The sequence below is a fragment of the Paenilisteria riparia FSL S10-1204 genome, assembly GCF_000525995.1.
Classification (GTDB): Bacteria; Bacillota; Bacilli; order Lactobacillales; family Listeriaceae; genus Listeria_A; species Listeria_A riparia.
Genome location: NZ_AODL01000007.1, coordinates 402,700 through 460,370 on the forward strand (window position 1 = coordinate 402,700; position 57,671 = coordinate 460,370).

The 57,671-nt window shown below is 41.3% G+C and carries 40 protein-coding genes and 6 pseudogenes (2 of these 46 only partly in view); 6 read left to right on the forward strand and 40 right to left on the reverse strand.

From position 1 onward, the window contains the following. Positions 1-555, reverse strand: the 5' portion of a protein-coding gene (locus PRIP_RS06675) for a HEAT repeat domain-containing protein (RefSeq protein WP_052008774.1). 102 nt of this gene lie to the left of the window's left edge; only the first 555 of its 657 coding nucleotides appear in the window; the start codon lies at positions 553-555; the stop codon falls past the left edge of the window. A 240-nt stretch (positions 556-795) separates the two neighbouring features. Here PRIP_RS06675 and PRIP_RS06680 point away from each other — a divergent pair, with 240 nt between their 5' ends. Beyond that, a complete protein-coding gene (locus PRIP_RS06680; protein ID WP_036100276.1) occupies positions 796-2,280 on the forward strand; it encodes an aldehyde dehydrogenase family protein in 1,485 nt (494 codons plus the stop codon). A gap of 241 nt (positions 2,281-2,521) precedes the next feature. On the opposite strand, the gene PRIP_RS06685 is transcribed toward PRIP_RS06680, so the two are convergent. The 8 genes and pseudogenes from PRIP_RS06685 to PRIP_RS06715 all read right to left on the reverse strand — a co-directional run bounded on the left by PRIP_RS06685 (position 2,522) and on the right by PRIP_RS06715 (position 13,722). Then, the gene (locus tag PRIP_RS06685) at positions 2,522-2,953 is read right to left on the reverse strand and encodes a transposase (protein ID WP_241434100.1); all 432 of its coding nucleotides are present in this window, start codon (positions 2,951-2,953) and stop codon (positions 2,522-2,524) included. Then, positions 2,943-3,821: a hypothetical protein gene (locus PRIP_RS06690; RefSeq protein ID WP_036100277.1), complete on the reverse strand. Its 879-nt coding sequence runs from the start codon at positions 3,819-3,821 to the stop codon at positions 2,943-2,945. Before PRIP_RS06690 ends, PRIP_RS06685 begins: the two co-directional genes overlap by 11 nt. Further along, positions 3,815-4,015, reverse strand: a complete 201-nt coding sequence (locus PRIP_RS16695; RefSeq protein WP_241434112.1) for an HNH/endonuclease VII fold putative polymorphic toxin — start codon at positions 4,013-4,015, stop codon at positions 3,815-3,817. The genes PRIP_RS06690 and PRIP_RS16695 overlap by 7 nt, the downstream gene beginning before the upstream one ends. Before the next feature lie 38 nt (positions 4,016-4,053). Then, a pseudogene (locus tag PRIP_RS06695) lies at positions 4,054-4,893 on the reverse strand (RHS repeat domain-containing protein); the annotation flags it as partial. Positions 4,894-5,254: 361 nt separating this feature from the next. Next, positions 5,255-5,638 carry a hypothetical protein gene (locus PRIP_RS06700; RefSeq protein ID WP_149023778.1) on the reverse strand — a complete coding sequence of 128 codons (384 nt, stop codon included), beginning with the start codon at positions 5,636-5,638 and terminating at the stop codon, positions 5,255-5,257. A 152-nt stretch (positions 5,639-5,790) separates the two neighbouring features. Then, positions 5,791-6,186, reverse strand: coding sequence for a hypothetical protein (locus PRIP_RS06705; protein ID WP_149023779.1), 396 nt, complete (start codon positions 6,184-6,186; stop codon positions 5,791-5,793). Between the two features lie 261 nt (positions 6,187-6,447). Next, the gene (locus PRIP_RS06710) at positions 6,448-7,086 is read right to left on the reverse strand and encodes a hypothetical protein (protein ID WP_036100284.1); all 639 of its coding nucleotides are present in this window, start codon (positions 7,084-7,086) and stop codon (positions 6,448-6,450) included. Positions 7,087-7,149: 63 nt separating this feature from the next. Beyond that, positions 7,150-13,722: a DNRLRE domain-containing protein gene (locus tag PRIP_RS06715; protein WP_052008776.1), complete on the reverse strand. Its 6,573-nt coding sequence runs from the start codon at positions 13,720-13,722 to the stop codon at positions 7,150-7,152. A gap of 640 nt (positions 13,723-14,362) precedes the next feature. On the opposite strand from PRIP_RS06715, the gene PRIP_RS06720 reads away from it, so the two are divergent. From PRIP_RS06720 to PRIP_RS06735, 3 genes and pseudogenes are all read left to right on the forward strand, one after another. Beyond that, the gene (locus PRIP_RS06720) at positions 14,363-15,808 is read left to right on the forward strand and encodes a glycoside hydrolase family 1 protein (protein ID WP_036084771.1); all 1,446 of its coding nucleotides are present in this window, start codon (positions 14,363-14,365) and stop codon (positions 15,806-15,808) included. Positions 15,809-16,220: 412 nt separating this feature from the next. Further along, positions 16,221-17,582, forward strand: coding sequence for a PTS sugar transporter subunit IIC (locus PRIP_RS06730; RefSeq protein ID WP_036100288.1), 1,362 nt, complete (start codon positions 16,221-16,223; stop codon positions 17,580-17,582). Between the two features lie 58 nt (positions 17,583-17,640). Continuing rightward, a pseudogene (locus tag PRIP_RS06735) lies at positions 17,641-18,473 on the forward strand (ROK family protein). 45 nt (positions 18,474-18,518) lie between these two features. Here the strand turns inward: PRIP_RS06735 and PRIP_RS06740 are convergent. The 6 genes and pseudogenes from PRIP_RS06740 to PRIP_RS06765 all read right to left on the reverse strand — a co-directional run bounded on the left by PRIP_RS06740 (position 18,519) and on the right by PRIP_RS06765 (position 23,926). Then, positions 18,519-19,248 (reverse strand): annotated as a pseudogene (locus PRIP_RS06740) (MurR/RpiR family transcriptional regulator). A gap of 160 nt (positions 19,249-19,408) precedes the next feature. Continuing rightward, positions 19,409-20,017, reverse strand: coding sequence for an NUDIX hydrolase (locus PRIP_RS06745; RefSeq protein ID WP_036100290.1), 609 nt, complete (start codon positions 20,015-20,017; stop codon positions 19,409-19,411). 81 nt (positions 20,018-20,098) lie between these two features. After that, the gene (locus PRIP_RS06750; RefSeq protein ID WP_036100292.1) at positions 20,099-20,758 is read right to left on the reverse strand and encodes a DUF1129 domain-containing protein; all 660 of its coding nucleotides are present in this window, start codon (positions 20,756-20,758) and stop codon (positions 20,099-20,101) included. A gap of 70 nt (positions 20,759-20,828) precedes the next feature. Then, positions 20,829-21,923, reverse strand: a complete 1,095-nt coding sequence (locus tag PRIP_RS06755; RefSeq protein ID WP_036100293.1) for an ABC-2 transporter permease — start codon at positions 21,921-21,923, stop codon at positions 20,829-20,831. Positions 21,924-21,933: 10 nt separating this feature from the next. Beyond that, positions 21,934-23,028, reverse strand: coding sequence for a hypothetical protein (locus PRIP_RS06760; protein ID WP_036100295.1), 1,095 nt, complete (start codon positions 23,026-23,028; stop codon positions 21,934-21,936). Positions 23,029-23,038: 10 nt separating this feature from the next. Next, positions 23,039-23,926: an ATP-binding cassette domain-containing protein gene (locus PRIP_RS06765; protein WP_036100297.1), complete on the reverse strand. Its 888-nt coding sequence runs from the start codon at positions 23,924-23,926 to the stop codon at positions 23,039-23,041. A gap of 367 nt (positions 23,927-24,293) precedes the next feature. On the opposite strand from PRIP_RS06765, the pseudogene gshAB reads away from it, so the two are divergent. Then, positions 24,294-26,619: pseudogene (gene gshAB / locus PRIP_RS18080) on the forward strand (bifunctional glutamate--cysteine ligase GshA/glutathione synthetase GshB). A 57-nt stretch (positions 26,620-26,676) separates the two neighbouring features. On the opposite strand, the gene ychF reads toward gshAB, so the two are convergent. The 3 genes from ychF to PRIP_RS06785 form a co-directional block, all read right to left on the reverse strand. Continuing rightward, on the reverse strand, positions 26,677-27,780 hold the full coding sequence (gene ychF, locus PRIP_RS06775; RefSeq protein ID WP_036100299.1) for a redox-regulated ATPase YchF: 1,104 nt from the start codon (positions 27,778-27,780) through the stop codon (positions 26,677-26,679). A 135-nt stretch (positions 27,781-27,915) separates the two neighbouring features. Further along, entirely contained in the window at positions 27,916-28,614 is a 699-nt protein-coding gene (locus PRIP_RS06780) for a hypothetical protein (RefSeq protein ID WP_036100300.1), read from the reverse strand. 91 nt (positions 28,615-28,705) lie between these two features. Further along, complete coding sequence (locus tag PRIP_RS06785) at positions 28,706-30,166, reverse strand: catalase (protein ID WP_036100302.1); 1,461 nt, start codon at positions 30,164-30,166, stop codon at positions 28,706-28,708. A gap of 360 nt (positions 30,167-30,526) precedes the next feature. On the opposite strand from PRIP_RS06785, the gene PRIP_RS06790 reads away from it, so the two are divergent. Further along, positions 30,527-30,811: a hypothetical protein gene (locus tag PRIP_RS06790; protein ID WP_036100304.1), complete on the forward strand. Its 285-nt coding sequence runs from the start codon at positions 30,527-30,529 to the stop codon at positions 30,809-30,811. 75 nt (positions 30,812-30,886) lie between these two features. Here the strand turns inward: PRIP_RS06790 and PRIP_RS06795 are convergent, their stop codons facing one another. The 22 genes and pseudogenes from PRIP_RS06795 to dnaA all read right to left on the reverse strand — a co-directional run. Beyond that, positions 30,887-31,081 carry a DUF951 domain-containing protein gene (locus tag PRIP_RS06795; protein WP_036084797.1) on the reverse strand — a complete coding sequence of 65 codons (195 nt, stop codon included), beginning with the start codon at positions 31,079-31,081 and terminating at the stop codon, positions 30,887-30,889. Positions 31,082-31,086: 5 nt separating this feature from the next. Next, the gene (locus PRIP_RS06800) at positions 31,087-31,944 is read right to left on the reverse strand and encodes a ParB/RepB/Spo0J family partition protein (RefSeq protein ID WP_036100306.1); all 858 of its coding nucleotides are present in this window, start codon (positions 31,942-31,944) and stop codon (positions 31,087-31,089) included. Beyond that, a complete protein-coding gene (locus PRIP_RS06805; protein ID WP_036100308.1) occupies positions 31,937-32,698 on the reverse strand; it encodes a ParA family protein in 762 nt (253 codons plus the stop codon). The genes PRIP_RS06800 and PRIP_RS06805 overlap by 8 nt, the downstream gene beginning before the upstream one ends. A 150-nt stretch (positions 32,699-32,848) precedes the next feature. Then, a complete protein-coding gene (locus PRIP_RS06810) occupies positions 32,849-34,288 on the reverse strand; it encodes a DHA2 family efflux MFS transporter permease subunit (protein WP_052008777.1) in 1,440 nt (479 codons plus the stop codon). 122 nt (positions 34,289-34,410) lie between these two features. After that, a pseudogene (locus PRIP_RS06815) lies at positions 34,411-35,147 on the reverse strand (helix-turn-helix domain-containing protein). Between the two features lie 735 nt (positions 35,148-35,882). Beyond that, complete coding sequence (locus PRIP_RS06820; RefSeq protein WP_036100311.1) at positions 35,883-37,310, reverse strand: FGGY-family carbohydrate kinase; 1,428 nt, start codon at positions 37,308-37,310, stop codon at positions 35,883-35,885. Between the two features lie 36 nt (positions 37,311-37,346). Beyond that, positions 37,347-38,123 (reverse strand): SDR family oxidoreductase, encoded by a 777-nt coding sequence (locus tag PRIP_RS06825; protein ID WP_036100313.1) that lies wholly within the window; start codon positions 38,121-38,123, stop codon positions 37,347-37,349. A gap of 13 nt (positions 38,124-38,136) precedes the next feature. Next, on the reverse strand, positions 38,137-39,420 hold the full coding sequence (locus PRIP_RS06830) for an MFS transporter (protein WP_036100314.1): 1,284 nt from the start codon (positions 39,418-39,420) through the stop codon (positions 38,137-38,139). An 82-nt stretch (positions 39,421-39,502) separates the two neighbouring features. Continuing rightward, the gene (locus tag PRIP_RS06835) at positions 39,503-40,072 is read right to left on the reverse strand and encodes a glycerol-3-phosphate responsive antiterminator (protein ID WP_036100316.1); all 570 of its coding nucleotides are present in this window, start codon (positions 40,070-40,072) and stop codon (positions 39,503-39,505) included. 73 nt (positions 40,073-40,145) lie between these two features. Beyond that, positions 40,146-41,606 (reverse strand): FAD-binding oxidoreductase, encoded by a 1,461-nt coding sequence (locus PRIP_RS06840; protein WP_036100318.1) that lies wholly within the window; start codon positions 41,604-41,606, stop codon positions 40,146-40,148. A gap of 257 nt (positions 41,607-41,863) precedes the next feature. After that, positions 41,864-42,727 (reverse strand): nucleoid occlusion protein, encoded by an 864-nt coding sequence (gene noc, locus PRIP_RS06845; RefSeq protein ID WP_036100320.1) that lies wholly within the window; start codon positions 42,725-42,727, stop codon positions 41,864-41,866. Positions 42,728-43,035: 308 nt separating this feature from the next. Then, a complete protein-coding gene (rsmG, locus tag PRIP_RS06850) occupies positions 43,036-43,752 on the reverse strand; it encodes a 16S rRNA (guanine(527)-N(7))-methyltransferase RsmG (protein ID WP_036100322.1) in 717 nt (238 codons plus the stop codon). Between the two features lie 9 nt (positions 43,753-43,761). Then, positions 43,762-45,648, reverse strand: a complete 1,887-nt coding sequence (mnmG, locus tag PRIP_RS06855; protein WP_036100324.1) for a tRNA uridine-5-carboxymethylaminomethyl(34) synthesis enzyme MnmG — start codon at positions 45,646-45,648, stop codon at positions 43,762-43,764. 11 nt (positions 45,649-45,659) lie between these two features. Next, positions 45,660-47,039 carry a tRNA uridine-5-carboxymethylaminomethyl(34) synthesis GTPase MnmE gene (mnmE, locus tag PRIP_RS06860; protein ID WP_036100326.1) on the reverse strand — a complete coding sequence of 460 codons (1,380 nt, stop codon included), beginning with the start codon at positions 47,037-47,039 and terminating at the stop codon, positions 45,660-45,662. Positions 47,040-47,368: 329 nt separating this feature from the next. Continuing rightward, on the reverse strand, positions 47,369-49,894 hold the full coding sequence (gyrA, locus tag PRIP_RS06865) for a DNA gyrase subunit A (protein ID WP_036100328.1): 2,526 nt from the start codon (positions 49,892-49,894) through the stop codon (positions 47,369-47,371). A gap of 99 nt (positions 49,895-49,993) precedes the next feature. Continuing rightward, on the reverse strand, positions 49,994-51,934 hold the full coding sequence (gene gyrB / locus PRIP_RS06870; RefSeq protein WP_052008778.1) for a DNA topoisomerase (ATP-hydrolyzing) subunit B: 1,941 nt from the start codon (positions 51,932-51,934) through the stop codon (positions 49,994-49,996). A 58-nt stretch (positions 51,935-51,992) separates the two neighbouring features. Then, positions 51,993-53,105: a DNA replication/repair protein RecF gene (gene recF, locus PRIP_RS06875; RefSeq protein ID WP_036100330.1), complete on the reverse strand. Its 1,113-nt coding sequence runs from the start codon at positions 53,103-53,105 to the stop codon at positions 51,993-51,995. 22 nt (positions 53,106-53,127) lie between these two features. Then, a complete protein-coding gene (yaaA, locus tag PRIP_RS06880; RefSeq protein ID WP_036100572.1) occupies positions 53,128-53,346 on the reverse strand; it encodes a S4 domain-containing protein YaaA in 219 nt (72 codons plus the stop codon). A 124-nt stretch (positions 53,347-53,470) separates the two neighbouring features. Further along, positions 53,471-53,965 carry a GNAT family N-acetyltransferase gene (locus PRIP_RS06885; protein WP_036100331.1) on the reverse strand — a complete coding sequence of 165 codons (495 nt, stop codon included), beginning with the start codon at positions 53,963-53,965 and terminating at the stop codon, positions 53,471-53,473. Between the two features lie 41 nt (positions 53,966-54,006). Then, positions 54,007-55,359 carry an MATE family efflux transporter gene (locus PRIP_RS06890; protein WP_036100332.1) on the reverse strand — a complete coding sequence of 451 codons (1,353 nt, stop codon included), beginning with the start codon at positions 55,357-55,359 and terminating at the stop codon, positions 54,007-54,009. Between the two features lie 83 nt (positions 55,360-55,442). After that, on the reverse strand, positions 55,443-56,588 hold the full coding sequence (dnaN, locus tag PRIP_RS06895) for a DNA polymerase III subunit beta (RefSeq protein WP_036100333.1): 1,146 nt from the start codon (positions 56,586-56,588) through the stop codon (positions 55,443-55,445). A gap of 346 nt (positions 56,589-56,934) precedes the next feature. Continuing rightward, positions 56,935-57,671 (reverse strand): annotated as a pseudogene (dnaA, locus tag PRIP_RS06900) (chromosomal replication initiator protein DnaA); it runs 623 nt beyond the window's last position.

The following is a 57,671-nucleotide window of genomic DNA, read 5'->3' on the forward strand; positions in this document are numbered from 1 at the left end:
CATGATGTCCATCAGATGGTGAATGGTTCGTATAACCACGACGTGTGATTCGCTGTCTAGGAGCTCCAAAAGTGCCGTTAAGTATTCAGTCGCGCCTAGCGAATAAAGCGCGTAATAAAGCCCCGTGCGCGCTACCTCGTCTTGTTCAGCTTTTGCTTGCATGACGAGCTGGTCTTTCAAGCCAGCCCCGAGCAAAACGATTGTTTCTGCGGCATAGCATCGAACAAGTTCGTCTGAATCAGTGAGACTGTTAATAAGAGCTGGCAACTGTTCAAAAACTTGTTGCTTGCCGATGATTTCGATTGCACTAATTCTGACGATTTCATCTTCGTTTTGCAAGCCTTTGACAGCCGCTTGGATGACATCATTTCCATCATGATCGTACAGTTTTGAATATACGAAAGATTGGACGTCTCTGTCGGTGGAGTCTACGAACTCTAGCAGTATTTGTTTTTCTTTCTCTGAATTGTTTAGCTCGATTAGTAGAGCATCGATGGTTTCTAAATCCGCGTTTTGGAAGGCTATTAACAGATTTTGATGGATGTTATTTGGCATTTTGTCCTCCTTTATCACACAAGAGAGTGTTCTCAATAATTTGATATGCTTTTGTCACACTTATTTATTCCACCTAATATAAAAATTTTTAGCTAATGGAAAGCGTTATCTTTATGTTATTTAATAACATAAATTTCTTTTTTTAGTCACAGCTATTTCGCCTGAAAATTGCTATCATTAAAATTGTTAGGACTAGCTTCTCAGTTTTTCTAACACTAATTTATAAAAGGAGGCTATTTTATGGAGAACACAGTAAATATAACACTATCCCAAAAAGTACTAGACTTTTTGGACGCACCTCAAAAACTTTTTATCGATGGTAAATGGGTGCCCTCTGTTTCAGGCAAAACATTTGAAACGCTAAATCCCGCAACAGGGGAAATGATTACTCAGATTGAAGAAGGCGGAAAAACTGATATTGATAACGCAGTAAAAGCTGCTCGTCGCGCTTTTGAAGTTGGTGACTGGTCAAAAATAAGCGGCGCTGAACGCGGGAAGATAATTAATAAACTAGTAGAACTAATGGAAGAGAATGCAGAAGAATTGGCCCAACTTGAGGCTTTGGATAATGGAAAACCTATTTTAGAAACACGAAATGCCGATGTTCCTTTGGCGATTGAACATTTTCGTTACTATGCAGGTTGGGCAGGTAAAATTTCAGGCCAAAATATTCCTGTAACAGGTGAATTTCTAAATTATACACGGCATGAGCCTATTGGCGTCATCGGACAAATTATTCCGTGGAATTTCCCTCTACTCATGGCCGCTTGGAAACTTGGAGCAGCCTTGGCAACTGGGTGTACGGTTGTACTTAAACCAGCGGAGCAAACGCCACTGTCGGCACTTTATTTAGCCAAATTAGCTCAAGAAGCAGGATTTCCAGATGGTGTTTTAAATATTGTCACAGGCGCCGCTGCAACTGGCGAAGAACTTGTCGCACATCCAGATATCGATAAAATAGCCTTCACAGGTTCTACTAAAGTCGGAAAACACATTATGAGCCAAGCTTCCGATGCACTCAAGCGCGTGACACTTGAACTAGGTGGGAAATCACCGAATATTATTTTCCCTGATGCTGACCTATCTCGCGCTATTCCTGGTGCACTAAGCGGAATTATGTTTAATCAAGGTCAAGTTTGTTGTGCAGGCTCACGTCTTTTTGTGCATAGAAGTATTTTTGATAAAGTCGTTTCTGAACTCGTAACACAAGCAAAACAGATAAAACAAGGCCCTGGTTTAGATCCTGAAACTACTATGGGACCTTTAGTATCTAAGAAACAACAAGAACGCGTATTAAATTATATCGCATTAGGTCAAAGTGAAGGGGCAACTGTCCTAACTGGGGGATCTGCTCCTTTTGAAAAAGGCTATTTTGTAGAACCAACTATTTTAACTGATGTAACCGACGATATGACCATTGCCAAAGAAGAAATTTTCGGCCCAGTCGTGGCAGTATTACCCTTCGATACAGTAGACGAAGTTATCACGCGCTCTAATGCAACAGATTACGGACTAGCAGCTGGAATTTGGACAGAGAATGTACGGACTGCTCATAGCGTTGCCGAGAAATTGAAAGCCGGAACTGTTTGGATAAATTGCTATAATGCTTTCGATGCTGCTTCACCATTTGGCGGATACAAAGAATCTGGAATTGGCCGTGAAATGGGATCTTACGCATTGAATAATTACACGGAAGTAAAAAGTATTTGGGTGAATTTAGACTAATATAGCGCCACCAGAGAAATCTTGTTACTTAGAGCAGTTGAAGAAAAAACTATGCAATAAAAAGCAGGTATCTTGTATTTGATGTGCACCTCAAAAGTTAGACCAAAAATCTGACGGTTGGGGTGTTTTGCTATAACTCTGTCCAAAAAAGTATTTTAGTCGCTACATATGCAACTGTTGCTAAGATAAAAAGAGAAACCGTAACTAATGAAACCAGGGGTTTGTCAAGAAAAGTGTGTAATTAAGAAATAGAAATGTAATGCGACACACGATTCTTAAGAGAATCCAAAAGAAGAAGTTGGTTCATGACGAGTGACCAGTTTTGGATATGTCCCTCTGCCCACTTCGCGTGCAGTTCCTTGACGCGTAAATACAGGACTTTGAGTAAGGCGTTTTCTTGCGGGAAGGCGCCTTTCTTCGTGACTTTGCGAAAGCTCGCATGAACACTTTCCACGGCATTTGTGGTATACATGATTTTACGGATGGCGCTGCCATAATCAAATAATTGTTCCACATGTTTAAAATTCCGCACCCAAACATCGATGGCACCTGGGTACTTACCCCACTGTTGGCAAAAAGAGTCTAATTGGCTTTGGCAAGCTTTTAGTGATGGAGCACCGTAGAGTTTCTTTAGAGAAGCCGTGAAGGCTTTATAAACCTTATTAACTCTCACACGCCTCCACAAAACTCCCTATCTCGTCAAATAGCAAAAATATTCCTTGATCTGTTTGTTCATAGACACAATGATTCCCACTAGACAAATCTACCCAGAGCCCACCTTCTTCAATGCAACCTATCATCCAAAAGAAATCTGGTACGGTAGTTCCATCTCCCACTATTCCAAACCTATTATCATGAATACTGAAGATAAAAACCTTCTTTCCATCGATTGTCCAATTTTCATTCTCGATTTCTTTCAGTTCAACTTTCAATCTTTCCGTATCTATTTCAACATTCCCTTCTATATTTAATGAAAAAGGAATAGCAAGAAAAACATAAAGGCATATTTCAAATCCAGAATCCATCATCTGAAAATAAATTGGATAATCACGTTGTGTAAAAGTATCATCACTATCCACTTTTATAAACTCATCTTGAAATATAGCTGGTATATCTAAATTTTCCAATTTTGTCATTTCACCAAAGACTATAGCATCTGGGATTCCATTAATTATGCTCATTATATTTTTGGATATATCATCCTTAATTTCAACAACTCCATAAAAGAAAGTTACCCCATCTATTTCCTCTGCATATTCTTGAGATAAGCTACACTCCATACTATTAATAACATCTTTATTTTTACTCCAAATCTTTTTATAACGATCTACACGTGTGGGGAATTCTATCTCTTCAACTATTAAAGCGAAGTAACTCATATCAGATTTCCCAGGTAAAATATCACTTAGTATTTCTATACAATACCTTTGATAGTTTTGTTGACCGATTTCCATTTCAATACCATTTATCGCTACACAATTCAGCTCTGAATTTAGTCCATTTTTCTTAAGTTCAGTCCATACTTTACTCATAATTACCATGCCAACCTTCCAAAATAGTCATAATGACGACCATTCTTACCATTAAAATGAGGCCCTCTATTTTGCGAAGGATCATCTTTATACCTATGTCCGCCAGAATGGTCTCTAATAACTCTCTTTCGCTTACCTTTTCCAAATGTATAGTCTCGTCCCGGTATTCCTTTACCCTGCCTGTTTTTTGTCAGGTTTAACACTAGTTGGATGTTGCGACATAGGTATTCCAAATTTTCTTTTAGCGGCTCTGAAAGCGCCTCTTCTTCCCGCGCCTTTTGGTGTATAATTTTTTGGTTTGGCAAACCGGTATAATTTTTTTAGCTCCTCTAAGAGCTTTTTTTGCTAGTTTAAATTTACCCCCACCAAGAGCTCCTTTTGCTGCTGCTATTCCAGCTTTTTTCCAACTCTTTGTCTTCTTATAAGCTTTATAGCCATCATATGCTGCAAATCCCGCATTAATCGCCAGCCATACCCAATGCCCATCTGGATCGATATGCATCACTGCGTTGTTGTTGGCATAGTTGTAGCTATTCATCGTCAATGGGTCATCTTCATCACCTGGATCTGGATCGACACTTATAAAAATACCTTGTTCTGGTTCATAGTAGCGAGCCATCAAGTAATACATACCAATTTCTTTGTCGTACGTATAGCCAGCATAGCCAAATGGGCTTTGTTTGGCTTCATTGGTCGTCTCGGTAGCTTTTAGCACGTTACCCCATGCGTCGTAGCTGTATTCTGCTATCGTGTCGCCTGCTTCATTCGTCAGGGCAACCACATCGCCATGCGCGTTGTAGTGATAGAATACTGTTTTTGTACCAACTTTCATTGCCATACGAACGTTACTATCCGAATAAACATATTGGCGTTGAACTGTTCCTGCGCCATCTGTTTCATACAGAACGTAAATACTATCGCCATCGTAGTAATACTTGGTTGTTTGTCCATTCACTGTTTTTTCAATGCGGCGATTATCGTCATCGTATTTGTAGGTTGCGAATGGGGTTGTCTCATCTTTTTTCGTGATAGCTATGAGTTGGTCTGCTGTATCCCATGTATACGTATACTTACCATCGCTTAGAGGGAACTCCAGACTAAATGAAAATCATGATATTTTGTAACAACACAATCGCAAATTAACCTAGCTTCTGTAAGCTTTTAACTCTGAATATACTTGTTTCAGTTTGATTCTCTCCGGTTCTATGAAGTGTCTTGTACTGGTTCAAGGAATATTCGCATCTCTTCATCTGTAGTATTTTTTTAAATTTTTTTTGTAACTCTTTAGCATTCATTTTTTTATGTTTTCAGGTGTCATATTTCCCCCTTTCTATGCACTAAGTTTTTATCTTGGCGAGTATGTATAGCATGTCCCCCTCCCGCGAGGAGAACATACTTAAGGTATCTCATGTTCTAATTACTTCTCATAAAGACAATGTAAACTAGACGACTTCATAAAATATCTGTGCTCCTTTTTTCAATAATGTCGTAGCTGTTGCATCATCATTAAATTTCATTTTTTCCATGGCGTTAAAGTATGAACCCCAAAATTCATTAAAAAAAGCAATGTCATTCTTATTAATGTATGCTCCTGGGAATATGCGAGATGTTATCTCGGCTGGAAGAAGTTTACCAGAATCATATGTTATTGTTTCACTCTCTCCGTCATTTATAACCTCACTATAAGTTCTATAGTACAGTAATTCATATACCTCTTGGTCTCTTTCCCCTATTAAAAATGGTGTAATTAATAAGTCTAATACTTCCTTTTCAGAACTTAACATCTTTTTTATATTTTCAGGATGTATATAGATACTTCTATTCATTTTATAGTTATTATCCATACTCGCTATTTTTTTACTATATCCATTCCTGGTGGCACTCTCCTTTTTTCGTGCGATTGTCTACAATTAAACATACCTATAATTATTAAATCACTTGCAAAATGTTATCCGTTCTTCTCTTATAGTAGTGATTTTCAATGTGATTGATTGTCTATTTCTGAAAAATACTCATCATATAGTGAACATCCTTGGAAAAAATTTTTGAAATATTTCTCTAAATCATTATGTCTATCATATTTCCACTTAGAGTATTTATCGTGTGGCTCTGCTCCTTTCTCAAGCATTTGCAAAAAAATATTTTTTGGTTCTTTTTCTAAGGCTCGTTTTATAAATAATCGCCCTCCTTGCTCTATTTCATCATAGTCTTCTAACTTACCAAATAACTCTGGATTTATGGAAGATACATATCCATATAACCATTGAAAATCAATATTATCGGATAGATATTCTTTTCCGAAACTCGACACAGTTTTTAAACGGCTTAATACTAGATCATCCGACAGAAACGGAGATATATCTTCTACATACACATTTGCCTGATTGTATTCAATTCTTTGATTAAGCTTGTAGCAGCATCTCTGTATGTATATTGACATCCTGACTTTATAATATGATGTTTCATCTTGATACTACTGCCCCAGATTAAACTCTTTTAAATATATTCCAAATTTTATGTAGTGAAGTAATACAAATCCTCAAAATGATTTATATTACTTCGTTTGATAGCTCTACCGATACTTTAAACCCACAGAACATTACTCTTACTTATCATCGTAGATATTGAGTAATTATTAAAAGCTACCCTCTTCAGGTATTCTAATATATAATCCCTCTGTACTTACTACTTTATCCATAAGCTCATTCCGCTGTTCCATCAAACAAGCTACATGCATCACTGAAACAGACAACATTAATTTCATATCACATATAAAAATAGTCACCTCTGCTTGACCTCGTAATCCTTTTTTTAATAAGTCTCGCAAATTCACTTGTTTTTCTGTTTTTTGCCGTTTTAGTTGCGCCATAGATTTTATTCGAAAAGTGAGGCTTGCATTGCGAACACCGCCCAAGTATACTTCACCCCTGTCTGAAACCGGTAATTTAAAGGGAACTTGTCCATATTCTTTATATAATTCAGGGCTGATTATATATGTCTCATCACTATATCCGACAATTTTCAGTATTGCTTGAAGAAATTTATGCTCGTAAGCCAAGTATTCTTTATTTCTTCGCCGATCAAATTTTGTATGGTAAATATCAAAATAGCTGTCAAAAATATACGTATTCTCCATTCTTTCAGGCAGAAAATCAATAATAAACCACTTATTTTGATTCAGTTCTACTAACGAGTCTACAAAACCTTCGCCATCTTCAAGAATGTCTTTAATATTTTCTATACCCGTAAAGTTAAATTTTTTTTGCAAAATCATAACTATTGGACACTTACTTTGCTCCTCCCCATGATCAATCCATCTGCACATAAATCCTTTATGCTATTTTTGTTTGGATGGTTTCCTGAGTATCTTTCCACCCTTATCCAAAGTCGCTTTAGCTTTTCCTTTTTTATCTTTCAACTTCCAATGACTCCCTCCATGGCTATTACCTTTACCGCGATCTCGTTCAACAGTCCATCCATTTTTAGCTTTATAAGCCTGTTTTGAACCTTTTACCCTTTGATTAAAAACTCCTAAGTCTACACTTTTACCGCCGTCTCTTTGTAAAGCTTTTGGGATACCGTACTCATCTGCAATAGACAGATGCGTTTTTTTACGCTGACTTTTATTTTTCCATATATTGCGAGCTGCTTTTAAAGATTTAGCGCCATAATAACTACCACCAATAACTAAAACTCCTGCAGTTGCTATATAGTACACCGCAGGTGCCAAAAAGATGAAATTGCCATCAGGATCGATATGCTTTATCGGGTTGTTATGAGTGTAGTTATAACTATTCATGGATTCTGGTTCATCATCATTACCTGAATAGGAATCTCTAGAAAGGAATACCCCTTGCATTGGATTATAATATCTAGCAATCAAGTAATAAGATGATAGTTCTTCATCATACATATATCCTGCATAACCAAACTTATTCAGTTTTGCCTCTGCTGATTTTTCATTGGACAGAAGAATATTGCCCCAGGCATCATACTCATACTCAGCGACTACTTCTCCATCTTCATCCGTTAATAAAATTACATCCCCATGAGCATTGTACTGATAAAACAAAGTTTTGTTAGCAGCCTTCATTGCTAATCTATAGCCACTAGCATTATAGATATATTGAACTGTTACAATATCATTTTCATCCGTTTCATACAACAGATTTATACTATCTTGTTCGTAATAATATTTGGTCTTCTTCCCACCTACATTCTTCTCTATTCGACGATCCCTATCATCATACTTGTAAGTAACAAAAGGAGTGCTTTCCCCTCTTTTTGTCACTGATATCAGTTGATCTGCCGCATTCCAAGTATACTGAAAGCGTTCATCTTCAATTCGATTACCATTAGCATCGTAAAGAATGGACTTATCATTCCACTTGATTAGTTGATTATTTTCATTGTAACTGGCTTTCTGCGATAATAAACCACTGGAATCTTTCACCTGTTCTCTATTACCAAAACCATCATAAATATATTCTTTAACCGTGCCATTTGATGTGCTTTCCTGTGTCAATTGGTTAATTTCATCATACTCATAAATTGTTTTCCCTTTTTGTTTATTATCAATTCCAATTCTATTGCCTGTATTGTCATACGTATAAGACTCTTCAAAAAGTGAATTTCCCAATCTTGTTCCTATCTGCACTTCTGTAACTTTTTGCGTAGTATCGTAATTAAAATTAGTTCCAACACCATTTCCACTAATTATATTTGATACATTTGAAAATTCATCGAAATCAAAGTAATAACTCTTATTACTGACATTAACCCTAGTATTTTGATCCAGTGAGTTATAAATATAGGATGCCTTGTACTGATAGCTACCATGAGTTACATTTATCTCTTTGATAGCTTGTCCAAGGCTCTTATCCTCTGAATCCGCCTTCTCTTTATATATTCTTTCTACTAGACTCCCGCGCTCTTCTTGCTTCACTAAGCGATTAGCATTATCGTATGTTTTAGCTCTAGTAATGTCGTTTATGCCATCATCCATTTTGGTCTCATTACCACTAGCATCAAACTGATACTGATATGCAACCTCGCCGTTCCATCTGACAATATTGTTCCTATCTGCTGTGTCATACCCTAAGTCAATCTCATTGCCATTTGGCATCGTAATATGACTAATATTTGAATTCAAATCAAAATCATAAGTGGTTTTAGTTCCTAGCGGTGTCGTAAATGATGTTAATTGGTTGTCGACATTGTAAGTGTAATTATAGGTTTTCTTTTTCTCACCATAATTTAATGACTGCTCTATACTATTGCCATTATCATCATACTTATAAGCAACCGCCGTACCGTTTGCTAGTGTTGTTTTTGTCAGTTGATTATCCGCGTTGTACTCTAATTTCTTCGTGTTGCCTTTTTCATCGGTTTCTGTCAGCTTGTTGCCGTAGACGTCATATGTGAAGGCCGTTTTGCGGTTTTCTTCATCGTAGGAAGCGACCACGTAATTGCCGTTTGAATCGTAGGTGTTTTTTGTCATTACTTCGCCATCTAGAATCCGTACATCGTCAAACCAAGCTTTTCCTGTCGCGCTGTTTTGGAACATGGTGGATACGCGGATGGTTTGGATTGGCTTCGTTGGTTTCACAACAACTGCACTTCGGTTCCAATCGTTGGTTCCTAGTGGGAATCGTGCGCGTACGTATTCATTTGTACCGTCTGTATAGCGGACATCGGCCCATAACGCGTAGTCATCGCTCAGTTTGCTTGTACCGCTGGCTTTGGCGTTCTCCGATTTGGACATGCCGGTAATCGTTACTGCTTTTGCGGTTGTTTGATTTAAAGTGACAGTTTGTCTTAGGAAAGCATTTTCTTCTGTCGTTGCTTTACGTTCATGTTGGACGGAACTGTCGCCGCTGAATGCTTCTGTGTCAGTGATGCGCATCGCCGTTAGGCTAGTGTTGCCAGCACGCACCCAGCCATCTGCCGTTAGTTCGGTGCTATTCTCCACGCTGTTGTTAACAAGTGGGTTGTAGCTCGACGCAGTACTTCCTTTTTCAAGTTGCACGTTATCATACCAGACTGTGCCTTTTCCTTTTGCTCCAGCCATTTGCTCGCTCATAAGATATATCAAAACTTTATTGGTTTCTTTCGTTGTTGTAAATGTCATTTGGCGCTTCAACCAGTTACGATTTCCTTGCATGGTAGCCGCACGGTTCGAGTTCCACACATTGCCATCCGTAACATCTTTACTTGCTGCTGTCTGCAAGCGTGCCATTAGGAAAGCATCTGAATTCGTCATATTCGCTGTTTTAATAGTCGCGCTCAACGTGTACGTCGTATTTGGCTCCACATCCACATATTGCGTCGCTGCTGTGTAACCTTTCTCCGTACTCGCTCCTTCACTCGAAATTTTGAGAGCACCACTGCCGCCCAAACTACCAGGTCCTTTTTCGCTACTATCAAAACTTAAACCGCCCGTTGTGTTGCTTTGAAGCATCTTCCAGTTTGGGAGAGTTGCGCCGCCTTCGAAACCATTATTCAATAATAAATTCCCAGCAGCTGACAAATCACCACTGCCACTTATCGGATTCCCGTAAGCATCATATTGCGTCACAGAAGACATATTGGCTTCCGTCTGAATGGTTTCCGATACTGCATCAGCGCCACTATACGCTGTCGTTGTTTCGCGATTCTCCGTATCTGTTGCAGAAATCACATCATTATTCTCGTTATACGCGTATTTCTCCGTTCCATAAGGATCAGTCACCGACGTCACATTTCCGTCTGCGTCATACGTATACGTCTCTTCTTGCCCTTTCGGACTCACTTCTTTGATTAGGTTATTCGCCTCGTAGCTCGTCGTCGTAGTTAACTTCAAGCCATCCGCGTCTACAACCACTTTCTCGGGGTTTCCCGCCTGATTATAGGTATAAACCGTCTTCTTACCCTTCGCGTTCACAAGCGTCGCCTCGCGCTTCTCAGGCGCATAGCTCAGCATCGTCGCTTTTCCAACTGGATCCGTCACTTTCACAAGTTTCTTATCCGTATATTCATAAGCCGTCTTGTATGGCTTCTCATCCGTATGTTTTGGATCATAAATCGCCGTCAGCAAGCCATCCGTGTAGCCATAACGATACTGCTTCCCGCGCGGCGTTGTCGACATCGTCAACTGCTTCTGCGCATCATAGCTAAACGTCACATCACGACTTTCCGGCCCTGAAACCTTCGTAATCTGCGCTCCGCCACTCGCATAACCAAAGCTCACCGTGCGACCCGACGCATCCTTCATGCTCGTCAATTTACCGCTAGTATACATGTACGTTAACGTATTGCCGTTCTGATCCTTCTCCGACAACAACTGCCCCACAGCATTAAACGCCACTTCCGACTTGTCCTGCTCCACTAGCAAAAAGCCATTTGCAGTCTTCGATAACTCGCTATAAACACCAGCAGGCGCCTCATATTTCGTGTCATTTTTCGTAAATAGCTGCGTTTTGTTATCCGATTCAAACAAAATCACATCACCATTCGGTTGCTCCGCCACACGCGTTTCCAGCGTACTCGTCCAACCTTTCCCAAAAAGACCAACCTGGTCATTCTGGCTATTAAAAGTACGGCTAATATTAATACTTGGCCCGCGTCCTTCTAATTCAAAATCCGTCTCACTAAACAAGAAATTCCCATTCGTCGCATTCACTTCGCCGCCAATAACAGGAATCGATGTCCAATAATCCACCATCCCTTGTTGCGAACCGACTTGCGGAATCGTTGGCTTGTAAATACCCGAAATCGCACTAGCCGCCTGTTTGCCCGTCTTCGTATAAGCTTTTACTCGGAAAGCGTATGTTTTCAAATGACCTAGCGTTCCGCCCGAGTTCTTATATACCGGCGACGGGTCTTGCGCTAATTCCGCGCCTTTTCCATCCGTATGAAGCTCCCAGCCACCTGCTGCAATCTCTGCATTCGTTGGCCAAAGTCCTTTATTCTGCGTCGTCCAAGTCGTCTTATTTCCAACATCAAATTCGACATCTTTTTTCCCGTCAAACATTGTCACGATGTAACCTTCTGCATTTGCAACAGGCGCCCAATTCACTTGCACATAACCGGTATTCGTCCCCGCCAAATTGGCATAGGCTTTCCCAGTCGGTGCTGCTGGCGTCTCTATCGGCATGTACACATCCGTAATATCCGATGTCGGGCTGTCTCCACCTGGGAACGTCGCCACAATCCGCACTATATATTTCAGCTGGTTTCGTAATCCAAAAGTACTGCCAGCTTGATAGCCATTCTCATAGAGTTCCCGCGGATCATTCGCAAATTCTACACCCTTGCCATCGGTATGGAAATCAAATTCTCCCTCATCAATCTCCGCTTGCGTCGGAAAAATACCCTTTCCTTTCGAAGTCCAAGATGTGACGTTTCCAACAGGGAACTGCTGATAATTATACCCGTTGGACAAAATCACTTTGTAGCCAGTAGCACCCGGCACCGCGTTCCACGTCAAATCCATATACCCCGTGCCAGTCCCCGGACCATTCGATGTCGTTTTCACCGTCGCTTTGGCAGGTTGCGCATACGAATACGTCACTTCCAAATACGGCACATTTTTACCCGTTTCCGTCGCGGTGAACTTCTTCCAAAAACCTTGCGTGTTCGTCGTATGCATCATGAAGCCATAGTTCACCCGCGTGCCCTGCGCCCACGCCTGCACCGTATCCTTCACGTTAAAACTAGCCCACTGATCCCGGCCAACGTTCGTTTGCGCAATATTCGTCGCTGTCGGTTTATTATTCCACGTAATCGCGCCCGGCGTCCACGCACCCTTGACCTCATCCAGTTTCACCAAGTTCGGCGTAGATGGGTAGTAATGCCATGTCGCATACGCCTTGAACGTCGCGGACTCAATCGATGCCTTCGCTAAAGATGACACATCCGGCTTAATGTACGCGTAGTTAATCCCTGTCGTGCCGTCATATTGACCAACAGATAACGTATACTCACCTTGTCCCGCGTCCCACAATTTACTTCCCGAATAATTCGTCGTCGGATAAGCACTCGCAATATGAGCATCCGTCACTTTCTTTAACTGCACACTCGGATCAATATACACCGGATATTCACGATTTTCCGCTTTCAACCAGTCCGCATCAGCAACCACTTGTAGCGCATAAGCCGTACTCGTCAAAGCCTCCAATTTGAATTCCACCGCATCCGAACTCGCCGCATTACCAGACTTCTCGTCCACATTCGAGTCCGACATCACCGGTTTTGGCAGTTCAAATACTACCTTGCCCTTACGGTTCGTAAACGTAATCGAACCATCCTCCAACTGCTCAACTTTCAGCTTCGTGTCTAATCGGAAATTATACATATTAAATCCATTATATTCATTAACAACAATGTCTTCTTTCACAGACGTGTTAAAATGCAAATTCCGCAAATCCGTGTTCGGCAAAACATCTTTAAATCGCACTTCATTACCGTCAACGCTTGATTCCACGTCCTTTACGGCAGTCAGTTCCTTCTCGCCCTCAGCAGATTCAAAACGAAACGCAATCGCTTCATTCCCTTCGCCAAAAACACTATACTTCCCGTCTTCCATCTTCGGTAAAAAACTTGCCTTAATTTCAGTACGTTCCGCTTCGATAACATTATCTTCCGTCGTCACCAAATCGTTCGACACCCGTTCCCACTCGCCATCTTCCTTCACATTCACAGGCTCCGTGAAAATCTGTTTCGTAAACGTCCCATTCTGATTATCATAAACAATCTCATTCTCCGTACGTTCCTCAACCAACTCAACCGGTTTCGCTTGCACCGTCGTTTTCGGCGTTGGAACAACATCTCCCTTGACTTCCTCAGCCCGCGGTTCAAATGCCGGTAAAGTCGAAACTACCAAAGCAATAACCATCCAGACTAACAACCCTTTTTTCAGCCACATCTTCATGCAAAAACTCCTCTGTTTTTCGTATTTTTTCTAGCTCTCCCTTAGGTGAAAATGTTCACCAACTTTTAAAGTAACATATTTTATACTGAAAAACAATTCTTTTTTTCGAATAAATCAATATTCACACACAATTCACAAAAAACCTATTTACACACAGTAAAAATCTCCAAAACACCTCCTTACCACTTATTATACGAACATACGTTTGATTTGTAAATAGAGGGAGTCTCCCAACTTGAAAAGCTGAACGGGCTCGTTCAGCTCCGAAAAAAACTGGAGCGGCCGCAATAAAAATCCTCTTTTGATTTTTATGGAGGGCGTGAAGTTTTCGAGGAGCTAGCCCGTGAAGCTAGATCCGGAGGCACCAAATGTGACGCCATACTCTGCAAACAAAACATTGTCTCCCATCACAATACTCCGAAAGGAAGGCAGTTTCATTTCATTCAACTGCATATTTAGGTTCTAACTCAGCAAAGCTCCCCGCTATGAAACACTACGTTCCACCCCTGAAACATATTCCAACCCACTGAAACATTGACCCGAATCGCCAAATAATATTTACTTTCACCTCGAAACCGTTTACATTTAAACCATAAACAAGAAGACAAAATCAGCGTTTTTAATTTTTCGGAGGTGCATTATGCAACACAAAACATTAAAGCCTTTCCCAAAAGATTTCCTTTGGGGTTCAGCGTCCGCAGCATATCAAGTCGAAGGCGCTTGGGACACAGAAGGTAAAGGTCCATCAGTTTGGGATGAATTTGTTCGCATTCCCGGCAAAACTTTTAAAGGAACAAATGGTGATGTGGCAGTCGATCATTATCACCGCTTCAAAGAAGACGTTGCGCTAATGGCAGAACAAGGATTGAAGGCTTATCGCTTCTCGATTGCTTGGAGTCGTATTTTCCCGAAAGGTCATGGCGAAGTAAATGAAGCTGGTTTAGCTTTCTACGACGCACTTGTTGACGAATTGGTAGCTCATAACATTACACCTGTTATCACGCTTTACCACTGGGATATTCCGCAAGCGATTCAAGACGAATATGGCGGCTGGGAATCTCGTCGCATCATTCAAGATTTCACCGATTACGCCGAAGTTTGCTTCAAACGCTATGGCGACCGCGTGAAATACTGGGTAACTTTGAACGAACAAAATGTTTTCATCTCGCATGGCTACAAATTGGCACTTCACCCGCCAGGTCTTACTGACGACAAACGGATGTTCCAAGCCAACCACATCGCTAACCTTTCCAACGCCTCAGCAATCGCAAAATTCCGCGAACTAGGCATGGACGGCAAAATCGGTCCAAGTTTTGCATATGGTCCGAACTATGCGATTGATGGCAAACCAGAGAACGCGTTAGCAGCTGACAACAGCGAAGAATTCAACGCGCACCTTTGGATGGACGTCTACACTTGGGGCGAATACCCAATCGCTGTCTGGAACTGGCTAGAAGACAACGGTTTCGCACCAGACTTAGAGCCAGGCGACACAGAACTTCTAAAAAAAGGAAAACCAGACTTTATGGGCGTGAACTACTACCGCACAATGACAAACGCGGCGAACCCGCTAGATGGCGTTGGCGTTGGTAAAATGAACACAACCGGTGAAAAAGGTTCCACACAAGAAAGCGGACTTCCTGGCGTTTACCGTCACGTTAATAATCCATATTTAGAAAAAACGAACTGGGATTGGGATATTGACCCAACTGGTTTACGCGTTGGCCTTCGCCGTATCGCAAGCCGCTACCGTTTACCGATACTTATTACTGAGAACGGTCTTGGCGAATATGATACATTAGAAGAAGGAAACGAGATCCATGACGAGTACCGCATCGACTACATCCGCGCTCACTCGATTGCCATTCAAGAAGCAATCACAGACGGCGTGGAAATGCTAGGCTACTGCACATGGTCGTTCACCGATTTACTAAGCTGGTTAAACGGCTATCAAAAACGTTACGGTTTCGTTTATGTGGACCGTGATGAAAATGATGAGAAAGAATTAGCCCGCTATAAGAAAGATAGTTTCTATTGGTATCAAAAAACAATTAAAGAAAATGGGGCAAATTTGATTAACGAGTAAAAATAGGGTTCACCGGGCATGGCTTGAAGCACGTCTGGTGAATATGGTTTGGTTGAAGAGAAAGCGTTAACAAAACTGGGTTTGTTGTGGTTCTTATGAAGCGTGCTTTGCTGAATTAGAGCCTCAATATGCATAGGAACGAAGTGAGTATGTAATCCATTAGTGGTTCTTATGACAGTGAGCTTAGAATGACTTGGGATTGGGAGGTTAGTGGGTGTTTGGGCATGTAAGGATTTGGCGTCTTGTTCGGCGCCTCCGGATCCAGCCTCAAGAGCCAGCCCTTCGGAAACTTCACGCCCTCCAAAAAAGTCAAAAGAGGACTTTTTCTGCGGCCGCTCCAGTTTCTTTCAGGGCTAAACGGGCTCTTTCGGCTTTTCAATTCGGCTTTTCAATTTAGAAAGGGGTTTATACAATGAGTTTAATGACAAAATTTGAACATGGGATGGAGAAAGCGCTTGTACCGGTTGCCAATAAGCTGAATTCACAGCGGCACATTGCTGCCATTCGTGATGCTTTTATTTTAGTTTTCCCATTAATTATGGCGGGCTCTATCATCCTATTAATTAACTTCGCGGTACTTAGTCCAGACGGATTTATCGCAAAAATCTTATTCTTAGGTAAAATATTCCCGAATCTTGCGGAGGCTCAAGCGATTTTTGCGCCAGTATTACAAGGTTCAACCAACATTATGGCCATTCTTATTACATTTTTAGTAGCACGTAATTTAGCAATTTTCTTCCAGCAAGATGATTTATTATGTGGTTTGACAGCGATAGGCTCGTTCTTCATCATCTACACGCCTTACTTAGTTGTCGATAACCAAGCATACATGACTACAAAATTCTTAGGAGCCCAAGGTCTTTTCGTAGCTCTAATCGTTGGTATTATTACAGGGGAAGTCTTCAGCCGTCTTGCACGTGCGCCTAGACTTACAATCAAAATGCCAGCTCAAGTTCCACCAGCAGTTTCTCGTTCTTTTAAAGTATTGATTCCAGTTATCTTAGTTATGATCTTGTTCTCTGTTTTGAACTATTTAATCACATTAATCGCTCCAGAAGGTTTGCATGACCTTGTTTATACAGTGATTCAATCACCACTAAAAGACATGGGTACGAATATTTATTCTGTACTATTACTTGGTTTTATTTCCAACTTACTATGGGTTCTTGGTATTCACGGACCAAATACGATTGCTGCGATTCGTGACACCATTTTCACAGAGCCTAACTTAGCAAACTTAAACTATGTAGCCTCACACGGTTCTGCATGGGGCGCGCCTTACCCAACAACTTGGGCAGGTCTAAATGACGCTTTTGCGAACTATGGTGGTTCTGGTATGACGCTCGGTCTTTTGATTGCGATTTTCATTGCTTCTAAACGTGCCGATCACCGCGATATTGCGAAACTTTCGATTGCACCAGGTCTTTTCAACATCAATGAACCGGTTATTTTCGGTCTTCCAATCGTGCTGAATCCGATTATGGTTATTCCGTTCATCTTTGTTCCAGCAATCAACACATTAATCGGTTACTTCTTCATTCACTTCAAAATCATTCCGCCAGTGGCCTATCAAGTACCTTGGACAACACCAGGTCCACTCATTCCGTTCCTTGGTACCGGAGGAAATTGGCTCGCATTACTTGTCGGTCTGCTCTGCCTAGGCGTTGCAACCTTGTGTTACCTACCGTTCGTTCTTGTATCTAATAAAGTAGCCGCAAGTGACGCACAAATGGACGCAAACGCGACAGAATCAGCAATAGCTACTGAAAAATAGGAGTTGAAAAAATTTGAAAAACCTGGCAGCATTTGATATTGGTGGAACAACCTTAAAAATGGGACTCGTTTCAAGCGAAGGCACCATTATCCAACATGAAAAAATGACAATTCCTGATTTTGATGGCGAACTAATATTAGCAGGAATTTCAGATTATACGAAAAACATGATGTAGCGGGCATTGCAATCAGCGCGCCCGGCTACATCAACCCAAAAACTGGCTTCATCACGATGGGCGGTGCCATCCGCGCTTTCGATAACTTTCCACTTCGCGAATACCTAGAAGAAAAAACAGGTCTTCCCGTCACTGTAGAAAACGACGCGAACTGCGTTGCCCTTTGCGAAAAATGGGTCGGCGGCGCACAAGACCTAGATAATTTTCTATGTATGACCGTCGGAACAGGTATCGGCGGCGGCATTTTCATCGACGGCAAGCTGTACAGCGGCTCTAAATTCCGCGCTGGCGAATTCGGCTACCTTTTTAGCGACCGTCCAGGCAGTTTCGAACCTGGCCGCTACACGATGAACCAAACAACAACCATGCTCGTTTTGCGTCGCCAATACGCCGCACATACTGGCAAGGCGCTTCAGGAAGTCACAGGCGAAGAAATTTTTGCGGCGTACGACAATCATGACCCTATCGCTGAAAAATTGATTCACGACTTCTACACAGGTCTTTGTAGCGGTTTGTACAATCTGATTTACTGCTTCGATCCAAGCCATATCTTCATCGGCGGCGGTATCACAGATCGACCAACCTTCCTAGACGAGCTAAAACATCACATGGCCTTCTTCGGCCTTCGCGATACCGAACTCGAACTCGTCTCCCACAAAAACCAAGCCGGCCTTCTAGGCGCAGCATATCACCACTTATTGTTAACTAAAATATAAAAAACAAGGCGGAAAATTCCTGAATCGGAGCTTTCCGCCTTGTTTTCATATTTGATGCCTATTATACGTCTTCTTCGCCATCGCTTCCAGCAAGAATAAAACCGGAATTTGCGTCGTAATATTCGTTTCATGAATCATTTCCTGCGTGACATAATACGGAATATTAATATCCGACAAGCCCGCCAATGTATTTTTGCTTGAGTTTGTAATACTAATGATCTTGCTACCATACTGCTTCATGTTCTGCGCCTGAATAATGACCTGCGGCGTCTCACCCGAAACCGACAAAATAACCATCACCGCATTATCAAATTGCTGCGCCGCGTTCGGATAAAACGGGTCCTTAATATAAAACGTCCGCTTCTGCAAATTCGAAAAAAAAGCGCGACCCATACTCCGCCAAAATACCCGACGTCCCAATTCCCACAAACACGACCAGCTGCGCGTCATCAATCACATCCACAGCCTTATCGAGAATCTCATCATAGTCCCGACGCAACGTCCGTTCAAAAAACTCCTCCAAAACCTCAATCGTATCCGCCGTCTTCTTCTTGCCCTTTTCCTTAGAAGCCTGTTTCAGCTGCACCTTAAACTCCGAAAACCCGTCATACCCCAGTTTCCTCGTAAACCTCACAATCGAAGCCGCCGACACATGCGTCTCATCCGCCAACTCCCGCACCCGCATATACATTACCTTTTCAGGATTATCCATTATGTATCGATATAAATGCAATTCCGTCTCCGTAAACTTACTCACCACTTCATAAGGAAACATTCACAACTCATCCTTTCAAAAAATATTCACCCATACAACCATTGCGACCAAACATTTCTACAGATACTATAAATTGAGTATACGTTAACTCCATGTTTTTTTACAGTTTAAATATTATCCGTCAAAATTGTCAAGGTGAATTATTTCCCGGGAAATAAACTCACAATATTCCCCGAAGCTCCATCGCGTCAATCAATTTCCCATAATAATTATTCTCTTCCAACGTAAACTGGCGCATGCCAACCATCTCATCCACAGGTTCTTCCACACCCAATTTAAATCCACGAACACGCAACGCATCCGCTTCCCCTTTAAAGAAAGCCCGAAATTCCTGCAAATTAGCCGTCACCATTCCGCCTACTTCTTCCTCTTGCAAATCAAAATCAGCCAAAGTTCCCGCAAACTTATACAAAAATACATGGCAAAACTCGCGATCCACAAAGCCAGCCGTCACATAACTCGTGGCAATCACGCCAAGCGGCACCAAATCATCAAAAGTAACCGCAACACCTAACTCCTCTTTTACCTCACGAATCCCGTCCAGCACCGTCTCATCCTGCGTCAAATGCCCCGCTGCCGTTATATCATAAAGCCCCGCAAAGTCCTTCTTCTTGTCGCTGCGATATTGAATAAAAATCTCCGTCAAATCCTCCGAAACAAACCAACAATGAAATGTTTCGTGCCACAAACCCTTATGATGCACATCGTCGCGGCTCGCCGTCCCAATTTGCTGATGCTCCACATTGAAAATCTTTAGTTTCTCCACCATTCTAAGTTCCTCCTTCTATTTCTAAAAAAACTCCGCGCCTAACAAAAGATGCTGTCCATCACAGAACAGCACCCAATTCCCTTATAAATTCGGGATATTTTTCTTTTTCTTCAAGTAGAAACGTAGCGCAAGAATCACTGCACCCGCAATAACAGTTGGATACGGATCTAGAGCAATATTCCATTTCGCCGGAACAATCACTTGCACAACCGTCATAATCGTCATCCAAACCAGAATAACAACCATCGCTATCACAAGATACTTCCACGTTCCACCCTTTTCGCCTTGGCGCATAGCACCAGCATACTTACGCAATACCATCATGGCCGCACCACCGACAAGGAATGTAACGAACAACACTGCCAAGCCAAGCGTTTGCCCTTGGAAAATCGCGCTCACACCACTAATTAGCATCATCGCACCAAGTACGAGCAAACCGCCATCTAACGCAATCCACCACTTACCAGCCGTTTCACCAACTGGCGCAGCCTTCACTGTCAAAGCTTTTACATATTCTGTAGGCGTCACATCGAATAATTTCCGAGCTGTCACACCTTGTTTCTGATTCTCAAGTATTTTCTCCGTCATTTCATAAATCATATTCGCCTGCTGTTCCTCACCATACTGTCCCAACTCACGAAGATGCTTCTCAACTTCTTGCACATATTGCAAATTGCGCTTCGTCAAATCTGACTTCATCTCGTCAATTTGCGGCTTCACTGTTTCTGCTTCTGTTGTCACCGATTAAATCCTCCCTCAAACATACTTATCTCCATTATAACCTAATTAAGCACCGAGAAGAAGCATAAATTTACAAACGCTTTACAAAAATAAATCGCGCCCCATTCCAAATACAAATCCCCGTTACCATAATAAAAATTGCGATAAATAACAAGAATCCCAGCAAATCGGACAATTTCGCAAATGTTTGAATCATATCCGCCACCAACATCCCGACAATCAAACTACCGATAATCAGCATCCAGAAACGCATTTTCGGATACACAAACAACCGTCCATTCGTCTCCAGTGATTCCCGCACAACCGCCCATAAGCCAACTAAAACCAATCCACACAAAATCAACAATTGAAAAACTAGTGGCACATAAGCAGATCGAACAAACCCAAACGGCTCAAACACGCGGAAATAATCACTCCAGTAACTAAGTTGACCCGTCTTCCCATCATATAAATACTGATGCACATTCATCGCAAACTGCAAAACCGCGCTTGGCAACAAAAACGCACCGATTGTCAATAAAATCCCGCCGAGCGCCGTTCCACTCAAATACCCCGCCACAACTGGTACTAAAAACAAAATCAAATATGCCAGCCACGAACCCAAAATATCCATCCATAATTTTTGCAGGTCGAAATCAACGAACTCCGCTGGAACTTGCGTTACGAAATACAGCAAACCTAGTCCTAAACTCACGAAATAGCCCACCGTAATCACAAGACCCCCAAGCAACACCTTCACACCCAAAATGGCCTTTTTCGAATACGGCAACAGCGCCGTAAAATTATTCGCTCGCGTATAGCGCTCCAAAATCACCAAACAAGCCCCTAAAACCACCGAAAAAATCAAAGTCAGCGTAAATGGAACACCAACTGTAAAGCCAAGAAAGAAATATGTATACTGATCCTTATGTGCTAGTTTCGTCTCATACGCCAAATAGCGCACTGTCAAATCATCCCTAATCTCCTTATCCGTCATCGCAAAATCCGCATCCACCTTTTGCGAATCTAGGAACTCCGCCGAATGGTAATACGCATTGCTTTCCTTCCAACTATTAGCCTCATTCACAAACCCAACCATAAAAGCCAATAAAAACACTAAAAGAACACACGGAACCATCCAACGAATTCCGCGCCATTCCTTATACCAAAGCCCCTTTTCTCGCATGAAGTCCCTCCTATTTTCGCATCCAAGCATTTCGATACAACACCGCATAACACACTGCTAAACATCCTAAGAACGCAATAACACTAAATATGGACAGTTCTGTAAGCGTTAATGCATTCGTCGAGTCATATCTTCCATTCACCCAGAAATTAATCAATAAAATCGCGCCGCCAAAAGATATCAACAATGCACTCGGAATTCGCATATACGGAAAAACGAAAATCTTCCCGTTACTCTCTACCGAGTACCTATGATAGAAAAAGATAGCGCCGACAATCAACAATCCAATCAGAATCATCTGCACCACAAACGGCCCATACTCAAAATCACTATTCCCAAAAATAATAAAAACATTCATATAAGACGTCCAATTCGCCAATTTCGATATATCAATATTCGGATTCACTGTCTGCATAAATACCATCCAAGTCGTATAAACATAACTAGGCATAATCGCGATAACGCCAATCGCAACAACGGTTGACAACAATTCTCCCATAACAGTTCCAAGAAACACAGCAAATAGAAAAATCAGCAAAAACGTCCCTAAATTCCCAATCAAGCCTAAATAAACCTTTTTCGTATCTAAATCGATATATTCGCTCGGAATAACGCTAAACATATGCCTCAATCCAAGCCACAAGCTAATACCATACGACACAATAATACCAAGCGCACCTAATAAGATTTTTGTACCAATAATATGCACTCGTTTAAAAGGAGTCACCAATGTAAAATGATCTTTTCGCGTATAGCGCTCCCAAGCAACCACCGCTAAACCAAGTAATGCAACCAGAACACTAAGCGCAAAATAAGACTGTGACATCGTATACTGCGTCTGATAATGTTCCCCCGGAAAACCAGTAGTAAAATAATTCAACGTTAAACTTTGCTTCACATCCTCCGGTTTCAGTTTAACATCATCAGCACTTTGCTCCTGGTCTTTGCTAAAACTATCCGACTGAAAATAATTATATTGCTCTTCCCATATGCGCGTATCTGAATATAATCCCCCGGTTTGCGCATACAAAAACATGGCCATCAGCACTAACAATACCCAACGTACACTACGAAACTCCTTCAACCAAATATGCTTATTAAACAACACTCTCACCTCATATCTCGTAGTAATCTACCTTGTCGTCTGCTAATCGAACCCTGAAAATATCCTCAATCGTAATCGCCATCTCCTGATAAAGAATCGGCTCTTCCGCTTTCAATTTATTCACAAACTCATCCGCCTGACTGGTTATTAACAATGTGAAAATCCGTCCATCTCGACTTAACAATTGTGATTCTTGTTTCACAAACGGTGGAACACGCTTCGTTTTAAATGCAACTTGTATTTTTAAAGCCGTATCTCGCAATGTTTCCAAATAATAATCCAGTTCAATCTTCGTGCCTTTCAAAACCACAACCCGATCCGCCACCATTTCCAATTCATCCAACCGATGCGATGCAATCAATACGCTCGTATGTCGCTCTACCACAGTCTCCAAAATAAACTGCAACAATTGCTTCTTCACAATGACATCCAGCCCTTCCATCGGCTCATCCAAAAGCAAATAACGAACATCCAAAGCAAACGCCAAAATCATGAAAAATAACGCTTTCCGACCTTTCGAAAAAGTAAGCACCTTCACATTTTTTGGCAATTCAAAACGCTCCATCAAACTATCAAAAAAAGCTTCATCAAAAGTGGCATACACATTTTTGTATATTTTCACGACCGATTTCACACTATATGGATTAAAATAGTTCATATTGTCTTGAAGAAAGAAAATATGCTTCTTCAGCGCCGGGTTCTTGCGTAAGTCAGCACCATCCATAAGTACCCGTCCCTCGTCCGCCAGATAGAGCCCTGCAATTAGCGAAAACAGCGTCGTCTTCCCCACACCATTTCGGCCAATCAAAGCTGTAATCTCACCAGGCTTCAACTCAAGCGTAATATTCTCCAAAACAAGATTTCCCTCAATTTTCTTTGACACATTCTCAATTATCATTCACGTATTCCTCCAAACACAAATAGTGCTCCCTTGGTCGCGCCTGCAACTCTTACTCTTCAATAAATAACCCACTTGCATTCCTAACCCCATCAAAATAATATATGCACTTCGCTTAATTTATGTTCTTCAAATAGCATTAGACCATCGCCCTCATCTTGTTTAATTCGACAATACCTACCTCATATTACCTATTATAACGGACGTCCCACATGAAAGTAAAGAATCACATTACAAACATTTCGTTTTTGTTTCAAAAAAAATTTCTAATGAAATATACATATTCCAAAACCCTTTTCTATACTATTGACCTTAATTATTGTAAGATAAGTCTATGTTACAAATAGGACTACAAGAAGGTGAAACCATGTTATGTAAAAATAACAACTTGATAACAATAATAGAAGAAAATAACGAGCTTAAAAAAATGCTGTTCGATGGTAATTTCGGGCTTGAAAAAGAAAACGTGCGTGTAGATAAGAACGGGAACTTAGCTTTGACACCACATCCTCCCATTTTTGGCTTAAAAGAAGAAAATCCATACATCAAAACCGATTTCTCAGAAAGTCAAATTGAAATGATTACTCCCGTCAGCAACTCTGTCGATGCCGTGTACAATTCCTTGGAAAACCTGCAAAACATCGTATCTGACCGGGTTCGCGATGAATATTTATGGCCCAACAGTAACCCGCCAATGCTTCCCGATGAAGAGGATATCCCTATTGCAGTTTACCAAGACCCTCAATCAGCCAGCAGACTATATCGTGAACACCTTGCCCGCGAATACGGAAAGAAAATTCAACTATTTTCAGGCATTCACTATAACTTCTCATTCTCTGATGAGTTGCTAGAAGCGTTACGCGTTGAACTTGATTGTAAATCGTCTCTTCAAGAATTCAAAAATCAGATTTATCTTAAAGTGGCAAAGTTTTTCATGCAAAATCGCTGGTTCTTACTTTATTTAACTGGAGCAAGCCCACTTTATTTACCGGGTTTTTTAAACAGCCCCGCAGCCAACGAAGTTTCACGTGAAACATCTGACTTAGCTTTGAAAAACGGCATTTCTCTGCGCAATAGCCACGTTGGTTATAAAAATAAAGCGTCTCTTCATGTTAATTATGAAAGCTTCGAGCAATATATAGCAAGCATTCAAACATGGATTGACAGCGGCAAAATCGACAGCATGCGCGAATTATACAACCCAATTCGACTTAAGAATTCACACACTGATCAATCACTTGCAGGTCTCGCTGAAGCTGGTGTCGAATACATCGAAATCCGTTCATTCGATTTAAACCCGTTTGATCCGAACGGTATCACAAAAGAAATGCTTCACTTCACACAACTCTTGCTCATCACCGGTCTTTTAAATGATAGCAAACCATTTGATAAAACACATCAAGAACAATCCGACTTAAACGAAGATCAAATCGCCATAGACGGCCTTACAAAGCCTAATATATACGTCGATGGCACGGAAATTAGTTTTGACGAAGCAGCTAATAAATTACTTACTTCCATGGAAAAAGTAGCAACCTTAACGCAAAACGGCACACTTCTGCACTTGTTAGCAGAACAACGAGACATTGCCCAGCATCCCGACAAAACAATCGCGGCCCAAATACTAGCAAATAGCGCAGGCTACGTCCCTTTCCACATGCAACAAGCAAAGGCCTATTTAGATGGAAGTTTACAAAATGCCTACAAGCTCATCGGCTACGAAGATATGGAACTTTCCACACAAATCGTTCTAAAGTCAGCAGTCACGAAAGGCCTTGCAATCGATATTCTTGATCGCGCCGAGAATTTCTTCCGACTGCAGAAAAAAAAACCATGTGGAATATATCAAACAAGCCACAAAAACATCGCGCGACAGCTACATCAGCGCTTTAATTATGGAAAACAAAGTCGTAACCAAAGAAATTCTAGCTGAAAATGGCATCGCAGTTCCACGCGGACAAGACTTCTCTGATATAGCAGCTGCCCGTAATAGTTTCGCGAAATTCGCAGACCAAGCTATCGTAGTGAAGCCGAAATCAACCAACTTCGGACTTGGAATCAGCATTTTCAAAGACGCCTACACCAAGGAAAACTTCGAAGAGGCTCTAAAAATTGCTTTTAGCTATGATTCTTCTATTATTATTGAAACTTACATCCCTGGCGACGAATACCGCTTCCTCGTAATCGATGGAAAAATTGCTGGTATCTTAAAACGTGTCCCAGCAAACGTAACTGGCGATGGCGTTCATACCATTTCAGAACTAATCGATGAAAAAAACCTTGACCCATTACGCGGTACAGACCATCTTAAACCACTCGAAAAAATTCTAAAAGGCCCAGAAGAAACACTGATGCTTTCGATGCAAGGCTATGAAATGTCTGATATTCCAGCAAAAGGCCAGCTCGTTTACCTTCGTGAGAATTCGAATATTAGTACTGGTGGTGATAGTATAGACGTAACAGACAAAATCCACCCCTACTATCAAGAACTAGCCATTAAAGCCGCGAAGGTTGTAGACTCCAACATTTGTGGCGTCGATATCATTGTTTCACGTGAAACAATCCCTGAAGGACCACATGCGATTATTGAACTTAACTTTAATCCTGCGATTCAAATTCACTCCTTCCCTTACCAAGGAGAAAATCGCCGCATTGGTGATATTATTATAGACTTTCTTTTCAATATCAAATAGTTACCAAAAAACAGGCTACCGTACCAACATTTGTTGATATAGTAGCCTGTTTCTGTATTATACGTTGAATAGGAAATGAACGACATCTCCATCTTTCATCACGTACTCTTTTCCTTCTGAGCGTAATCTTCCTGCTACTTTTGCAGCTTGTTCAGAACCATGCTCTAACAAATCATCATATGAAACTACTTCGGCACGAATAAATCCACGTTCGAAATCAGTATGAATGACTCCCGCACACGCTGGTGCCTTCATACCATTGCGGAATGTCCAAGCACGAACTTCTTGAACGCCTGCTGTGAAATACGTAGACAGGCCTAATAAAGAATATGCCGCGCGAATCAATTGATCCAAACCAGACTCTTCAATGCCTAGCGCCTCTAAGAATTCTGCTTTGTCTTCCTCATCCAACTCAGCAATTTCTTCTTCCGCACGTGCACAAATCACAATGACCTCTGAACCTTCATCAGCGGCCAATTCGCGCACTTGCTGTACGTATTTATTGTTATCTGGATCACCAACTTCATCTTCACTCACATTGGCAACATACAAAACTGGTTTGCGCGTCAGTAAAAATAGTCCGCGTACAATTTTGTCCTCGTCTTCATTGAATTCTACAGAACGCGCTGGTTTGTCATTCTCTAGGCTTTCTTTCAATTTCACAAGAACATTGTATTCCGCAATCGCATCTTTATCTTTTTGTTTGGTCGCTAATTTCTCTACACGGCTAATACGCTTATCCACCGTCTCTAAATCTGCTAAAATAAGTTCCAAATTGATAACCGCGATATCATCTAGTGGATCAATGCGCCCTTCCACATGCGTGATATTCTCATCTTCAAAACAACGTGTCACGTGACAAATCGCGTCCACTTGACGAATATGTGATAGGAATTGATTTCCAAGTCCTTCTCCTTTACTCGCGCCCTTCACGATACCTGCAATATCCGTAAATTCAAACGTTGTAGGCACTGTTTTCTTAGGCTTCACAAGCTCCGTTAACTTATTTAAACGTGAATCTGGAACTTCAACAACGCCCATATTCGGTTCAATTGTCGCGAACGGGTAGTTTGCTGCCTCTACTTTGGATTTTGTAATTGCGTTAAAAAGTGTTGATTTACCAACGTTTGGAAGACCAACGATACCTGCCGTTAATGCCATTTAAATGAACTCCTTTGATCGAAAAGCGTCAACACTTTCCTCATTTTATTAAGACTAAATTTTGTCTACATCTCTATCTATTATAAAGGTTTTTCCAATAAAAAGACACAAGAATTTAACAAATGCCTAAAAACTTCACACTTTACTCCCAATATTATTGAGTTTGTTAATTTCTGTGTTCATACTTTCCATCATATCAATCGACAACTCGTCCATCACTTTCACTAAACGCTTCACTACTGTATTATAATTATTCAGTTCCTTCCTAAATCCTTTAGTATCTCCTACTAATAATTCATGCTCCATTGCACTTAAATACTTATTGCTATAATTGAACACACTCACAATCCCTTGCACCTGTTCCATATTAGCTGGGAAATAAATGCCCATTAATTCAATATCATGTATATACTTCTCTGTGTCATTACGATTTTCGATGAGTCGCTCTCGAATTTTCTCGCTTTCTAGTACCTGCCCAGTGTCTTTAATGAAGCTCATAATTTCCTCGTTTTTATAAATTGCAGTATTCAGCAGTCCATACGTCCGCTCGATTTTTTGAAAAAGCAGTTCTTTATATAGAAATTCTGCTTGGATTTCGCGTTCTTTGCGAGCATTTAGTTCAATTTCTTCACGTAATACACGATTTTGTTGCTTTGTTTCGCTAAATGCTAACATAACAGCCCCAATAATTCCAAAAAAGGAGCCAATAAAGTTATACATGCCGTCAATTGTCAACTCATTGTCGATACTTTGCATCATCACGGGGATAATAATAAATAGTAAGCCGATAATGATAATAATAATCATCAAAATATGATCTTTCATGAATCGCATCTGCCTCACCCCTTTGCCTTTGCTTCCCTATTCCCTATCTTCCACACAAAAAAACCGATGAAGCGTACACCTCACCGGTTTTGATAATAGCTTATTTTAAGTCAGCAATATGTTTTTCTAAGTCTACGCCAGTACCTTTTGCTACACGTTCAGCGAAAACTGGTTCTACTTGATAGAAATTGCGTAGGTTGCGAACTTTAATATCCTCGCGAACCCCTTCCCAATCGCCAACAATGTTATTTACCAATGCATCACGTTCAGCATCAGAGTAACGATTCCAAACTTCACGCGCATGGCCGAAGTTATTCGGTTTTTCTTGCTCCAAACGCCCAACTTTTCCAGCGATTAAGTCTTGCTCGTCTTCTACATAGCGTGGATCTTGTTTTGGCTCTGTATCATAGCTATTTGGCTCGTAGTTAATCGAGCTCATTTGTTGCTTGAATGGCATCGCACCGTCACGTTGGTTATTGTGAACTTCCTTTTTCGGGCTATTGATTGGTAGTTGCAAGTAGTTCGGGCCAACGCGGTGACGTTGTGTATCGGAATAAGAGAACAGGCGACCTTGTAATAAGCGGTCTTCTGAAGGCAAGATTCCTGGTACTAATACGCCTGGGTTGAAACCAACTGATTCAGTTTCGGCAAACACGTTCTCAGGATTGCGGTTAAGCACCATTGTACCAACATGTTCATATGGGAAAACATCTTCAAACCAATCTTTCGTTGCATCTAGTGGATTGAAATCAAATTTATCAATGTCCGCTGGGTCAAGTACTTGAATAAACAAGTCCCACTCAGGGAAATCGCCGTTTTCAATCGCTTCATGAAGATCGCGAGTCGCATGGCTGAATTCTTTTGCTTGGATTTGTGACGCTTGATCCGTAGATAGATTCACGATACCCGCTTTTGGCACCCAACGCATTTTGATATAAACTGTTTTGCCCTCTTCATTTGTCCATTTGAACGCGTGAACACTAGAACCACGAATTTGGCGGTATGAAGCTGGCGTTCCTTCGTCACTGAATAAATATGTAATCATAGTTGTAGCTTCAGGAGTCAAGCTGATAAAATCCCAATACCGATTAGCATCTTGCATGTTTGTGCTTGGATCTGGTTTCAGTGAATGAATAACATCCGGGAACTTAATAGCATCGCGAATAAAGAATACAGGCAAGTTATTACCAACAAAATCGTAATTTCCCTCTTCTGTATAAAATTTCACGGCAAAGCCACGCGGATCACGCAATGTTTCAGGAGAATGTAAGCCATGAATAACTGTAGAAAAACGAGCAAAGACTTCGGTTTGTTGTCCTTCTTTTTGTAAGAATCCCGCTTTTGTATATTTCTTCATACTATTCTTCACTGTGAAAACACCATGTGCTCCAGTTCCACGAGCATGTACAACACGTTCAGGAACACGTTCACGATCAAAATGCGCCAACTTCTCAATTAACACGTAATCTTCTAACAAAGTAGGTCCGCGATGTCCCGCCGTCATCGAATTCTGGTTATCACCGATTGTAACACCTTGATTCGTTGTCAATTTTTTACTCATCTGATATCATACCTCCGTTTTTTATAATTATTATAAAGTAATACTAACTCTAGTTTACAAAACATATACTAGGAAAACAACTGTTAACTCTTGTAAAGCCAATATCTCTTTTAATTTTAACACTAAAATAAGGATGACCTTGCGTACACCATAAAACTATGGTATTCTACAAGTAATTCATATTCTCGTTCCCGATAAGGGGAGTAGCAGTAATAGTAGAGTCGTCAGTACGGGGAAACCCCGGCTTTACTAGCAATGTAATCATTGTTTGCGAGACCTTACGTTTTTTACGTAAGGTCTTTTTGCGTACTCTTTTTGAAACGAAGCGTATGAAAATAGCAAAAAAAGGAGATGATTTAGATGGCTTTATTCGATTTCTTGAAGGACATGGCAACAGAGAAAGTAACAGATTTACTTGGGGGCGCAGGTGATGTTGTCGATCAAGTAACTGGAGGCGCAACAGATCTTACAGAGCAAGCACAAAACTTAACAGAACAAATCAATCCCGAAGAAATTACTGGTCAAATTAGCGAGCAAGCTGGTGGCGTCATCGATCAAGTAAAAGAAAATGCAAATATTACAGAATCACTTGGCGATGTAGGTAATATTGTAAATAATGTGAAAGACTTGTTTGGCGGAAAATAGTAGACATTGACTTTCAAATATAAAAATACGTTGCACGAGTACCCAAACCACTCATGCAACGTATTTTTTCATTTATCACTCTTCGGCCTTCTCCAAAATTCGCTTCACCTTCTTCGTGAATTCGCGTCTTGGAATCATCACGCTGTGTCCACACCCCTCACACTTAATCCGAATGTCCATTCCTAATCGAATAATGCGCCAACGGTTTGTTCCACATGGATGCGGCTTCTTCATTTCTACAATATCATTCAATCCAAAATTTTGTTCCATATCACTTAGTCCTCGTCAAACTGAATTTCTAAAATATCTAAAATCCGATCTAAGTCATCATCTGATAAAAACTCAATCTCGATTTTCCCTTTGTTATCGCGGCGTTTAATCGATACTGCTGTACCAAATTTATCACGTAGTTGGGATTCACTTTCTTTGATAAAAACTGGGATTTTCTCTTGTTTCTTGGGTGTTTCACGTGAAACATTGTCATTTATATCGGCAACTAGTTTCTCCAATTGACGCACTGTAAAGCTTTCTGTGACAGCCTTTTTAGCGACTGGTTTGATGTTTTTCTTGTTTTTTAAACCTAGTAGTGCGCGGGCATGTCCCATCGATAGTGAGCCATCGCGAAGCATCACTTGTACTTCTGCTGGTAGAGATAATAGACGAACCATATTGGCGATGTATGGACGGCTTTTTCCTAAACGATCGGCTAATTTAGCTTGGGTCATATCTAGGTTTTTCATTAGTAAGTCATAGGATTCAGCTTCTTCTAGCACCGATAAGTCTTCGCGTTGCAAGTTCTCCAAAACAGCTAGTTCCATCATTTCACGGTCATCTAAATCACGCACAACTGCTGGAATTTCTTCAAGACCAGCCTCTTTAGCAGCTCGGAATCGGCGTTCACCGACAACTAACTCGTAACCTTGTGCTTCGGATTTTCGCAGAATGACTGGTTGCAAAATGCCGTGAAGCTTGATAGAATCGCGTAATTCGCGAAGTGCTGTAGGGTCAAATGTTTTACGTGGTTGATACGGATTTGGACGGATTTCACTCACAGGAATGTTTTGCACGGCTTCCTCGTTTTGATCGACATTGTTGAACAGCGCGCTAATCCCTTTTCCTAATCCCTTAGCCATGAGCAGTCACTTCCTTTGCAAGATCTAAATAGACTTCAGCTCCGCGTGATTTCGCATCGTATAAAAGAATCGGCTTGCCGTGACTCGGCGCTTCACTTAAACGAATGTTGCGCGGAATAATTGTTTCGAACACTTTATTTTGGAAGTATTTCTTCACTTCATCAATGACTTGGATGCCCAAATTCGTTCTAGCATCAAGCATTGTTAGCAGAACACCTTCAATTTGTAAATCTTCGTTCAAATGTTTCTGAACGATTCGAATCGTATTCAGCAACTGGCTTAAACCTTCTAGCGCGTAGTACTCACATTGAACTGGAATCAAAACCGTATCAGATGCAGTAAGCGCGTTAAGCGTAAGCAGGCCTAAAGACGGCGGACAATCGATAATAATATAATCATAGTTATCACGTACCGAATCAATCGCTTTTTTAAGTCGAATTTCACGTGAAATTGCGGGGACAAGTTCGACCTCTGCTCCAGCAAGTTGAATTGTAGCAGGTACCACTTCTAACGTTTCCATGGCTGTTGGCTTGATTACATCTTTAAGGGCAACATCATCAACTAGCACATCATAAACACAATGCTCAATCTCACCTTTATTAATGCCAACTCCGCTCGATGCGTTCCCCTGCGGATCGATATCTACAAGCAGAACCTTATTACCTAAAAACGCAAGACTTGAACTTAAGTTAACAGATGTCGTCGTCTTGCCCACGCCACCCTTTTGATTTGCCAATGCAATCACTTTGCTCAATCTATTTCACCAACCCTCACCTATTAATAGTTTTGCCACGATCCTTTTACTCTATTCTATCAAAAAAATAAGGTTTAGTCTTACTTTATGCGAAAATAAATTTGATAGTAGTCAAAAGCCGCGTCCAGATTTCCTAGGCACGGCTAATTTTTATGCTTTTTTACGAATAAATAATGAGATTACTAAACCGATAATCGCCATGACTAGTCCGAAAGTAAAGGCTTGACGTGAACCTTCGACAAGTGATGCCGCCAAGTCTTGTGGACCTGGATTCGTTACTGTTGCCATGTATGCTTTTTGACCGGCCGACATAATCGTGATTGCCACTGCTGTACCAATTGCTCCTGATACTTGTTGCAATGTGTTCATAACCGCCGTACCATCTGGATACATTTTTGGTGGTAGTTGGTTTAGGCCGTTGGTTTGTGCTGGCATCATAATCATACATACGCCGATCATTAGTGCGCTGTGCAAAACAACGATAGTTACTGCGGATGTATCTAGCGTAATTCGTGTTAGGAAGAACAGCGAAACAACTGCCACGATAAAGCCTGGAATAACAAGTACGCGAGCACCGAAGGCATCGAATAAACGCCCTGTAACCGGTGACATCAAGCCGTTAATAACTCCACCCGGTAAAAGTACTAATCCTGCAGAAAACGCCGCTAAAGCCAGTCCTGTTTGCAAATAAAGTGGTAATAGAATCATCGTTGACAAAATAATCATGAATGCGATGAAAACAATAAGTAAGCCGAGCGTGAACATTGGGAACTTAAAGACCCGCAAATCCATCATTGGCTGATCCATCGTTAATTGGCGCCATGTGAATAACGCTAGGCTGATAAGACCGATAATCATCGTCGTAATCACAAGCGCGCTGCCCCAACCACTTTCGCCGGCACTACTGAAACCATACACGATTCCACCAAACCCAAGCGTCGATAGAATAATCGATAAAATATCAATCCGCGGCTTCGTCACTTCCGACACATTCTTCATAAAACGTAAACCAAACAATAGTGAGAAAACTAGAAATGGTAACGCAATCCAGAAAATCCAGTTCCACGTTAAGTTCTCAATAATTAATCCAGAAATTGTTGGCCCTACTGCTGGTGCAAACATGATAACTAAGCCGATAAGTCCCATTGCCGAGCCACGTTTATGCTCTGGAAAAATCACCAAAATCGTGTTAAACATTAGTGGTAACAATAAGCCAGTTCCAATTGCTTGAATAACCCGAGCAACCATTAATACTCCAAAATCTGGCGCAATTGCCGCGATAAATGTTCCGACAATTGAAAAACCTACGGACGCAAAAAATAACTTCCGCGTTGTAAACCATTGTAATAGTAAGCCTGATACAGGAACTAAAATCCCCAGTGTCAATAAATATCCTGTCGTTAACCACTGAATTGTTGCTGAACTCACGTTAAATACGCGAATTAAATCTGTAAGTGCCATATTTAAAGCTGTTTCACTAAACAAGCCTATAAATCCTGCAATTAAGAAAGCCGTAACAATTGGTATCGTATTAAATTCTTGTTTTTCTTGTGCTGTTGCGTTCAAAAAGTTTCCCCCTTTTACCTTCATTACGTGAACCTTTAATTTTACCGGTTTTCAAAAGCAAAGTCAAGTAAAAGAGAATATATGTTCTTATTTGGAAATTTAAAAAATGGCTTCTGTGATACAGAGACCATTTTCTAATACTGTCATTATTCGATTGTTAAATGATCGTCTGCATAATCCGTCTTTACATCTAAGACCTCACATGCTTTTTGATACATGCGCACAGACATGTCTGGATCTCCCGCCTCTAATCTGGAAATAACAAGTGGCGATAAATCAGATTTCAAGCTAAATCAAGTTGTGACCATCTCTTTTTAACTCGTTTTGCGAAGATAAACTGTCCTAGACGTGCCGAGAAACTGCCTAAATAGTGAACAATATCCTCATTTTCCCAAGCTAAGTCTTTTAGCGTTTCGAATTCGTAATCGTCCTTACCAATACTAAGTCTCGCTTCAGAGCGACGCAAGAAAATGCGCTTCACTTCTTCACGATACGCGCTCATTTTGTCGTTAAATGGATTGCGGTCTTTAAAATAGCCTTTTACGAAACAATAATACGTTTCTGAGTCGGAAAAAGCCGTAAAATAAAGAAATCTGCAATTCTTATCTTTAAAATGGACTTTCATTTCTTGAATTGGTTGATCAATGGAAGTCTCGATTTTGTTCGTTTGTAGTGAATATGATTGATTTTTACCAATTGTTAAATGAACTTCTGGTAAAATTTGTCGTCCAGTTGTTAATTTTCGCGTTTCAGCCTTTTCTAATTGCAGTAAACCTTGCAATAAAAGGGTCGACATTAAAGGTTGTTCGGTAATCAAACTGTGTAGGAAATCATATGCTTGAAATTCATCTTGTTCGTCTCTTACAAAAATTATTTTCGCCATATTATTCGCAGTCGCACGCTTGGCGCACTGCTCTCCTCCTTTACCTATCGTTCTATCTTTATTGTATCGGTTTTTATAGAAAAATGCACCTTCCATGTGTGAGAAAGCCTTATTTTCTTTTTATTTGCGCCAATATTGTTTTTTATTGTCATATTTGAAACTAGAAAAAGCCTGAATGACAGTGATAAGCATCAAAGGGCTTATTCAATCGCCAAAGAAATAGTAGCCTAACATATTGCCATAAGTACCATTTTTTGTGTTATTATATATATTGTGAATTACAGAATGATAGGGGCATTTCATTTATTATGAATTATACAAAATTTTTTATATGCTATTTTAATTATTGGACTGCTTATCTTATTAGCTATCGGTGGGACATACGCGGCTTTCATTGGTTTAGGTTGCGTTTATATTGTTGCTATTCTTGATGACATACTTGGTCACAAGCTAACTAGCAAGAAATTTTTAATCAAAACGGTATTGTTCGTTATTGGATTACTAGTTTTATATCTCGCACTTCGATTTTTATAAAATGGAGGAAGATGCTTTTTGTCATTTTTTAATTTAGAAATTTACATGCCACATTTACATTTTCTTACCTAGGTTCTTAATTATTTAGTTAGCCTCTGACCTAAATGCATCCATCATTAACCCTAAAAAACCAGTCTAGCATAGAAACTAGACTGGGAGAAAGCGTTAAAAATAGCATCTTGTAAAACAGACATACCCGTTCTATTGAAATATTCCCGCTGCTTTTTTAAGAATCGTATCTGTACTTTTTGTAATGTCCTTGTATACTTCTTGATTGATGCGATGGTACAGTGTTTGGTTCTCTTGGTTTGGCTGGAATTGATCCCGCGTTCGGACCATTTTATGTGTTGCTGCTTCATAGGTTGGATAAATACCGAGCGCCACCGCTACACAAATCGCTGCACCCAAGCTTGCCGAGCCGTTTACTTCTGTTCGCAATGTTGGTACGCCGAAAACATCTGCAAAAATTTGCATAAGCAAAGTACTGTTAGAACCACCGCCAGATATAATCAAGTTTTCCAAAGGTACGCCTAGTTCGGCACACATGTCATCTACGCGGTTTTTCATGGTTAAAGCAATCGCTTCTAAAATGGAGCGGTACATGTGCGCCCTGCCATGTCTTGCATCAAAGCCGATCATGATTCCTTTACGATAAGGTGCATCACTAGGTGCTAGCCAGTCAAGCACTGTCATTAAGCCATCTGAACCTGCCGGTACATGTTGCGCTTCGCGATTCAAAAACTCTTCAACAGAATGCCCGTCCTGATGCGCCTTCAACATAATGTCGTCACCTAAAAGTTCCTTCAACCAGCTGACCGTCCACATGCCTCGTCTAATCCCGTTGCTTTCATACAAATATTGATGTGGCGTCGATGCAAAATTAGTCCAAAAAGCCGTCGTATCTCGTGGATTCTCTAGCCCTGGCATCATCGCAGCAATATACGTCCCAAGCGAAACTAGCGCTGTTTTCTCTGCCAGCAATCCCGAACCAAGCGCCTCAACCGCCTTATCATTCGCCGTCGCAATCACCGGAATCCCCTCAGGAATCCCCGTCGCATCCGCCGCCGCCTTCGTCACCGTCCCCAAAACATCACCCGGCATTTTCAAATCAAACAACATCTCGCGTGAAAGTTGCTGCATCACATCCGGATTCTCGTCCCATTCCCACGTATCCGTATCAATCGGCCATTGCCCTTGATAATTCGCCGCCGTATCCACAAAATTCCCCGTCAAACGATGCGTTATATACCCTGAAGTCGTCGTCACATACGCCACCTCCGGATTCACATGCTCATAAGGCTTCGAAACCCGCGCATCCATCCAACTCAGCACTGGTTCCGCAAGACTCCCGTCACGCTTCAACAATGCCCGACAAAAACGAATCGTACAAAGTCCCAGTCCAATAATATCTTCCTTATTTCCCGGGAAATAATCCATCGCTTCCTTGCTCGCCACAATCAGCGAATCCCACAAATCATCATTCGGATGTTCCACAACCCCAGGCTCCTGCATATGCATTGGCTGCAACGCACATTTTCCCTCACAAACTATGTCCCCATCCAAATCAAAAATAACTACTTTTGAGCTTTGCGAACCACCATCGATTCCCATAATGTATTTTTTCGTCATAGTCCTAGACCTTTCTCTCTTATCAAATTTTGCAATTTAACGAACCAAGTAGCCGCCGTCTACAACAAGCAAATGCCCGTTCACGTAATCCGAAGCTCGGCTCGCCAAAAATACTGTCGTTCCCATCAAATCCTGCGTCTCACCCCAACGATTCGCCGGAATATGATCCAACACACGCTGATTCGTTTCCGGATTGCTCCGCGTCGCCGTCGTAATCTCCGTAGCGTAATACCCTGGCGCAATCCCGTTCACCTGAATATTATACTGCGCCAACTCATCACAATACGCCTTTGTCAAGCCCGCAATCCCGTGTTTCGTAGCCGCATACGCTGGTGACCACTGCCCACCAAGAAACGAAAACAGCGAACAAATATTAATAATTTTGCCACTCCGTTGCGGAATCATCTTTTGTGCAGCCTCGTAACTCAACTCAAAAGCCGCCGTCAAGTTAATCTGAATCATCGGGTCCCACTGCGCACGCCCAAACTCCTGCACCTCCGCCAACTTACAAATCCCCGCACAATTCACCAAAATATCTACCGATCCCAGCGCCTCCACACAGTTTTCAATAATCTGCTTCGGCACGCCTTCCTTCGTAATATCCGCCTCCATAAACACCATCGTGCTCCCAACCTCTTCAATCAACCGCTCCGTCGTGCCATCATCCGCCACAATACTCGGAATAAAAAGGTTCGCCCCTGCTTTAGCCAGCGCCAACGAAAAAGCTTGCCCCAATCCAGAATTGCCACCCGTCACAATCGCATTTTTGCCCTTCAAAGAAAAGAAGTCCATTTGAAAATCTTGAATATTCATCTTATCTTCCTCCTTAAACAGTCTCTGTAGCAGCCATTACAGCCGCCTTATTTTTCTTAATATCACGCATCAATAACATACAAAAAACGAGTGCCATTCCCGTCGCAACAAGCCCTAAAATCCACATATTGCGATAAGCCTGCGTTGCTTCTAGCGTATCCTGCCAACTTCCAATCAACGGATAAATAAACACATCCGGCAAAAAACCAATCAAAGAAGCCACACCAATCGTCGTTCCCATCGTTTTACTCGGTGTACCAGCCTCGCCAATCGTCGCAAAATACATTCCACGCGACACATAGTTAAAGAACGCAAGCAACAACACAAGTCCAATCATCACGAAAATAATATTCTTACTCGCCGGAATCACAATTAAACAAATCAACCCAGCAAATGTCACAATACCACCAATAAAAATAATCTTCGTCGGCGATTTCAACCGCGTCTTAGCCGAAACAATCGCGCCCACAGGACCACTAATAGTCCGGAAAACCTGATTCCGAATCATCCCGATAAACGTCGCCATCACAACCGGCATCGCAAAAATATCAATCAAATAACTCGTCGTATAACTAAGCACCGCAAAAATCGTATACACGCCCATAATAATCAAACTACAATACCATGTCGTCCGTTTTTTAAGTACCGTCACAATATCCTTGACCGTCACTTTCTCCGTTTTTGGAATACTTGCGCGAGCTTGCTTCGTCTCTTCAGGAACAACAAACCAACACAAAATCCCAAATACAATATAAAAAACACCATACGTTATCATAACCGCTTTCAAACTATTCGGATTCGAGTCTGCGCCAAACATCTGGAACATCCATAACGTCAAAAACGCCGTCACAAGCGCACCAAATCCCCGCATTCCTTCCGCAAAACCGAGTAAACTTCCTTGCTCATCAGACGTTCCTAAAATTGCCACAGCCTTCACCGTTGCCGACCACATAAACAATACTGTCGTAATCGCCAGCAACACTTGAATCACAAGCAACATCCAATATGGCGGATACAACGCCATAACAAACGCCAAACCACCCGTCACTAACATCGAGAACGTAATTAATTTTTTGTGAGAGAATTTATCCGCGATAATCCCACTCGGCGCATACAATATCATTGCCGCAGTCCCATATACACTCATAATAAAACCAACCTGCGTGGCACTAAGCCCCATCAGCGATTCCATTGGCACTTGATAATTATATTTCAAATAAGGTAATTCAAAGCTCATTCCGCCAGTCATACCAATGATTGCGATGATAAACCAGCGATTAAATTTTGTCTTTTTCATCGTCTGCCCCCTAATCATTCGAAAACGCTTACATTATTTAGTTAAAATTGTCTTTTTACTACTATCATTTTTTAAAATTAAATTAGATATTATCCCACACATCTGGACTTGTTGACGAAATCGCTACAGCACCAGCTTGTAACGCCGTTAAAACATCTTCTTTATCACACACAAGACCGCTTGCAATGATTGGTTGTGAAATCGCATCTTGCACCCAACCAAGAACTTTAGGCATACATCCTGGCAAAATCTCCACACAATCTGTTTTAGAGGCAGCCACTTGTTTTGGTAAATTATGATATGACATAGAATCAATCAAGAAAAAGCGATGAATCGTATAGAAACCTTTCATTTTAGCAGACCGAACAATCGATGGTTTCGAACTAATAATGCCGTCCGTTTCCGTGTTTTTACGCATAAAATCAACAACAATTTCCCGATTCGACGTACCTTCCACCAAATCAATATCTACAAAAGCCACTTTGCCCGCTGCTTTCACTTGCGCCACAATTTGACCAATATTACAAATATTCCCGAACAAAATAAAAACCAGATGACAATTGGATTGCACTACTTTTTGAAGCCCATCTTCGTCCTTAACCGCGGCAATAATCGGATTATCCGCTAGCAAATCTAACATATTTTCTCTCATTCTAATTCCCCTACTTTCAATAGTGTTTCAATCCTCCTAGTCGAGAAGAATTGAAACACCATCTTACCTTGCTTTAATCCAAAAACTCAAGCGGAATAATGCTTCCAGCGTTCATCACGTTATTCGGATCAAATGCTTGCTTCAACGTTTTCAAAATATAGAACGAAGAACCATACTCATCTTTAATCCACGGCGCGCGCGCTTTTCCGACGCCATGATGATGCACCATCGTACCACCATGTTTCAGCGATTCCTCCACGATAATTTTGTTAATCGGATTATGATATTTATGAATTTCCTCTGTAGGCTCACAGTTCAAATCGTAATAATATACGAAATAAAGATTCGTCCCGTTGATATAACTATGCGATGAATGCCCACCAACCCAAGTCACATCAGGCACTTCCGCCTTCACACGGCGACAAGCAGACTCATAAATCGCGTTAATATTGCCCCAATCTGCCGCAATTTCGGTCGTGAATCCCATATTTTTCGTAGCTACGATTTCTTCACGCTCTTCTGCAACCTGCTCGGGGAACCAATTCAAATTCGCGAACCAATCCGCAATTAACTGGCTTTTCACCTGTTCACATTGTTTGTATTTCGCCACGATTTTTTCAATTCCAGCACCCGTCGCTTCCGTAATTCCCGCAGGACCTTCCGCCATGAAAATCAGAACGCATTTATCCTTTTGGAAATGAGAGAAATGTCCCGCAGCATCCGCCACATCATAAAGTCGCGCAATCGAAGGCTTGTAACCCTCCACCATCACCTCACGCAAAATCTCAAATCCAACCGACATATCATCCAGCGTATAACCATAAAAACGATGATTCTCCGGCTTATATTTAAAAATTTTCACCGTAACTTCCGTAATGTAGCACAGCGCCCCTTCATTACCGACCACAACATGGCGAATATCAGGACCAGCCGCGCGTCTTGGCACATTTTTAATCCGCGTCACTTCTCCATTTGGAAACACCGCTTCAAGTCCAACAATCATGTCTTCAATACCACCATAAAGTGTAGAGAATTGCCCTGTACTACGCGTTGCCACAAGACCGCCCATTTGCGCTAGCGGTTTTGACTGCGGCGAATGTCCCGTTGTTAAACCTTTTTCACGTAGCAAGTTCTCGATGTCTTCTAATACCACACCCGCTTCACACGTCACTTGCATATTATATTCATCAATTTTGATTACCTTATTCAATCCAGAGCCATCCAAAACGATATGATTCGGCTTCACCGATTCCAACATACTCTCAAGCGCCGAATTCCCAGTCCGTGGAATACAATTAACCCCATTCTCATTACAAAACTTCAATACATTCGCAATATCATCCGTATTTCTAGCCTTCACAATCGCAGCAGGAATCGGTTGCGTAAAAATCCCCGAAATATCCTCATACTTGCGATAACGGTCAATACTCGCGTGTTGCAACGTCTCTCCATCTGTCACAACATTAGCGCCTCCAACCAAACCTTCCATTGCCTCTACGATTTTCTCACGAGATAAAGCTGTTGATAAAACCATGCTAAAATAACCCCTTCCGATCTGCTTTTTCACCAAAAATGGTAAATTTTTCTGTTTTTAGAGCACAAAAAAAGCGCACTCCTACAAATTAGGAGTCGCTTATCTCAATTCTCTAGCAACTAACTACAGTATATAAAACGCTTACAGGAAAGTCAAGGAGAAGTTCTATATTTTATGTAGCGATTTTTCGTTACTATTTTCACATAAATTAACTACAAAAAAGGCTACCACACATTGTTTGTGAAATAGCCTTATTCTTATTTCTTCGACTGCTTTGGAATTTGAATCGTAATCTGATAAAAATCATCCGACTCTTCTTCTTCCATTTGAAGATCCATTCCATTATCCTTCACCATCGTGATCGACTGCTTAATCGTATTCACAGCAATCCGAACATCACGACTAATCGCTTTACGTTGCGGTTTTGCTTTCTTTGGTTCAGGTTTGGCATGAAGAGAGGCGATATGTTGCTCCGTTTCCTTCACATTCCATTTATTTTCCACAATCTTCGCCAACACGGCTAATTGTTGCTCTTCCTCTTCTAAAACTAACAACGATCGCGCATGACGTTCAGAAATTTGCTTATCTAAAACCGCTTGCTGAATCGATTCGGGCAATCGTAATAAACGTAATTTATTAGCGACCGCAGATTGGCTTTTACCAACACGTTGCGCCAGCGCTTCTTGCGTAATTCCTTGCATATCTAGCAAACTTTGATACGCTTTAGCCTCTTCAATGGGTGTTAATTCCTCACGTTGCAAGTTCTCAATCAGAGCAATCGCCGCGACTTCATCATCCGTTAAACTTTGGATAATTGCCGGAATATGCTCCCATTCTAGCGAAGAAACCGCGCGAAATCTACGTTCACCAGCAATAATTTCATATTTTTCAGGCTCGTATTCACGTACAACTATTGGCTGAATAACGCCGTGAATCCTAATTGTTCTTGCCAATTCTTCAATTTTGGATGCATCGAACACAGTTCTTGGCTGAAAGCGATTCGGAATGATAGCTGCAATAGGAAGTTCCACGATTTTCTGCATGAAGTCCTCCACAATTTCTTCCGTCTCAATCTCAATGTATTCCTTATCTTTCTTTCCGAACAAACGCGAAAAAGGCATTCCTATCATCCCTTCTAATTAGTTAAATCTACTGTCCATTCTAGCAGAAAATCCCCCATAAATATATCAAGACTATAGAAAAATTATATTTTAAAAAAAATAACCTGTCCGTATCTCCAAACCTCAGCGTGCCGACAAATGCCCATATCCTAGGCATGGACTAACCCTTCACTTCGTTCACGCTTATATTGGAACTGTAACTCGTTACACGTCGAACAGTTCCAACAACGCGGAGCGTACTTGAGTACGAGAGCATCGGAACGGAACTTTTAACGACGGAGATGGGCGTTTGTCGGCACGCTGAGTCATCATTCGATTGGTTGCTTGTTTGGCGTTCCAGCCTTACGTGGATATTTATTTGGCGTTTCCTTCACTTTCTCAATCAAATATAAGTTCCGCTCACTGTCCTCAACCGGAAGCGAAAAAGCAAAATGATCTTTCACTTTACCGCCAAGTGTTGCGATGGCTTTCGCGCCAACTTTGAGCTCCTGCTCTGCCTGCATCCCTTTCATCGCAAGGAAAAAACCGTTCTTTTTAGCAAGTGGCAAACAAAGCTCTGTCAGCACACTCATTCTCGCCACAGCACGTGCCGTCACAAGATCAAATGTCCCGCGAAATGCCTTATTTTGTCCAAACTCTTCAGCTCTCGCATGATGGAAATGAACCCGATCCAATCCTAATTCAGCTGCCAATGCATCTAAAAAAGTAATCCGTTTTTGCAAAGAATCAACAATCGTCACATCTAAATGCGGGAAACAAATCTTAATTGGGATACTGGGAAATCCAGCGCCAGCACCGACATCACAAACCGTTCCAATCTCTTTGAAATCCACATAAAAAGCCGCTGAAATCGAATCATAAAAATGTTTCAAATACACTTCATCACGATCCGTAATTGCCGTCAAATTCATCTTTTCATTCCATTCTACGAGCATCTTGAAATACGCGTCAAATTGCACCATTTGCTCATCCGATAAAGCGATACCTTGTTGCAATAACTGTTCTCTAAACTGTTCTGGATTCACATTTTTCCCTCACTTTACTTTTGCGATTTTTCCTTGTTCAATATACACTAACAAAATAGAAATATCAGCTGGATTCACGCCTGAAATACGACTAGCTTGGGCAATCGATAGCGGCTGAATCTTCTTCAATTTCTCCAAAGCTTCCGTCGCCAAACTGCCAATCGCATCGTAATCAATGTTTTCAGGGATTTTCTTATCTTCCATCCGCTTCATTTTTTCCACTTGATTCAATGATTTCTCAATATAACCTTCATACTTAATCTGAATTTCCACTTGTTCCTCAATATCAAGCGTAAGCGATGTTTCACGTGAAACAATTTCCATCAAAATATCATACGTAATCTCAGGTCTACGTAAGAAATCTGCCGCCAATACACCATCTTTCAGCTCTGTACTGCCCATATCAACAAGCATCTTCTGAACTTCCGCAGTTGGCTTAATCCGCGTTGTTTTCAGACGTTCTTTCTCCGCCGCAATCGCTTCTCGTTTCGCCACAAATCGCGCGTAACGTTCATCACTAATCAGACCAATCTCATGGCCAATCTCCGTCAAACGCAAATCCGCATTATCATGGCGTAACAACAACCGATACTCTGCGCGAGACGTCAGCAAACGATAAGGCTCTTCCGTCCCCTTCGTCACTAGGTCATCAATCAAAACGCCAATATACGCTTCATCGCGACCAAGAACAATTGGTTCCTTACCAGAAGCACGACGCGCCGCATTAATACCAGCCATCAATCCTTGTCCTGCAGCTTCTTCATAACCACTTGTTCCATTCAATTGTCCCGCCGTATACAAATTTTCCACACGTTTTGTTTCTAACGATGGCCACAACTGATCTGGCATTACCGCATCATATTCAATCGCATAACCAACGCGCATCATTTCTACATTTTCAAGTCCAGGAATCGTCGTTAACATCTCACGTTGCACATCTTCAGGCAAACTCGTCGACAACCCTTGCACATAAACTTCCTCCGTATTACGACCTTCAGGTTCCAAGAAAATTTGATGGCGCGGCTTATCACTAAAACGAACAATTTTATCCTCAATCGAAGGACAATAACGCGCGCCCGTTCCTTTTTTCGTAGCCGTGAACATTGGCGAACGATGCAAGTTCTTCTCTATAATTTGGTGCGTCGCTTCATTCGTATACGTTAACCAACAAGGCAACTGATCCATAATAAAGTCTACCGTTTCATAACTAAAAGCACGTGGAACATCATCCCCCGGCTGAATTTCCGTTTTCGAATAATCAATTGAACTCGATTTCACACGTGGCGGCGTACCTGTTTTGAAGCGACGTAGCTCAAAACCAAGTTCCTCCAAATGCTCCGAAAGCTTAATAGAAGGTTGCTGATTGTTCGGACCACTTGAATAACGTAGTTCCCCAACAATAATCTCCCCACGTGAAAAAGTTCCTGTCGTTAGTACAACCGTTTTGGCATGATAAATCGCGCCGCTATTCGTAATAACACCTTTACAAACGCCATCCTCAATGACAAGGCGATCCACAAGCCCTTGACGCAACGTCAAATGTTCTTCTTTTTCAATCGTATGCTTCATTTCGTGTTGATAATCCCATTTATCTGATTGCGCACGCAAAGCACGAACAGCAGGGCCTTTTCCGGTATTTAACATCCGCATTTGAATGTGCGTTTTATCCGTATTACGACCCATTTCGCCGCCCAACGCATCAATTTCCCTCACTACAACGCCCTTGGCCGGGCCACCGACAGAAGGATTACAAGGCATGAACGCCACCATATCTAAATTAATCGTAAGCATCAATGTTTTTGCACCAATTCGAGCACTCGCAAGACCAGCCTCAACGCCAGCATGACCCGCACCAACAACAATAACATCATAGCTTCCCGCATCATAAGTTTGCATTTTTGAACACATCACTTTCCTAAACAAAATTGGTTAAACAACTGGTCGAGCAATTCATCCTGCACCGACTCACCGATAATTTCTCCAAGTAAATCCCAAGCTCGCGTCATATCAATCTGCACGATATCGACCGGCATACCAGCCTCAACACCCTCAATCACCGCATCAATCGCCTGAATTGCCTCATGCAAAAGCGCAATGTGACGCGCATTCGAAACATACGTCGCGTCCCCTGCATCAATCCCACCAGCAAAAAACAATTCCTTAATCGCCAGCTCCAATTCCGCAATTCCAGCCTCATTCACAAGCGAAGTCTCGACTACCGGATTCTCACCAGCAAGCTGTCTAACCCGTGCTACATCAATATTCTGCGCCAAATCCGTCTTATTCAAAACAACCACGAAATTCTGACCCGCGACCGCTTCAAACAACGCCTCATCCTCCACGCTCAACGGCTCATGCTGATTTAGTACCAACAAAATAAAATCCGCTTCCTGTAAAGCTTTGCGCGATCGTTCCACGCCTATTTTTTCAACAATATCTTCCGTCTCGCGAATTCCGGCCGTATCAATCAAGCGCAACGGCACACCACGAACATTCACATACTCCTCAATAATGTCCCGTGTCGTCCCCGCAATATCCGTCACGATCGCCTTCTCCTCTTGAATCAACTGATTAAGCAAAGACGATTTCCCGACATTCGGCCGACCAATAATCGCCGTCGCCAGCCCCTCACGCAGAATTTTACCCTGTTGCGCCGTCAACAACAACTGCTCCACCGAAGCACGCACCAATTGCGCTTTCTCCACGAGCATCCGTTGCGTCATCTCTTCCACATCATCATATTCTGGATAATCAATGTTCACCTCAACCTGAGCCAGCGCATCTAAAATTTCCTGCCTCAAACTGCGAATCAACCGCGACAAATTCCCGTCCATCTGCTGCAACGCCACACCCATCGCACGATCCGTCTTCGCTCGAATCAAATCCATCACAGCTTCCGCTTGCGACAAATCAATCCGTCCATTCAAAAAGGCTCGTTTCGTAAACTCCCCAGGTTCCGCCAATTTCGCACCATTTCGCAGCAAAAGTTGCAACACCCTATTCACCGAAACAATCCCACCATGTGCATTAATCTCGACCACATCTTCCCGTGTAAACGTGCGCGGCGCCCGCATCACAGTCACCATGACCTCCTCAACCGTCTCACCCGTACTCGGATCCACAATATGACCATAATGAATCGTATGGCTTTCCACGTCCCCTAACGATTTTTGCGCATAAAAAATACGATCCGCTATCTGAATCGCCTCATCACCGCTCAAACGAATAATAGCAATGGCTCCCTCGCCTGGCGGTGTTGAGATCGCAGCAATTGTATCAAATTCCATTCTTTACCCACCTTCCTAGAAAAATCCGCTCACAAAAACAAGCCCGATTTCCCAATCGAATAAATTTTGGCACATGACCTGTGCGTATCATCAACATTTGCTCCGCTTTCACCAAAGCTAATAATGTTGGTCTGTATATAAAGTTATCCAGAAATGTTATCCACATATCCAGAACTTTTTCGATTTTAAAAATATCATACCTTTTATTTTAACTTATCCACATGTGAATAACAATAGTTTTGGAATAATTTCTTTATTTATCCACAAGAAAAATCTTAGCGACGCAAAAAAAGAAACCCTGCAAACTCATTCACAGGATTTCTCATATATTATTCTTCTGTTGTTTCTCCATTATCGGTTTCTGGATTCTCGACTGTTTTAACAACTTCATTGCCCTCAGTCTCATCATCCACAAATTCATCTTCTTCCTCTTTCGGCACTTTCGCCACCGTTGCAACGCGTTCTTCATCATCTAAGCGAATCAGTTTCACACCCATTGCACTACGACCAGTTTGCGAAATATCACCGACAGAGAAGCGAATCAGAACGCCGCCAATCGTCATTAACATCAAGTCCTCTTCACCAGTAACAGTTTTCAGAGCGACAAGATTTCCGTTTTTTTCCGTGATTGTAACGGTTTTAACACCCATACCACCACGATTGCGAAGCGGATAATTCTCGGCAAGTGTTTGTTTCCCATAACCCTTCTCGGTCACTACAAGCACCTTCTCGTCGTCTTCAAGGATTTCCATACCAATAACTTCATCCTCTTCACGCAACCGAATACCACGCACACCGGCAGCCGTACGACCCATTACGCGAATATCGGTTTCCTCAAAGTAAATCGACTGACCAAATTTCGTTCCAATAATGATTTTCTTGCTGCCATCCGTCATTTGCACAGAAATCAGCTCATCATTTTCACGAAGTTCCACAGCACGCAAGCCGCTTTGACGAATCTTCGCAAATTGTGTCAACGTACTACGCTTCACAACACCAAGTTTCGTTGTAAAGAACAAATATTGATCATCCGTGAAATCACGCAAGTTAATTACCGCATTGACCTTCTCTTGACTCTCAATACCGAGCAAGTTAATAATCGGAATACCTTTCGCAGTTCGGCTGTACTCCGGAATTTCATATCCCTTCGCACGATAAACCTTCCCCGTATTCGTAAAGAACAGCAACGTATCATGCGTACTCGTCGCCACAAGATGCTCTACAAAATCATCTTCATGCGTTGACATACCTTGCACACCACGACCACCGCGACGCTGGCTACGATAAGTAGAAAGTGGCAAACGCTTGATATAACCTTTGTTCGTAAGCGTAATCGCAACTTCTTCTTCTGGAATTAAATCTTCATCTTCCAAACTTACCAAATCACCCGCCAAAATTTCCGTACGGCGCTTGTCTGCATATTTCTCTTTGATCTCCGTCAATTCCTCACGAATAACCTCCAAAATACGCTCATCGTCCGCTAAAATTTCTTTCAGGTCTGTGATTAAAGCCATCAAGCTATTAAACTCATCCTCAATTTTATCGCGTTCCAAACCAGTTAGACGTTGCAAACGCATATCTAAAATCGCCTGAGCTTGTTTATCAGAAAGACTAAATTGTGTCATCAAACCTTCTTTGGCAATATCTGCCGTTTTTGATGCCCGAATTAGTTTTATTACTGCGTCAATATTATCTAGTGCAATACGCAAACCTTCTAAAATATGCGCACGAGCTTCCGCTTTACGCAGTTCAAATTCCGTACGACGACGGATAACGATTTTTTGATGTTCTAAATAATGGTATAGAATTTCTTTTAAGTTCAGCACTTTCGGATGATTATTAACCAAAGCAAGCATATTAATACCAAAAGTCGTTTGCAGAGCTGTCATTTTATACAGATTATTAATAATAACACTAGCGCTAACATCTCGGCGAACTTCAATAACCATACGCATACCAGTACGGTCAGATTCATCATTGGCAGAAGTAATACCATCAATTTTCTTCTCACGAGCAAGTTCCGCAATTCGTTCTAACAAGCGAGCTTTATTGACTTGGTACGGCAATTCTGTAATAACGATTGTTTCTTTCCCATTATTCTTCGTCTCAATCTCTACACGAGCACGAAGCGTAATCGATCCACGCCCCGTTTCATAAGCACGACGAATTCCAGAACGTCCCATAATCATCCCAGCAGTTGGAAAATCAGGACCTGGGATATGTTCCATCAACTCACGAATCTCAATATCTGGATTATGACTAAGCGCAAGCACCCCATCAATAACCTCACCAAGATGATGCGTAGGAATATTTGTAGCCATACCAACCGCAATCCCTGAAGAACCATTGACAAGCAAGTTCGGGAAACGCGCTGGTAAAATATTAGGTTCCCGCTCCGAACCATCATAGTTATCAACATAATCAATCGTATCTTTATTTATATCACGCAAAAGTTCCATCGAAATCTTCGACATTCTAGCTTCTGTATAACGCATCGCAGCCGCCATGTCTCCATCGACAGACCCGAAGTTACCATGTCCATCAACAAGCATATTCCGATAACTAAAATCTTGCGCCATCCGAACCATCGTGAAGTAAACCGCCGTATCACCATGTGGGTGGTACTTACCGATAACTTCCCCAACAATACGTGCAGATTTCTTATACGCTTTATCAGACGTCATCCCAAGATCATTCATCGCATATAAAATACGACGGTGAACAGGTTTCAAGCCATCTCTAACATCTGGAAGTGCACGAGCAACAATAACACTCATTGCATAATCTAGAAAAGAAGTACGCATTTCTTTATTTAAATTTACTTCCGTTATTCTTGATTCTGGTGTTTCTGACATTTTTTAAGAAACCTCCTTCAAATTACAAACCGTATGTATTTCCCGGGAAATAATCATATTGCGTTTATTTCCCGGGAAATATTATTTATTTTTATGAGCTTACACGTCTAAATTTTTCACGTATTGTGCGTTTTCTTCAATGAATTTGCGTCGTGGTTCTACATTATCACCCATCAGCATTTCAAAAGTTTCATCCGCATCAATCGCATCTTCAATACCTACCTGAAGCAATGTCCTATGTTCTGGGTTCATCGTTGTATCCCATAATTGCTCTGGATTCATCTCACCCAAACCTTTATAACGTTGAATACTATATTTTGTATCAGCTTCTAAAGTCGCCAAGTAGTCTTCTAATTGATTGTCACTATAAACATACTCTTGCATTTTACCATGCTTTATTTGATAAAGTGGTGGCTGGGCAATATAGATATAGCCGGCATCTACAAGCGGTCGCATATAACGATAAAACAATGTTAATAGAAGCGTACGAATATGTGCACCATCCACATCGGCATCGGTCATGATAATCAATTTATGATAACGCGCTTTTGCCACATCAAAATCGCCACCAAAACCAGTTCCCATCGCTGTAAAAATGGTTCTAATTTCCTCGTTCGCCAAAATTTTATCTAAGCGAGCCTTTTCCACGTTCAGAATTTTACCACGAATTGGAAGTATCGCTTGGAATAAACGATCACGACCTTGTTTTGCAGAACCACCGGCTGAATCACCCTCAACGATGTACAGTTCGCTTATTTCAGGATTTCGAGACGAACAATCGGCTAATTTACCAGGTAAACTAGAAATTTCGAGTCCACTGGATTTCCGTGCGACTTCACGTGCACGTTTCGCAGCAAGACGAGCACGACTCGCTACAACACCCTTCTCAACAATTTTCTTCGCTACCGTAGGGTTTTCCATTAAGAACTTATCTAAAGCAGCTGAGAATAGCTTATCGGTAATGGTACGTGCTTCCGAGTTCCCAAGTTTCGTTTTCGTTTGTCCTTCGAATTGTGGATCAGGATGCTTGATTGAAATGATTGCTGTCAAACCTTCACGCACATCTTCCCCAGACAAGTTATCATCATTATCTTTAAACAACTTATTGCGTCGTGCATAATCATTAATAACACGCGTCAATGCTGTTTTAAAGCCAGATTCATGCGTTCCACCTTCATACGTGTGGATATTATTCGCAAACGAAATGATATTGCTCGCAAAACCTGTATTATATTGCATCGAAACCTCAACCATGATGCCTTCACGTTCGCCTTCAATGTAAATCGGCTCTTCATGAATAACCTCTTTAGAACGGTTTAAATGCTCTACGTACGACTTGATTCCGCCTTCATAATGGTAATCTTGGCGTTGCTCATGTTCTGCACGTTTATCTTCAATCGATATTTTCAAACCACGGTTCAAGAAAGCAAGCTCTCTTGTACGCGTTCTAAGCGTGTCATACTCAAACTCTGTCGTTTCTTTAAAAATTTCTGGATCAGGTGTGAAATGAACAATCGTTCCGCGATAATCAGATTCACCACGTTCTTCCAAGTCCATTACTACATTACCTTGTTCAAAACGTTGGTAATATTGCTTTCCGTCACGGTGAACTTGTACTTCTAGGCTTGTAGACAAGGCATTAACAACTGACGCACCAACACCATGCAGACCGCCAGAAACCTTGTACCCGCCGCCGCCGAACTTACCGCCAGCATGAAGCACCGTAAAGATAACTTCAACCGTTGGGCGTCCCACTTTTTCATTGATACCAGTTGGGATTCCACGACCATTATCTTTAACCGTGATGCTATTATCCTTCTCAATCGTTACTTCAATTTCCGTACAAAATCCAGCCAGCGCCTCATCAATACTATTATCAACAATTTCCCAAACTAGATGATGTAAGCCACGTTGACTAGTCGAACCAATATACATCCCCGGTCTTTTACGAACCGCTTCGAGACCTTCTAAAACTTGAATCTGATCGTCACTATATTCAGCCGCACTTTCATGCACATTCGTCATATTTTCCTCAGTCATCCTAACATTCCACCGCGCTTTCTTTTTCATTAAATCTATTATGACGCCAAATTCGGCGCTATTGCTTCGTTACCGTACCTTTATCGACTAAAAATGTCGTCGCACTATTAATCGTCTCATGGTCGATGCCATCCGTGCTTGTCGTCGTCACAAATGTCTGCACTTTCCCTTGAATTGCCGCCAATAAATGCGATTGTCGGAAATCATCCAACTCACTAAGTACATCATCCAACAGCAAAACCGGATACTCACCCGTCTCCTCAAAAATCAAATCAATTTCTGCAAGCTTAACCGAAAGCGCCGTCGTGCGTTGCTGTCCTTGCGAACCAAACACTTGTACATTTTGCCCATTAACGTAAAAGAAGAGATCATCTCGGTGTGGGCCGATTAGCGTGACACCTCGATCGATTTCTCTTTGAGCAATGGATTCCATTTTCTTATATAAATTGGCTTGCCATTCTTCTGGGTTTGCACCTTCTAGCTCAACAGATGGCTTGTATTCTAATTTCAAATGCTCCAATTCACGTGAAATCTTAAAATGAATCGGAACAGCGAATTGTTCTAGCCTCTCAATAAAATCCGTGCGCCGCTTCGTCAACTTCACAGCTACTTCGATAAACTGCTCCGTCAAAATCTGCCACATCGTCGGATCTGACTTCCGCTTTATCTGCGCTTGCTTTAAAAAATGATTGCGTTGTTGCAAAATTCGTTGATACTGACTTAAATCGTGTAAATAAACTGGCTGCATTTGACCGATTTCCATGTTAATAAAACGTCTTCTAACACCAGGAGCGCCTTTTACGAGCGACAAATCTTCTGGTGCGAACATGACCACATTCAAATTCCCGACATATTGGCTTAGCTTCTTCTGTTCTAAATGATTTACTTTCGCTTTCTTGCCTTTTTGCGTCAGTGTTAATTCCAGTGGAACCGATTGTCCATGTTTCTCCACGCGACCTTCAATCTTGGCCGATTCAGCATCCCAGCTAATAAAGTCCTTGTCATTCGGTGTTCGGTGCGATTTAGCCACCGCTAGGATTAAAATCGCCTCTAACAAATTTGTTTTTCCTTGCGCGTTCTCTCCTAAAAAAACATTGACATTGTTATCGAATGAAAGTTCCTGTTCTTCATAATTCCGAAAATGTCGCAAAACTAAGTTCTCTAAATGCATATAACCCCTTATCCCTCTTTAATCAGCCTTGTTGGATTTGGACTTTGCCCTCACCTGGAACTAAAACAACATCGCCATTTCGCAACTTACGACCGCGACGATTATCTTCTTCCCCGTTAATATACACAACATTCTCACTTAAAAATGCCTTTGCCATGCCACCAGATGAGATAACATCCATCATTTGAAGCAGTTGTCCAAGTGTTATAAATTCGGTATTAATTTTAATACTATCCGCCAATTTTTTCACGTCCAATCTTAATAAGCCCTATTCTTCTATTTTACTCGAAAATCAGGCAGAACACAACGAAATTATTTATATATGCGTTTTTTAGCTTATTTTTGCAAAACCAAGTAGGGGGATATTATTTTGGTTTATAAATAAATATGGGGCTTCTGAGCGGATTTTTATTTTTAAAGCACAAAACTTCCTTCGTTCCTTGCTTCCAACCGGCATCTTTAAAACCGATAGACAAAAATAAGTTTTTTGCAATCGTGTTTTCAGGTGTCACGGCAACTTTTACTTCGATGCTTTCCGGATTTTTTACAAAAACAAAGTCCACCAATTGCTCCAAAGCACGGCGTCCAATTCCTTGGTGTTGATAATCTTTATCGACTAAGAAGCCCGAAATCCAATGATTGTCCTTCGAGTCATTTTCAAATGTATACATAATAAAACCAACAAGTTGGTCCTCTGAATAAATTCCATACGGCGTGAATACAAGATTTGAATCCGCAGGCTCGTCATGACTCCACATTAAAGAGTCAGCAACCGAGTCTACAAACGGCTTTTGTTCACGAAAAACACTTAATTCTGAAGCTGCTTCCCATTTTTCAGGTTTTAATTTTCTTACAAACATCTATATTCTACTCCTTTATCTTAACTCTAATATCTATTCTACTATACATCTTTCTTGATAACAGCTTTGCGCATCCAACGGCCCGATTTATATCGCCACAAGCCAAGCATTGTCGCACTAACCCAAGCAACCGGTGTCGCCCACCATAAGCCCATATAACCTAAGAATTGTGACAAAATGAAACCAATCGCAAGCCTAGAAGCCAGTTCAAAAATGCCCATCCAAAGCGGCACAATCGCATCACCAGTTCCACGTAACGTTTCCCGAACGACGAACAAAATTCCGACAACAACATAGAATAATGACACAATTTTCAAGTAGCCTGTTCCGATGGTCAAAGCTTCCGTCGCCGAGCTATCCAAAAACAACGTTAAAAACTGATGCGCAAAAATCTGTACTAGTACAGTAAGCGTCAAACTGACAACTGTCACGACTTTTATCCCAGACCAAAAGCCTTCTTTAACACGATCAATTTTTCCAGCTCCCATATTTTGACCAGCAAACATCGAAGACGCTGCACCAAAGGCAATACCAGGCTGATATGTAAGTGAGTCAATCCGACTTGCCGCCGTGTAAGCCGCAACAACAGTCGCACCGAAACTATTAATCAAGCCTTGAATCGCCATATTTCCAATCGAAATAAACGAACCTTGCAACGCAGAAGGCAACGCAATTCGGAAAATCTCCTTGAAAATCGCGCGATCAAAATGTAAATCCTTCTTTTTCAAACGCATATAAGGCACATGCCGATACCCATAAATAATACATAAAATAGCCGAAACCAACTGACTCACAACGGTTGCCCAAGCTGCACCAGCGACTCCTAAATCAAGTCCAACTACAAAAAGAAAGCTAAGCGCAATATTCAACAAGGATGAAATAATAAGAAAATAAAGCGGCGTAATCGAGTTCCCAAGTGCCCTTAAAATAGCCGAAATCCCGTTATAAAGCCCCATCGGTAAAATACCAATAAACAAAGTCGTCATAAAAAGCACAGAATCATCTATTATTTCTTTTGGTGTTTGCAATAAAAGTAGCAACGGTTTGGCAAGGACAATCCCAATGATCGTCAAGACAACTGAAACCAATCCAATCATGATACTAGTCGTTGCAATAACTTGTTTCAAACGATGGTAATCCTGAAAACCAAAATATTGTGCCACAACAACCGAAACTCCGCTCATCAAACCAATCACTAACGAAATAATGAAAAAGTTCAACGCATTTGTAGCCCCAACAGCAGCCAGAGCGTTCACACCAACAAATTTTCCAACAATCATCGCGTCAACCATCGTATAAAATTGCTGAAATAGATTTCCAATCAGCATCGGCATCGCAAAATAAAAAATAATTTTTGTCGGATTTCCTGTTGTCATGTCTTTAATATTGGCCATTGTTCACCCTCCTTACACAAACCATGTAATGCTATGTACACAACAAAACCCGCCCAATTCTCATTAGGCAGGCAAATTTTAGATTAATACGTACGAACCGGTGTAATCAGTTGTAGAATTTCATTAGGGTTTTCCGCATCTTTCGGACGCAATACAAACGGTCGCATTGTTCCAGAGAAAGAAATTTGAATATCCGCGCCATCGAAAGCACGCAACGCATCCATCATGTATTTCCCGTTGAATGAAATTTTCAGCTCCTCACCAGTGAAGCTTTGACTAAACACTTTTTCGGAAACATTTCCGACTTCTGGTGAATTAGAGGAAACTTCTACTTGGCCATTTTCCAATGTCATCAATTTGATTACGTTATTTCGATTTTCACGAGCAAGTAAGGACGCACGATCAATCGCTTGTAAGAATGATTTGGCATTTATAACTAAATCAGATTTCGTTTCAGTTGGAATAAGACGAGAAGTATCAGGATAACTGCCTTCCAAAAGACGCGAATAGAAAAGTAAATCTTTTAATTTAAACAGAATTTGGTTGTTGGCCAGTACCATTTCAATAGAATCTGTACCTTCATCCAAAATTTTATTTAGCTCTGACAAACTTTTACCAGGAATTACGATATTGTATTCCTCATCGATTGCTGTTGCTAGTGGAATTTCGCGCAATGCAAGACGATGACTATCCGTTGCTACTGCGGTTAGAACATTGTTTTTAATAATCCAGTTCACACCCGTTAAAACAGGACGAACTTCAATCGCCGAAACAGCAAAAACAGTTTGACGAATAATGTTTTTAAGTACAGAAATCGGGATTTGAATACTTTTTCCAGCGCTAACTTCTGGTAATTTCGGATATTCTGCGGGATCAAGTCCAATCAAGTTAAATGATGCTTGGCCAGACCGAATATTAGTTTGATAGTTAGTCGTTACTTCTATTTCCACATTTTCATCAGGTAAACGACGAACAATATCACCAAAGTAACGAGCTTGCAATACAATACCACCAAAAGTTTGAACCTCGACCAAAACTTCATCATTTTCAATAAGAGGAATGAAAGCTTCAATCGAAATATCCGAGTCACTCCCAGTAAGCGTTACACCTTCATCATTTACAGTAATTTTAATCCCAGTCAAAATTGGAATCGTTGTTCGTGAAGAAATAGCACGTGTTACTTCGTTCACCGCTTGAACAAGACGGTCGCGCTGAATTACAAATTTCATGAGAAAACCCCCCATTTTTAATTTCTTTTTCTAAGTATAGCATTTCTTAGCGAATATGTTTAATTAATTAATAAAAAATCGTAGTAATAGTAATAGGCGCTGTGGATTTGTGGATAAGTATAGTTGAAGTTAGCTCTCCGAAAGTTTTCCACATGTTAATAACTTGTTAATAACTTGTTCCGGTTATCCACAAAATGCACAATAATAAATGCTTGGTTTTGTGGCGTCCTATATTAAAAACCTACTCTTTAGAAACTTCACGCCCGCTGCAAAAATCAAAAGAGGATTTTTACTACGGACGCTTCTGTTTATTTAAGTATTTAACGGACTTCTTTGGTATTCTATTTTAAAATAAATTCTGTGGTTTTCTCAGATTCTTTTCAATCTCGGCTAGGTCATTTTTAAAGATTTTGATCGCTTTTTAGTAGTTGCGATATTTTTTCATGGGCATGGATGACCGTTGTGTGATCACGTCCGCCGAATTCGTCGCCTATTTTTGGTAGAGAGGCATCGGTTAGCTCGCGGGATAGGTACATTGCGATTTGTCTTGGATAAGCAATGCTTTTCGTGCGTTTTTTTGCTTTGAAGTCTTCTAAACGAACGTGATAATATTCACCGACTGCTTCTTGAATATCAGGAATTCGAATCACGTGGGATTTTGAATTCGGAATGATGTCTTTTAGGGCCTCAGCCGCTAAGTTAGCGTTGATGTCTTTGTTTACAAGTGAAGAGTAAGCGACAACGCGAATTAGTGCGCCTTCCAGTTCACGAATGTTGGAATCGATTTGATTCGCAATGTAAAGCATTACCTCGTTAGGAATATCAAGCCCATCTGCTTTAGCTTTTTTGCGCAAAATGGCAATTCGAGTTTCTAAATCAGGTGGCGTAATATCTGTAATCAAACCCCACTCAAAACGCGAACGCAAGCGGTCTTCCAGTGTTGGAATCTCTTTTGGCGGGCGGTCACTTGAAATAATAATCTGCTTTTGCTCATCATAAAGCGTGTTGAACGTATGGAAAAACTCTTCTTGTGTTCCTTCTTTTCCAGCTAAAAATTGAATATCATCGATAAGAAGAACATCA

What these genes read in the sequence shown, in the direction of transcription:
- PRIP_RS06680 (WP_036100276.1), top strand. Translation starts at nt 796, where the DNA reads ATGGAGAACACAGTAAATATAACACTATCCCAAAAAGTACTAGACTTT.
- PRIP_RS06690 (WP_036100277.1), bottom strand. Translation starts at nt 3,821, where the DNA reads ATGGTAATTATGAGTAAAGTATGGACTGAACTTAAGAAAAATGGACTA.
- PRIP_RS06700 (WP_149023778.1), bottom strand. Translation starts at nt 5,638, where the DNA reads ATGAATAGAAGTATCTATATACATCCTGAAAATATAAAAAAGATGTTA.
- PRIP_RS06710 (WP_036100284.1), bottom strand. Translation starts at nt 7,086, where the DNA reads ATGATTTTGCAAAAAAAATTTAACTTTACGGGTATAGAAAATATTAAA.
- PRIP_RS06715 (WP_052008776.1), bottom strand. Translation starts at nt 13,722, where the DNA reads ATGAAGATGTGGCTGAAAAAAGGGTTGTTAGTCTGGATGGTTATTGCT.
- PRIP_RS06720 (WP_036084771.1), top strand. Translation starts at nt 14,363, where the DNA reads ATGCAACACAAAACATTAAAGCCTTTCCCAAAAGATTTCCTTTGGGGT.
- PRIP_RS06730 (WP_036100288.1), top strand. Translation starts at nt 16,221, where the DNA reads ATGAGTTTAATGACAAAATTTGAACATGGGATGGAGAAAGCGCTTGTA.
- PRIP_RS06745 (WP_036100290.1), bottom strand. Translation starts at nt 20,017, where the DNA reads ATGGTGGAGAAACTAAAGATTTTCAATGTGGAGCATCAGCAAATTGGG.
- PRIP_RS06755 (WP_036100293.1), bottom strand. Translation starts at nt 21,923, where the DNA reads ATGCGAGAAAAGGGGCTTTGGTATAAGGAATGGCGCGGAATTCGTTGG.
- PRIP_RS06765 (WP_036100297.1), bottom strand. Translation starts at nt 23,926, where the DNA reads ATGATAATTGAGAATGTGTCAAAGAAAATTGAGGGAAATCTTGTTTTG.
- ychF (WP_036100299.1), bottom strand. Translation starts at nt 27,780, where the DNA reads ATGGCATTAACGGCAGGTATCGTTGGTCTTCCAAACGTTGGTAAATCA.
- PRIP_RS06780 (WP_036100300.1), bottom strand. Translation starts at nt 28,614, where the DNA reads ATGCGATTCATGAAAGATCATATTTTGATGATTATTATTATCATTATC.
- PRIP_RS06785 (WP_036100302.1), bottom strand. Translation starts at nt 30,166, where the DNA reads ATGAGTAAAAAATTGACAACGAATCAAGGTGTTACAATCGGTGATAAC.
- PRIP_RS06790 (WP_036100304.1), top strand. Translation starts at nt 30,527, where the DNA reads ATGGCTTTATTCGATTTCTTGAAGGACATGGCAACAGAGAAAGTAACA.
- PRIP_RS06795 (WP_036084797.1), bottom strand. Translation starts at nt 31,081, where the DNA reads ATGGAACAAAATTTTGGATTGAATGATATTGTAGAAATGAAGAAGCCG.
- PRIP_RS06800 (WP_036100306.1), bottom strand. Translation starts at nt 31,944, where the DNA reads ATGGCTAAGGGATTAGGAAAAGGGATTAGCGCGCTGTTCAACAATGTC.
- PRIP_RS06810 (WP_052008777.1), bottom strand. Translation starts at nt 34,288, where the DNA reads ATGAAGGTAAAAGGGGGAAACTTTTTGAACGCAACAGCACAAGAAAAA.
- PRIP_RS06820 (WP_036100311.1), bottom strand. Translation starts at nt 37,310, where the DNA reads ATGACGAAAAAATACATTATGGGAATCGATGGTGGTTCGCAAAGCTCA.
- PRIP_RS06825 (WP_036100313.1), bottom strand. Translation starts at nt 38,123, where the DNA reads ATGAATATTCAAGATTTTCAAATGGACTTCTTTTCTTTGAAGGGCAAA.
- PRIP_RS06830 (WP_036100314.1), bottom strand. Translation starts at nt 39,420, where the DNA reads ATGAAAAAGACAAAATTTAATCGCTGGTTTATCATCGCAATCATTGGT.
- PRIP_RS06835 (WP_036100316.1), bottom strand. Translation starts at nt 40,072, where the DNA reads ATGAGAGAAAATATGTTAGATTTGCTAGCGGATAATCCGATTATTGCC.
- PRIP_RS06840 (WP_036100318.1), bottom strand. Translation starts at nt 41,606, where the DNA reads ATGGTTTTATCAACAGCTTTATCTCGTGAGAAAATCGTAGAGGCAATG.
- noc (WP_036100320.1), bottom strand. Translation starts at nt 42,727, where the DNA reads ATGCCTTTTTCGCGTTTGTTCGGAAAGAAAGATAAGGAATACATTGAG.
- mnmG (WP_036100324.1), bottom strand. Translation starts at nt 45,648, where the DNA reads ATGCAAACTTATGATGCGGGAAGCTATGATGTTATTGTTGTTGGTGCG.
- mnmE (WP_036100326.1), bottom strand. Translation starts at nt 47,039, where the DNA reads ATGGAATTTGATACAATTGCTGCGATCTCAACACCGCCAGGCGAGGGA.
- gyrA (WP_036100328.1), bottom strand. Translation starts at nt 49,894, where the DNA reads ATGTCAGAAACACCAGAATCAAGAATAACGGAAGTAAATTTAAATAAA.
- gyrB (WP_052008778.1), bottom strand. Translation starts at nt 51,934, where the DNA reads ATGACTGAGGAAAATATGACGAATGTGCATGAAAGTGCGGCTGAATAT.
- recF (WP_036100330.1), bottom strand. Translation starts at nt 53,105, where the DNA reads ATGCATTTAGAGAACTTAGTTTTGCGACATTTTCGGAATTATGAAGAA.
- PRIP_RS06885 (WP_036100331.1), bottom strand. Translation starts at nt 53,965, where the DNA reads ATGTTTGTAAGAAAATTAAAACCTGAAAAATGGGAAGCAGCTTCAGAA.
- PRIP_RS06890 (WP_036100332.1), bottom strand. Translation starts at nt 55,359, where the DNA reads ATGGCCAATATTAAAGACATGACAACAGGAAATCCGACAAAAATTATT.
- dnaN (WP_036100333.1), bottom strand. Translation starts at nt 56,588, where the DNA reads ATGAAATTTGTAATTCAGCGCGACCGTCTTGTTCAAGCGGTGAACGAA.